Here is a 53,590-nt window from a genome sequence, read left to right as displayed (position 1 = left end):
ACTTCAACCTGGTGCCGGCTGCCCTGCTCGAGATGCGGGACAAGTACGGCCCGATCAAGGCGCAGATCCCGACCGCCGCCATCCTGCTCGTCGTCAACATGGGAGTCATGTACCTTGTCGCATTCTGATGCCGCCCCGATCGACCTGACCCGGGCCGCCTGGGCCGACCGCTTCGCGGCCGTCGCCGCGGACAACACGACCCGCGAGTACCCGTACGCCGCGCACCACGCGACGTCCGGACCGGACGACCGGGCCCTGCCCGTCGAGCTCCACCCCGCCTTCGCCACGTCGTACGACTGGCACTCGTCCGTGCACATGCACTGGCTCGCGGCACGCCTGGTCGCGCACGGCCTGCCCACCGACCTGGAGGCCCGGCTCACCTCGATCCTGCAGGCGCACCTCACGACGGACCACCTCGCGACCGAGGCCGCCTACCTGCGTGAGACACCGCACTACGAGCGCCCCTACGGCTGGGCCTGGCTCGCGCGGCTCGCCGCAGAGGTCTCGGCATCCGAGGCGCCCGCCGTCCGGGCACTGGCACCGGGGTTCGCACCCGTCGTCGACGTCCTCGAAGACCTGGTCGTCCGGTGGATCGACGGCGCCGCGCACCCCGTCCGGCACGGCGTGCACTCGAACTCCGCGTTCGGGCTGCTGCTCGTGCTCGAGGCCGCCCGGTCGCTCGACCGTCCGGCCCTGGCGGCAGCGGTCGAGGGGGCTGCGAAGGACTGGTTCGGCGCGGACGCCGGGTGGCCGTTCGCCTGGGAGCGGAGCGGGCACGACTTCCTGTCCGCGGGCCTCGCCGAAGCCGACCTGATGCGTGCGGTGCTGCCCGCCCCGGAGTTCGCCGCGTGGGCGCGCGGCTTCTTCGCCGCGGTGCAGCCGGGTGACGCGATCCTGCGGTCGACGGTGGTCCGGGACGAGAACGACCCGCAGCAGGTGCACCTGTTCGGGCTCGACCTGTCGCGGGCGGGATCGGCCCGGCGCATCGCAGACGCACTCCGCGCCGGTGGTCCGGACGACTCCGGCACCGGCATCGCCGACCTGCTCGACGACGCGGCCGACCGGCTGCTGGCCTCGGGGCTCGCGGCGAGCGTGGGCGAGGAGTACTACTCCACCCACTGGCTGGCGAGCTTCGCCTGGGACGCCATGGAGGCCCGGGAGCACGCCGCTCGCTGACCGTCTTCGGGAGCGCTGATCGTCTGCGGACACGTCGAGGATCCGGAGGTAGCTTCGGGGCCATGAGCGATCCGAAGGACGACGAGACCCTCGACGACTTCCGCGAGGCGCAGGAGACCGACTACGAGCCGGAGCCGACGGTGCTCGACCCCGACGACCTGCCGGTGGTCGACGATGCGGACGACGAACTGCTCCCCGACGACGACCGACCGGTGCCGCTCGACACCGACGACGACGCGATCTGAGAGATCGCGCCGTCGTCGTGCCGCGGCACCGGCGTCAGCGTCAGCGCCGACGCCGACGCCGACGCCGACGCCGACGTCAGCTTCGGTGTCGGCGTCTGCTCAGTCGAGCGGGAGAGTCCGCGCGAAGGTGCGGGTGACCGGCGTCGCGGCCAGGAACGGCGCCATCGCCGGAGCACCCTCCGGCGTCGCACGCCAGGCCACGTAGGTGTCGTGGTCCTCGGCGGTCGTCCACGACTCGACGACGACCATGCGCGCCGGGTCCTCGTCGTCGACCAGGACCTCGAGCGACTCCAGGCCGTGGAACGACGCGGTCTGTTCGAGCGTCTCGCGGATCGCACCCTGGAGTGCGTCTTCGGGGGCGTCGCTCTGGAACTGGACCTCGAGCAGGACGGTCATCGACATGGGGAACCTTTCGTCAGCGGTGTCCAAGCCAACCCCTGACCCCCTGCGCTTGTTCCGGGTCGGTCAGCCGAGGATGCGGAACCGGAGCGGATCGCCCGGACGGAGCTGCGCAGCGAGGTCGATCGACGACGGTGTCAGGACCGCGACGACCGGGTAACCGCCGGTCACCGGGTGGTCGGCGAGGAACAGCACGGGGAAGCCCTCGGGTGGCACCTGCAGTGACCCGGTCTCGACGCCCTCGCTCGGCAGCTCGTGTGCCACGGAGCGGGCGAGCGGCGTCGCGGCCGTGGTGCGGACCCCCACCCGGTCGCTGTCCGCACTGACGGAGAAGTCCTGGCCGGTCAGGGTCGTGCGCCACTCCGGGGTGAACCAGTCGTCGCGCGGTCCGGGCACCACGTCGAGCACGATCGGTTCGTCCGGCCACCGCGGCTCGGGCTGCGGCACCGCGTCGACGATCGGCCACGACACCCGGGCGTCACCGACGGGCAGGACGTCACCGGCCGACAGCGGCGGCGGACCGAGGCGCGCGAGGGAGTCCCACGAGCGGCTGCCGAGCACCGGGTCGACCGCGAAGCCCCCGAGGACCGCGACGTAGGCGCGCAAGCCCACGGTCGCGGTGCCGATCCGGAGCGTGTCGCCCGGGGCCAGCAGCAGCACCTCGTGCGAGGCGGCACCGCGGACCGATCCGTCCGCCCGCTCGACCTCGACGGGGCAGGCCGCGCCGGTGGTGGCCGCGACCACGTACGCGTCGGCGCGGAGCGTGACGGAGCCGAGCAGGGCCTCCAGGACGGCCGCGTCGGGACGGTTGCCGACCAGTCGGTTGGCGAGTGCCGCGGAGCCACGGTCGGCGGCTCCGGCCGCGCCGAGGCCCATGTCGCTGAAGCCCGGGCGCCCGAGGTCCTGCGTGGTCGCGCCGTAGCCGACCTGCACGACGGTCAGCGCGGTCATGCCGCACCCGCCACGACGAAGCGGACGAGCGTGCCGGCGGGCGCGAGCGCCGGGGGCGTGCGCTCGAGCGACCACATCGGCACGTCGGTGCGGCCGATGAGCTGCCAGCCGCCGGGCGATGTCCGCGGGTAGACGGCGCTGAACTCGCCGGCCACCGCGACGGCCCCGCTCGGGACGGCCGTGCGGGCGGTGCTGCGGCGGGGCAGGTCGAGCGGTCGATCGCTGCCGGTGAGGTAGCTGAAGCCGGGGGCGAAGCCGCAGAACGCGCTCGTCCAGAGCTGCCCGGTGTGCCACGCCACGAGCTCGTCGTGTCGCATGCCGGTCAGTTCGGTGACGGTGTCGAGGTCCTCGCCGTCGTAGGTGACGGGGATGACGAGTGGCTCGGTGTCGTGCGCTTCGAGCGCAGCACTGACCGGGACGACCTGCGTGAGTTCCGTGCGGAGCCGCCCGGCGTCCGTCGCGGTCGGGTCGAACCGGAGCAGCAGTGTCCGGGCGCCGGAGACGACCTCGGTCAGCCCCGGCAGGGTGGCCTGTGCGAGCCCGGCGCGGAAGGCGACGACGTCGGCGAGGGACCCGAACGTGGCGAGGAGTGCGGTGCCGCCAGCGGAGCGGACCTCCGGGCCAGTCACGGCGCGAACGGCGCGATCGTCACGCCGTGCTCGGTCAGGAGCGCTCGGATGGCACGGGCCATCGCGACCGCGTCCGGGGAGTCGCCGTGCACGCAGACCGAGTCGGCACGCACGGCGATCTCGGACCCGTCGACGGCGGTCGCGACCCCGTCGGTGACCATGCGGAGCACCCGGGCTGCGACCTCGTCCGGGTCGTGCAGCACCGACCCCGGCTGCTTCCGTGACACCAGCGAGCCGTCGGGTTCGTAGGCACGGTCGGCGAAGGACTCGCTCACCGCGCGGAGCCCGTGCCGCTCGGCCGCCAGCAGCAGTTCCGACCCGGGCAGCGCGAGCACGGCGAGCGACGGGTCGACGTCGGCCACGGCACGGACGACGGCCTCGGCCTGCACCGGGTCGGCGCAGGCGGTGTTGTACAGGGCGCCGTGCGGCTTGGCGTAGGTGACGGCCGTGCCGGCGACGTGCGCGGTGGCGGCCATCGCACCGAGCTGGTGGACGACGTCGGCGTACAGCTCGTCGGGGGTGACGTGCACGGGCCGGCGGCCGAACCCGATCAGGTCGCGGTAGGCCACGTGCGCGCCGATCGCCACACCACGCTCGGCGGCGGCGCGGGCGGTGGCGAGCATGATCGTCGGGTCGCCGGCGTGGAACCCGCAGGCGACGTTCGCGCTCGAGACGACGTCGAGCATCGCGGCGTCGTCGCCCATGGCCCAGGCGCCGAAGCCCTCGCCCAGGTCACTGTTCAGATCGATCGTCGTCACGGGTGCTCCCTGTCGTCGCGGGTTGTTGAACAATCTACCGATCACCCCGGTCCCTGTCATCCGCTTCCCCCGGTCGGACGGCGGTTTCCGAGGTGCGCCACGTACTGTCCGAGTCCTCAGTACCACCGGCGGCAGTGCTGCCGGATCGATCTCTGCACTGGAGCAGCTCATGACCGACAGTGACAACACGCACGACGCCCCGAAGAACGACTCCGAGGGCACCGAGAAGCCGGGCGGCCTCGGCGACGACAACACCATCCCGAACAACCCCGACGGCCTCGCCGCGGGGCACACGGGTGACGACTCGCACTTCAACCCGGAAGAGGACGGCGAGCACTAGCGGCTCCTTTCCGGCCTGCGGGTCGATGCAGAACGACACCGTCGTTGTCTTCCGACAGCGGCGGTGTCGTTCTGCGTCGGCACGCATCCGCACGCGTCCGCACGCATCCGTCCGCCCCGACGAAACAAACAGCGCAAAACCTTCCGGCACGAGGTTTCCGGTGCTACAGTCCCGATCACCTAGCAGCACTAGGGATTCAGCGGGCGCCGAAGCCCCCTGTGACTCAAGGAGGAGTCATGTCGACACCGACGTCGAAGGAAGAACCCACGCGGGGCATCGCCGGGACCGCGTCCCCAGCGGTCACCGCAGCCGCCGGCGCCACCGCCACGGACGCCGCGGCGTCCCGAGCGTTCTCGGTCGAGGGCATCACGCAGTCCGTCAGCACCGTCCGGGTGGGTCGGGGGTACCTCTGGGGCCTCAGCTTCGCCCAGTTCGGCCTGTTCGTCGCCCTGCTCACCCCGGTCTTCGTGAGCATGTCGATCAAGGCGACGGAGCTGAACCCGACGAGCCCCGAGACCGTCGTCGGTTCGGTCCTGCCGTTCGGAGCGCTCGGCGCCCTGTTCGCCAACCCCCTGTTCGGCGCGCTCTCCGACCGCACCCGCACGCGGTGGGGCCGTCGCCGCCCCTGGATGGTCGGCGGTGTCGTCGTCTTCGTCGGTTCCCTCGCCTGGCTCGCGTTCTCGCCCGACGTGCTGCAGCTCACCCTGGCCTGGGTGCTGGCGCAGGTCTCCGCCAACGCCGTCCTGTCCACGCTGACGGCGAGCTTCGCCGACAACGTTCCGGAGTTCCAGCGCGGCAAGGCCTCGAGCGTCATCGCCCTGGCGCAGAACATCGCGATCCTGGCCGGGCTCTACCTGGCCGTGTACCTGGTCGGCAACCTGCCGGTCCTGTTCATCGCACCGGGCGTCCTGGCGATCGTCGCGGTCCTCGTGTACTCGTTCGTCGCCCGTGACGACCTGCCGACGACGCCGGTCAAACCCTTCAGCTGGGTCAACCTGATCAGCTCGTTCTGGACGAACCCGATCAAGCACCGCGACTTCGGGCTCGCCTGGTGGGGCCGATTCCTCATCACCTTCGGCACGTTCATGTTCACGACGTACCGACTCCTCTACATGCAGGACCACATCGGGCTCCCGCAGGGCGAAGCGGTCGGGGTCGTCGCGTTCGGCGTGCTGCTGTACACGATCGCCCTGCTCGTCAGTGCGGCCGTCTCCGGCTGGGTGTCCGACCGGATCCAGCGTCGCAAGGTCTTCGTCTGGGGTTCGACGGCCATGACCGCCGTCGGCCTGGTGATCCTGGCCCACGTCGACAGCGTCGGCGGGTTCTACTTCGCCGAGATCGTCCTCGGTTTCGCCTTCGGCATCTACGCCGCCATCGACACCGCCCTGGTCGTCGACGTGCTGCCCGACCCGGAGCGCCCCGGCAAGGACCTCGGCGTCATCAACATCGCGAACGCCCTGCCGCAGTCACTCGCCCCCGCCGTCGGTCTGTTCCTGCTCGGTATCGGTGGCGGCCAGAACTACACGCTCATGCTCTGGGGTGCCGGCGTCGCCGTCATCCTCGGCGCCCTCGTGATCCTGCCCATCAAGTCGGTCCGCTGACCGACGCGACCGCCTGGAGGCGCGACCCGCGTCCGCGACGCACGCCGCGCCTCCAGGCGGTCACCTGCACCGCACGTGGCCGCTTCAGCGGGCGCCGTGCTGACGCAGTGCGACGACGACCTCGTCGAGGAAGTCGTCGACCTGCCCCTGGTCGTACCCCTCGCGGAACTTCGTCGGCCGGAACCGCTTGTCCGCCACCTCTCGTGCGAGCATGTCCTCCCCCTTCTGCTGGCGCCTCTCGTGGCCCCGCCATGGTGTCACGGGCGGGTTGCCGGGGGTCAGAGCTGCGGTGAGCGCCTGCCGAACAGCGCGTCGAGGAACCGCGAGAACCGCGACTCCGGCTCGTGGGGCGTCTCGATCGAGCGGGTCGGTGAGCGGAACGCCAGGTCGTGCAGCATGTTCCGCTTCGACCCGTCCCAGTTCGCGAACAGGTAGGTCCCGCCGATGAAGGACATGCTCCGGACCGGGGTGCGCTTCCACGAGTCGGCAGCCACGTAGTAGCCCGCGTGGCCGGCGCGGATGTGCTGGATCACGGTGTCCACGTCGATGACACCGGTCGGTGTCACGACGGCGGTGATGCCCGTGCGGTCGCGGGCGACGTACTCGATGAGGTGTTCGGTCACGATGGAACTCTTCGTCACGGTGGTGAGACGCCACGGCAGGGAGCGTGGCGAAGGGGATTCGGAACCGCCGTTGCTTCCGTTTCCAGAGTACGTCCGCGATGGGCGTGCCGTCCCCGGATGTCCGCCGTTCGCAGGCGGATGAGCGTTCAGCGGATGGGGGTCCGGTCGGCCCAGTCCACGATGCGTTCGATCGTGTCGTCGAAGTCCCGCGTGCCGGGTCGGTTGAGGAACGCGTGACGGCTGTCCGGCAGGACGTGTCGTTCGACCTCGATGCCCGCGGCCGCGAGCTCGTCCGCGAAGCGCTCGCCCGAGGCGCGCATCACGTCCCGCTCGGCGTCGATCAGCAGGGTGCGGGGGAATCCGTCGAGGTCGGCGGACGCCGGGTAGACCGCAGTGGGGCGGCCGCCCGCGTACGCCCGGTTGCTCAGGTCGAGCAGCAGCGGCGCGTGCGTGAGCCGCCGGTGCCCTCGGACGAGTCGCTGCACCGCCCGGTCACGGGGGAGCCGGGCGTGGAAGAAGCCGTAGGTCAGCACGAGGCCGGCCAGCGGCGGGGCGGTCGCGACCGCGGACGCCGCCAGGCACGCCCCGGCGCTCGCCCCACCGAGCAACAGGCCGGCGGACGGCGCCTCGTCGTGCAGGTGGCGGAGCACGGCGACGATCTCGTCCCGCGCGTGCGGTGCCCGTCGTCGCCCACGTGATCCACCCCGGCCGAGCCAGGGCAGTCCGGGCAGCGGTCCGAGGCGGTAGTCGACCGTCACGACCGGCAGCCCGCGCTCGGCGAGTGCGCGTGCGACGGCGTCGGACTCCGGCAGGTCGAGGTCGCCCCGGAAGAACCCGCCGCCGTGCACCCAGACCAGGGTCGGGGGTCCCACGCTGGCGCTCTGGTTCAACGGTCGGTACCGCCGGACGGGGACCGGTCCGTGTGGGCCGTCGATCCGTTCATCGGCGACCTCGATCGTGTCCTGCTGCTTCCCCCGCATGGGAGCAGTGTCGCAGGACGCTGGTGGGAGTCAGGCTCGCGGCGCTTGAACAGGCATGCTTTCGGAGCGTCGCGAGGGACACGGCCCGGTAACGATGCGGGCGACCGCCCGGCCGCGCAGGCAGCGTGGAGGCATGCGCCTGACGAGAGCCGCCCTGATCCTGACCACTGCGACCCTGGCCGCGCTGCTGACGGGGTGTTCCAGCGCGGACGGAGCGGACGGCGGTGCGGCGACCCCGACCGTGACCGAGACCGTCACTGCCCCGCCCTCCGACGCCGCGAGCGCGTCGACCCCGACGCCGACGCCGACGCCGACGCCCACCCCCACCCCGACGTGTGGCCCGTCGAGCGGTGCCGCGGCTGCGGCCGATGGCATCGCGGCCCTGCCGCTGCCCGCCGGCCTCGAGGATGCGAAGTGGGACGCCGCGAACGCCGACTACTCCGGCTACGACGCCTGCGCGCCACTGTCCTGGTCCGTGGTCGCGCCCGAGTTCGGCACGGCAGGATCCCCGTACGCGATCCTGCTGTTCCACGAAGGCCGGTACCTCGGCACGGCCACTGCCCAGCAGTACGCCTTCGAGCCGACCGTCGAACGACAGAGCGACTCGGCCGTCACGGTGACCTACCGGTTCGCAAAGGCCGGCGAGCCGAACGCAGCGCCCTCGGGCCGCACCACGGCCACCTTCACCTGGAACGACGAGACCGGCCGCGTCGAGATGACGGGGGACACCCCGCCCGCTCAGTGACGGTCGACCGGCGCGGAACCCACGCCGAGCTCCCGCTGCAGCGTGCGGAGGACCCGTACGAGGGTGTCGAGCTTGTCCGGTCCGGCCTCGAACCCACGTCCGAGGGCAGACCGCGGCTGCACGACCACGTCATCACCGTCGGTCGTGCTGATCCAGACGCCGAAGTCGGCATGCTGGCCGCGGGACTCCCTCGTCGCGATGGAGAACCGTCGGATGCGCGCCCACGGAAGGTCGAACACCGGCGCATCCCGTGACGGTGCCCACGCGTGCAGGCCGAACTCGTCGACGGTCCAGACCTCGGGGCGGGGCTTCGGGAAGTCGTCGGAGGTGCGCAGGCCGGACGTCAGCACGGGCAGGTGGAACCGGGGTGCCCGGCCCGCTCCGATCCGTGCGAGCGTTCGGCGGTCGCCTCGCCCGGCGGACAGCGTCGACACGGCCAGCAGCACCCCGAACCCCGCGACCACGATCGGCCACAGCACGAACGACCCCTGTGTCCGGGCGCTGTCGATGCCGCGCAGGAAGTCCGGGAACGCGAACTCGGCGACGAGCGCGGCGAGCCCCACCGCCGTGGTGACGACCGCCGCGAGCAGCACCGGCCCCCGCTTCGGCATCTCCCCGTCGCGCAGCCGTTGCACCCACCGTTCCCCGGAGTACTCCACCGTGCCATCCTGCCCGTCGCGGCCACCGATCGTCCGCGAGCGCGACATGCTGTTCCCATGCAGTCCGTCCGTGCCGCCGCACCCGGTGTCGCCCTCGCCGTGGCGATCGGCATCGTCGCCACCCTCGTCGGCCGGGTCGTCCCGGTCGTCGGCGGCCCCGTCCCCGCCGTCCTGATCGGTGCCGTCGTGGGGTGGCTCGTCCGGCGTCGCACCGTTGGCACACTCGCCGCGCTGGCTCCCGGCGTGAAGTTCTCGTCCAGCCGGGTCCTGCAGTTCGCCGTGGTCCTGCTCGGCGCGCAGCTGTCCATCGGCGAGGTCCTGCGCATCGGCGGTGAGACCCTGCCGGTGATGCTCGCGACGCTCGTCGTCTGCCTGGCGGCCGCGTGGGGGATCGGCAGACTGCTCCGGGTCTCGGGCGCACTCCGCACCCTGATCGGCGTCGGGACCGGCATCTGCGGCGCCTCGGCGATCGCCGCCGTGACACCCGTCATCGGCGCGGTCAGTGCGGACGTCGCCTACGCCATGTCGACGATCTTCCTCTGCAACATCGCGGCCGTCTTCGCCTTCCCGCTGCTCGGGCACGCCCTGGGCCTCAGCCAGCACGCCTTCGGCGTCTTCGCGGGCACCGCCGTGAACGACACGTCGTCCGTCGTCGCCACCGCGACCGTCTACGGCCGCCAGGCGACCGACACCGCGGTCGTCGTGAAGCTGGTGCGCACCCTGATGATCATCCCGATCGTCATCGGGCTGGCCGGACTGGAGGCCCGCCGCGCCTCCCGCGAGCAGCTCGCCCCCGCCTCGGGGCCGGGTCGCGGGTTCCGTGTGTTCCGGTTGGTGCCGTGGTTCCTGATCGGGTTCCTCGTGGTGGTGCTGCTCCGGACGGTCGGGGTCCTGCCCGCGTCCGTGGCGCCGGGGTTCGCGACGGCCGCCTCGTTCCTCATCACGGTGGCGCTCGCCGCGATCGGCTGCTCGACGGACTTCGCCGCGCTCCGCCGTGCCGGGTTCCGGCCGATGCTGCTCGGCATCGCGCTCTGGGTCCTGGTGGCGGGGACGAGCCTGGGCATGCAGGCGGCCTTCGGGCTGCTTTAGGGGTTGCCGGCACCGGACCTATCGTTTATCGTTGCATCGAAATTCGATGGTATCGATGATCGACAGGGGAAGCAGCCATGACCACGCCCGTCTACGAACCGCCCCGCGGGCGGAACTCCTACCTGGCCTACGTCGTCTCGTGCGCGATCGGCATCGCGATCGTCGTGTGGCGGTACGTCGACCTGCTCGTCCACTCGATCACCTCGGGCACGGTGGCGGTGCCGATCCGGATCCGTGAGACCAGTGCCGTCCCGCAGCCTCCGGGTGGTGCGACGGTGACGTCCGACCAGCTCGTGCTCCGGGCACCGATCGCCGACGTGCCGGGTGGTGCGATCGGGTACATCCGCGTCGGCGACGCCCTCGAGGTCCTGCTCGTCAGCGCCCTCATCGCCCTGGTGGCGGCGGTGGCCTGGAAGATCTCGCGCGGCGGACTCTTCGACCGCTCGACCACCCGGATCCTCGACTGGCTCGCCGGCGCGGTGCTGGCCGCCGGGTTCCTGCCGTCGTTCGTCCGTCGGATGGGGTGGAACTGGGTGGTGTCGGGCCTCGGCTGGGAGGGGTACCTGCCCACGCCGGTGGTGGACCACCAGTTTGTGCCCGTGTACCTCGGCCTGCTCGTCGTCGTCTGCTTCCGGTTCGCGCTCACCGCCTCGCAGCGGATGGTGCGGGACCAGGCCGGGCTGGTCTGATGCCCCCGGAACAGGAGGACGGCCACGCGGTCGTCTGTCACCTCGACGACCTGCTGGCCGAGCGGGGGATGACCCTGACCGAGCTCGCCGACCGCGTCGGCGTGACCGTCGTCAACCTCTCGGTGCTCAAGAACAACCGGGCACGCGCGATCCGGTTCTCCACCCTCACCCGACTGTGCGAGGTGCTCGGCTGCCAGCCGGGCGACGTCTTCTCGGTGCGTACGGACTGACGACGCCGAGGCCCGCCCGACGTGAGCTGATCTGCTCACTCTGGGCGGGCCTCCTGGCCGTACCTGCCGGGTCTGCCGGCGTCAGCCGCGCAGCGCCTCCGACAGCTTCACGCGACTGCCGGTGCGGAGCAGGGCGTTCTCGTAGACGCGGGCACCGATGACCACGACCGCGACGACCGAAGCGGCGACGATGACGAGCGACAGTATCGGCTCCCACCACTCGGCCGTCCCCAGGAAGATCCGCATGGGCATGCCGATCGGGGCGCTGAACGGCACGTACGACATGATGCCGAGGATCGTCGGGTTGTCGTACGCGACGATGATCAGGAAGTACGGGATCATCACGAGCATCATCACCGGGGTGGTGACGCTGCCGACGTCCTCCTGGCGTGACACCAGCACGGCCGCCGCGGCGAACAGCGACGCGAGGAGCACGAACCCGATCGCGAAGAAGCCGATGAACCACAGGATGCTCGGGCCGAGCATCGCGAACATGTTGTCCTGGCCGGTCACCGCCAACGTGACGATGGCGGCGACGGCCACCGCGACGATCTGGGCGAAGGCCATGATGCTGTTGCCGAGGACCTTGCCGGCGAGCAGCGCCCTGGCCGGGATCGCGGACATCAGGATCTCGACCACCCGCGTCGACTTCTCCTCGACGACGCTCTGCGCGATCGACTGGCCGAACGTCACCGCCGACGCGAAGTACACGACGCCGAACGCGATGGCGATGAGGTACACCAGCCCGCCCGGCAACGCGTCCGGGTCGAGCAGCTCGATGCGCGGGGTGACGCTCAACGCCGAGACGACCTCGGACGGTGCCTCGTCGAGCCCGACGACCTTGTAGCCGAGCGGGTCGTCCGACGGCACGATCGCCGCGTCGACGTCGCCCTTCGTCACGAGCCGTTCGGCGTCGTCGACCGACGCCGACTCCGTGACGTCGAGCCCGCTCGTGGTCGGCAGCGAGACGCCGTCGACGACCGCGACCGGGGTGGTGTCGTCGGCGGTGGCCTTGCTCACGATCCCGCCGACGACGATCGACGCGACGACCATGCCGATCAGGATGAGCGCCGAGACCACGAAGGCCTTGCTGCGGATGCGTGCCTGGATCTCACGTGCGGAGACGAGCCGCACGGCCTGCACGAAGGAGTTGTTCATCGGACGACCTCCCGGAAGACCTCGCTGAGCCGCGGCACCCGCGGCGAGAACGACCCGACGGTGCCGTGCTGGACGGCACGCTGCAGGACGCGCTGGGCGGTGGCGGCGTCGGCCTCGAAGACCGCGTACCCGCCGTCGAACTCCCGGACGGCCACACCCGGCTCGTCGCGGAGCCAGGCGACGTCCCCGTCGACCAGCAGCTCCCACGCGGCGGGCCCGGCCTGCTTGCGGAGCTCCTCCTGCGGACCGGCGGCGCGGATCGTGCCACCGGCGATGACGACGACGTCGTCGCAGAGCCGCTCGACCACGTCGAGCTGGTGGCTCGAGAACAGCACCGGGACGCCCCGGGCCGCGGTCTCGCGCAGGACACCGAGCACGGTGTCGACGGCCATCGGGTCGAGGCCCGAGAACGGCTCGTCGAGCACGAGCACCTCGGGGTCGTGTGCCAGCGCCGCGGCGATCTGCACCCGCTGCTGGTTGCCGAGCGAGAGCTTCTCGACGGGGTCGCCGGCGTGTGCGGTGAGTTCGAGGCGTTCGAGCAGCTCGCCGGTGCGGGTCGTCGCGGCGCGCTTGTCGACGCCGTGCAACCGGGCCAGGTAGGTGATCTGCTCGGCTACCGGCATCTTCGGGTACAGGCCGCGTTCCTCGGGCATGTAGCCGAAGCGGCGGCGGTCGGCGGGACGGACCGCGGTGCCGTCGATCGAGACCGTGCCCGCGTCGGCCTGGAGCACGCCGAGCATGATGCGCATGGTGGTGGTCTTGCCGGCACCGTTGCCGCCGACGAAGCCGGTGAGGCGGCCGCTGCCGACCGTGAACCCCACGTCGTCGAGCACCCGGCGGTCGCCGAAGTGCTTGGTCACCCCTTCGATGGTGAGCATGTCGTTCCCCTTCGTCGCGACGCTGGTCGTCGCTGCGTCCGACGCTATTGGCCGGGAGGCACGCCCCGCCTCCGCCGCCAGGCGGGACTTGGGTGGGTGGTCGGCTCCACCGCGTGGGGGAGGAGCGCGCGTCGGCCCGGCGGGCCGGGTGCGCGCTGGGTCGGGTCGGTGCGCGCTTGTTCGGCTCGTGCGGGTTTGGTCTTTCGGTGCGTCGTTGTGGCGGCGCACGGTGCGGTCAGGGGCGCACGGGCTGAACGAAGGCGCACGGTGCGGGCGTGGGGTGCGGTGGTGGGCACGGTGCGCGCTTGTTGGGCTGGTGCGGGTTTGGTTGCACGGTGCGTTGTGGTGGCGCGGCACGGTGCGGTCAACGCTGCACGGGTTGAACGAAGGCGCACGGTGCGGCCATGTCTGCGAACTCGGCACCGTGCGGGCTTGTTCGGTTCGTGCGGGTTCTGCTCGGCTCGGTCAGCCGGCGACGCCGTGCTCGAACGCCCAGACGACGGCCTGGATCCGGTCGCGCAGTGCGAGTTTCTGCAGCACGTTCGACACGTGGGTCTTCACGGTGGCGTCCCCGACGTAGAGCTCGCCGGCGATCTCCGCGTTGCTCAGGCCCCGGGCGAGGAGCCGCAGCACCTCGGTCTCCCGCTCGGTGAGCCCGGCGGCGGCGAGTGCGTCGTCGCCCGTCGTGGCAGTCGTGTTGGTCGTCGTAGTCGTCGCGGTGGTGATCGCCGAGGGCTGCACCGCAGCCGACGCCGTCGCCCGGCTGATCACCCGGCGCGTGACGTCCGGCGCGAGCAGGGCGTCCCCGGCGGCGACGGTCCGTACGGCGTCGATCAGCCGCTCGGGGGAGGCGTTCTTCAGCAGGAACCCGCTCGCTCCCGCCTCGAGCGCTTGGAACAGCGCGTCGTCGCTGTCGAACGTGGTGAGGATGAGCACCGCCGGCGGGTCCGGCAGCGCCGCGATCCGCCGCGCGGCCTCGAGCCCGTCGACGCCCGGCATCTGCACGTCGAGGCACACCACGTCCGGACGGAGCTGCTGCACGGCCTCGACCGCCCCGGCGCCGTCCGCGGCCTCGCCGACCACACGGAACCCGGGCTCGGACTCCAGGATCACGCGGAACCCGGCGCGGACGAGCTCCTGGTCGTCGGCCAGCACGATCGTCAAGTCGGTCGTTGCGTTCACGTCGTCGGCAGCCATGCCCGCACCAGGTAGCCTCCCCGGGCTCGTGGCCCGATCTCGATCCGTCCGTCCACAGCCGCGACGCGTTCCCGCATCCCGACGTGTCCGAGGCCGCTGCCGGAGGTGCTCCGGGCAGCACGGGCACCGAGCCCGTCGTCGGTGACCTCGACCTCGACGCCGTCGTCCAGGTACCGCAGCCGGACGTCGGCGCGGGCGGTCGGGCCGGCGTGCTTGAGAATGTTCGTCACCGCTTCCTGCACGATCCGGTACGCCACCGCGGCCACCGTCGGCGGCACCGGGCGCTCGTCACCCACGACGACATACTCGGCGGGGTGGCCCGCCACCCGGGCGGACTCGGCCAGCTCGGCGATCCGTGTGATGCCCTCGGTGCTCGGGCCGTCGCCACCGGCCGCCCCGAGGCCGGACGCGTCGTCGTCCGAGCGCAGGGTGCCGAGCATCCGCCGCAGTTCCTCCACCGCGGTGCGGGCGCTCTCCTCGACCACCCCGAGCGAGGCGGTGGCCTGCGCGGGGTCGCGATCGATCACGCGCCGTGCAGCACCCGCCTGCACCCCCATCAGCGAGACGTGGTGGGCGACCACGTCGTGCAGCTCGCGAGCGATCCGTACCCGTTCGATCGTGACGGCCTGTGCCGCGGACCGCTCCCGCTCGGCGGCGAGTTCGGCGGTGCGTTCGGCGAGCTGGTGCCGTGCGACTGCGGAGACCCAGGCGCGGTTGCCGGCGTACCAGGCGGCGCCGAAGTAGATCACGTTGATGACGATGTTGAGCAGCGAGATCGCGACGTAGGGCGCCACGGGGGAGTCCGTGTCGTTCGGCAGAGCGTTCGGCGACGCCCACCCGAACGAGATCGCGACGAACAGCCACGCGAACATGCCGCCGATGACGACCCAGCGCACTGCCTCGGCTCGCACCCGGTCGGAGCACCAGGCGCCCACCGTGTACAGCGCGATGAAGAGCGTGAAGTTGACGAGGAAGACCTCGGGCACCTGGAGCAGCTGCGTCGCGGCGAACGCCACCGCCGACACGAGGGCCACCGACATCGGGAACCGTCGGCGGAACGCGATCGGGGCCGCGTTCGCGACGATCATCAGCGCGGAGACCCACCAGGCGGCCTGGTCGTCACCGTACGTACCGGCCGACCCGTACAGGAACGTCGTGACGGCGAGCCCACCGGCCAGCACAACTGCGAGCACCGTGTCCTGCCGGTACTCGTGCCGCCCCACCGGCAGTCGCGACCAGTCCGCCGTCGTCCCCACTCGCGAAACGCTAGCGGAATCCCCGTGCGATGTCGCCACCACGCTGGACTGCTCGGCATCCGCTCGCGTCACGGTGCTCTGGTCACCCAGCGGGCTCGGCGATCGCCCGGATGACGGCGAAGTGCCGCTCGAACGCATCTCGTCCTGCGTCGGTGAGGGCGAGCCAGCTCCTCGTGCTCCGCCCCACGCGGAGTCTGCGGACGCGGAGGAACCCCGCCTCTCCCAGGGTCGCCGCTGCTTGCGACAGCGTTGAGTCGCTGACTTCGAGTGCGTCCCGGACGACACCGAACTCCGCTTCGTCCACCGTCCTGAGCAGCGCGAGCAGTGAGAACCGCACCGGCGAGTGGATCCGGTCGTCGAGTTCGTGCCGAGGGTGGGAGCCGCTCGTCATCGACGCCTCGGCCGAGCCTGCACCGCCGCCACGACGAGTGGCGCTGCGACGACGAGCGAGGTCACTCCCCACGCCAGCACCGACGTCGACCCGTCGAGTCCTCGGAGCAGCGCGGCATCGAGCGGAGCGACGGCGAGGACGTACAGGACACCGGTTGCGACCCAGGCGACGGTCATCAGTCGGTTGCCGCCGCGGGGGACGACCCGCCGGGTACTCGCGACGAGCCACAGCGCGATGACGACGACCGCGGCGACCGCGAGGATCGGCAGCCGCGGGGCATCCAGCCCCTCGACCACGAACACGAAGGACGCGACCACGGCGGCACTGCAGAGGAACACCGGTGTCTGCCAGCCGCGCCCGTGCCGGAGGCGAGTCCCGGGTGCAGCTCCTCGAGTGGAAGTGTTCATGTTCACAGATGGTAAACGTGAGACTGCCGCGTCCGCGGATGTCCCAGCGGAACAGCAGCTTCGCACCGAACGCGTTGGTCGGTGCACGGCAGGAGTAGCCTCCCGCCAACGAGCAGGGGAGACGCCATGCAGTTCCTCGTCAACGTCATCGACGACGGCCAGGCCGCCGCCGTCGGCAACACGTACTCCGCGACCGACGCCGAAGCCGCCGCGGTCGATGCCTTCAACGAACGGATGGCCGACGCGATCGTGTTCGCCGCCGGGGTCTCCGCACCGGCAGACGCCACCGTGGTCGACGCCCGCGACGGCACGGCCGACACGACGGCCGACACGACGAACCGGCCCGACCCCGACGAGTACGTCGCCGGGTTCTGGGTCATGGACCTCCCGGACGCCGAGACGGCTGCACGGGTGGCGCACCAGGCGTCGCAGGCGTGCAACCGGAAGATCGAGCTCCGCCCGCTGCTCTGACGCCACGGACCCCACCCGGCCGACGGACCACCGCGGGGACGGCGCTCGCCGCGGTCACGCCAGCCCCGACCACGAACGTCGCGACGAACCCGATCGCACCGACGAGCGCTCCGGCAGCCGCCGCACCGACGGCCTGCCCGAGCACGAGTGCGACGAACAGCATCGACGTGCCCGCCGACGACCGCTCGGCATCGATCTCGGTCGTCCACGCGATCAGCGCCCCGGTCGCCGCCGTGTAGCCCCAGCCGAACACGGCACACGCCAGCAGCGCCGCGACCGTCGACTGCGGCGCTGCCCCCAGCACCACGACGGCGACGGCGACCGAACCCGCCGTGACCGCCCAGAGCGTCCGGGCGCGGAAGCCGTTCGTCCACCGCGCGGTGACCACGACGGCCGCTCCGCCGATCCCGAGCGCGATCCAGGCCGACACCGAGACGACGACCGACGCACCGGCCTCCACCAGCGCCGAACGTCCGTACGTCCAGACGACGGCGGACCCCGCCCCGAACAGCAGCGCCAGCACGAGCACCCCTCGGTGCGCCGCGAACCACGGGGTGCCGGGCAGCGGTGACCGGGACGCAGCAGTCCCGCCGCGGGACGCCACGAGCAGCAGGGCACCGACGGCCAGGGCGAACACCCCGGACACCGCCCAGGCCGTCCGCCAGTCGGGCAGCAGCACGAGGGCGAGCGCCCCGGCGCCCACGAGCCCGGGGCCGGTGCCGGCATTCACGATCGCCTGCGCGCGGCCCTGCAGCGCCTGGGGCACCTGCGCCGCGACGATCCGCACGAGGGCGGGGGACGCGAGTCCGGCACCCGCCGACGCGAGCACGGCGCTGATGCCGAACGCCGACGACCCGCCGGCCGTCGCCATGGCGATCGCACCGACCCCCGCCACCAGGGTCGCGACCGTGACGAGCACGCGGGGCATCCGTGCGGCGAGCAGGAAGCCGGCGACCGCGCCGACGCAGTACAGCGCCGAGGCACCCGACGAGACCCACCCGGCGGCATCGGACCGGAGCCCCAGGTCGCGCTGCACATCGGGCAGGAACAGCCCGTACGCCAGGCGCACCAGGCCGTAGGTGGCGGCGATCAGGCCGAGTCCGCTCACCAGGAGCAGTCGATGTCGTAGCGAAAACGATCGTTTCACTTTTCAGAGCCTAGGGTGCTCTCATGGTGATGCGCCCAGGGACCGAGCAACGGCTGCTCGACGCCGCCGAGGAGCTCTTCTTCTCACAGGGCATCGCCGCCACCCCGATCGACGCCGTCCTCGAACGGGCCGGGGTCTCGACGGCCACCCTGTACCGCGGCTACGCGAGCAAGGAGTCCCTGGTCGCCGCGGCCCTCACCCGTCGCCACGAGGACTGGATCGCCACCTGGGACCGTGCGGTCGCCGCCGAACGGGACGACCTGGGCCGACTCCTGGCGGTGTTCGACGCCCTCGACGACTACCGCTCGACGCCCACGGGCTCCCGCTGGTGCGCCTTCCTCGGCACCGCCGCCGAGTACGCCGACGCCCCCGCCGAGGTCCGGCAGGTCCTGGACCTCGAGACCACCACCCTGCGCCGGCGGCTCGTGGCACAGGCGGTGCCGGTGGTCGGTCCCCGTGCCGAGGTCCTCGGCGACCAGCTGCTGCTCATCGTCTCCGGTTACCTTGCGATGCGGTTGCGCGACCCCGCGCTCGACACGACGACGGCACGGTCCGTCGCCGCGTCCCTCATCCGGGAACACACCCCAGACGGAACGGCGCCCACCACATGACCCGATCGCGTGCTGCCACGGTCACCCGCCGTTCCCTGCTGATCGGTGGCACGGGCGTCGTCGCCGTGGGAGCCGTGGCCGAGGGGATCAACCTCGGCCTGCTGCCCGGGCGCTCGACCCTGTACCGGGTCCTCGGTCTGGACGGCACCGACGGCACGGTCCCCGACGTCGAGGCGGTTCCCACCGCCTCCGGCACCTTCGTGTCGGCAGCGCGGAAGGGCCGCACCGTCGGGTGGACGATCGCGGCACCGGCGTCCGACACCCCCTTGCCGGTGGCGGTCGCCCTGCACGGCTACGGCGACGACCACACCTCGTTCTTCGGGCGGAGCCTGGGCTACGACCGGTTCCTCGCAGCGCACGTCGCCGACGGAGGAGCACCGTTCGCGATCGCCTCGATCGACGGCGGCAACCGCTACTGGCACCGGCGTGCCGACGGCGACGACCCCGCCGCGATGGTCGTCGACGAGTTCCTGCCCCTGATCGCCCGCCGCGGCTTCGACACGGACCGCCTCGCCCTGACCGGCTACTCGATGGGTGGCTTCGGCGCCCTCCGGCTCGCAGGGGTCCTCGGTGCCTCGCGCGTCCGGGCGGTCTCGGCCATCAGCCCCGCGCTCTGGAAGTCGGCCGCCGACACCGCTCGCGGCGCCTTCGACGACGCCGCGGACTTCCGCGCGAACACCGTCCTCGGGCGGCAGCGCGCCCTGGACGGCGTCGCCGTCCGCGTCGACTGCGGCAACGGCGACGGGTTCGCGCTGGCGGTGCACGCCTACGTCGACGGCTTCGCCACGCCTCCGGCCGGAGGCTTCGCACCCGGCGCCCACACGCACGGCTACTGGCGCCGCCTGGCGCCGCAGCAGCTCGCCTTCCTCGGCCGCCACCTCGAAAGTTGAGTTTCCGCTGCTCAAGTGAACTTGAGTGCGACGACGGCTAGATGCAACTTGACGAAGTGTTGGGAATATAGGAATAAAGAGCTGCGGCCCAATCGATATGCGGGATTGAATCAATCCAGGCTGCGTAAGCAACTGCTGCCCAGTGATTCCGAGATTTAGTGTTAGCTACCTGTAGCTCGCGACTGAGGCTGGCTTGTAAAGCATCCAGCCCGCCGCTGTTGAACACCCCAAGAAGGTCCTCGGCGCGGCCGTACATTTCTTGCGATGCCGCAATCCGGAAACGACTTGCGAATTGCGCATTTGTAAACAGGTCCGTGACCCGGCTTGCTTGACGCTTCGACCAGGCCGAAGGGGGGGAAACGCTATAGCGTAGAAGGGCAGGATCCGCTGTATCCACTACCGTCGCGGTCATCCACGTTTCGGTTTCAGCCCATGTGTCGGCGTATGGATCGAGATCAATAGAGTTTGCCCGTTTCCCTCTTTCGTCGTTGCAATCGCGACAGCACGGAACGAGATTGCGGGGCGTCACGGCTAGACGAGGGTGCGTTGCTTTCGGGTACATATGGTCCAGTGTGGGTGCGTTCGACATATGGCAGTACGGGCAACCGCGCAGGCCCAGGGCGAGAATCTCCTCCCGCAGGAACTCTGCGGCCCTTTTGCCGAATGCGTTCTCGTAAAGCCAGATCATGCTGCTCTTAACCTCTGCGGAGAACTCGGCACCGCGGAACCTTCGGGTTGGAATACTCCGCAAAGAAGCCAGCCAGGCTGATTCTTCGAAGGCGATATGGTGCAAGTCGTCCCGAATGGCTACCGCAACATCCGTTCGCTGTACCTTGTAGTTCAGTGACGCATCGATCGCTTCAAGCGTGTCGGTCGTAAGGGGCGTGATCGGTCTCAACTTAGACGTCCAGCCTAGAGTCGATCATAGCCCGCAGGATCATTCTTGCTTCTCCGCCAAGTTGGTGCTGAAAGTGGGATTCTGCATCGGGGAACGAGTCGAACTTGCTCGCGACCTCGGCTAGAATGGTGTAATACCCGGCTTCTCGTAATTCGAGCCCAAAGACCTCGCGTGTAAGCACGTCAACGCTTTCTCCGAAAGTTTCGATGGTCGGCTTTGTGAGGACTGATCGGTGGCCGATCTGATTAATAATCCAGGCCGAATTTTTCGGGATCTCCTGTAAAACGATTGGAGAATGCGTCACGACCAACGCGACGCTGTTGCGAGCTTTCAGGATCTCGGCTACGACGCGAACGAAGGCTGACAGGAGCGGAGGGTGAAGGTGGCTCTCAGGTTCGTCAACGAGAACCAACGTCCGTTCTTCGCAGTATCGCACGAGACTCACGGTGCTTAGCAGGACAACTTTATGCCCAGAACTGAGGCTACTAAAGTCAAGGGCCCGTAGTTCCTGCGGGTCAGAAATACCTTTACGATTTAACTGTCGGTCCGCTCGCGCCAGTGTTTCCATAGCACGAATGAGTGCGTCCGTCCGATCGAGGATGCACGCTGCTACAGTCTTGTGGAAGTAGTCCTCTTGCCCTTCCGGTGTGCTGGGAATGGGTAGATCCGCGGATGTCGGCGTGTCCGCGCGTTCGCTAACGAGGGGCGGAAGATATTCTCTGCTTTCGGGTTGAGCTAGCGCGATATTCACGATCCGTAGATTCGCGGGCTCCTCGGTCCGTGCTACGAGCTTGCGTGAGTTCGCGTCAAACGCGCTGAAGCGGACGGTGACCAGGGTTGTGATGGAGTCCAGCGTCGATCCAGAGAAGCTTTCGGTGCGTGCTTCCCCCTGAGTGAAGTCGCGAATTTCGTTTTCCATGTCGAACAGAATTGTCGACTTCCCGGCACCGTTGGTTCCGATGAGCGCGTGTATGTTTGTTGGGATAGGGGATTCAGGGTCCACGTGAAGATCAATAGCCTGGTTAGTAGTCCCACGTGGTGAATAATGGAGCTCAAAAGCTCGAGCCTCTTCCTCGCCTGCGAGGATCCTGCTGAACTGAGTTTTCACGATTGACCGTGTGACAAAGCGCAGAAAGGACTTTTCGACGGGTCCAGTGGGGTCGTTGTTCATTGCGAACCTGTCTGGATCGAGGCTCAGGTCGCGGAGTGCTCGCGCCAACTCGGTTCCTTGTCGCTGGCCGTAGATGCGCATCACCTCTGAGTAGAAGCTTGGATCCTGCGCCAGGCTCCCGAATTCTGGTGGCAGCGTGTGAAACTCCGACGGCAGTACGGTTGTGACCTTCGACATCAGGGTGGGCCGAACCGGCGTCGATAAATCTGCGACCTTTAGAGTGCCGATCTCTCGCGTGGACGCGGTGGCAGGGTCGTGAACAGATACAAAGAATGTTGTTCTGTAACCGTAGTCATCCCAGTCATCGGCCCGAAGGTAAACATCGAAGGGGGCTAGTCGGTCTGGGGCCCAACTGGATTTCGATCGCACGAGAAAGTTGAATGTTGGCGTCGCCATGCGCAGAGTCTAGAAGAGGCGGATCGCGCCGTGGTGCTTTGCGCTCAGGCGCGACCGCGGTTGCGGCGCCGGATCTCCTTCGGAGCCCGCCCGGCCATGAAGGACCGTGCAGGATCGACGAGGAAGCCCTGCCGGAGTGCCTCGCGACCGACGAGCATCCGGAACCCCATCTGGTCCCGGTTGCTCAAGGTGACCTCGGACTCCACGACCTGCCCGGCCAACGCGATCCGCGTGCGGACGACGATGCGCTCCTGGGTGTGTCCGGTCGAGCTGCGGACGATACGCCGGTCGTGCACGTCGCACTCGATGGTGGAGGCGTCGGCATCGGTGTCCTGCCAGGGGTGCAGCGAGAACCGCACCCGCTCGCCGGGCAGTTCCTCGAGGTCGAAGGCGTGCAACGCGGAACTCCGGGCGCCGGTGTCGAGCTTCACCTTGATCCACGGCACGCCGAGGTCCGGCAGCCCCGCCCACTCCCGCCACCCGGCGACGACGAGCCCGCTGTCGGAGGACTTCGGAGCTCGGGCCATGTGCCCATCCTGTCGCATGCTCCGCGGCCACGTCCGCATGCTTTGATGGGGCGTCGCCGTCGATCCGACCCAGCGGAGAACCCCTCGATGAAACTCGCCATCCTGTCGCGCGCGCCCCAGGCGTACTCGACCCAGCGCCTCCGCGCAGCGGCACTCGACCGCGGTCACGAGGTCAAGGTGCTCAACACCCTGCGCTTCGCGATCGACCTGGCCGGCGACGACCCGGACCTGCTCTACCGCGGCAAGCTGCTGAGCGACTACGACGCCGTGCTGCCGCGCATCGGCAACTCGATCACCTACTACGGCACCGCCGTGGTGCGGCAGTTCGAGCAGATGGACGTCTACACGCCGAACACGGCGAACGGCATCACGAACTCGCGGGACAAGCTCCGGGCGAACCAGATCCTGTCGCGACACGACATCGGCATGCCGGCGACGACCTTCGTGGCCGGCCGCAACGACGTGCGCGGCGCGATCGAACGGGTCGGCGGCGCGCCCGTCGTCATCAAGCTCCTCGAGGGCACGCAGGGCATCGGCGTGATCCTGGCACCCGAGGCGAAGGTGGCCGAGTCGATCGTCGAGACCCTGCACTCCACGAAGCAGAACGTCCTGATCCAGCGGTTCATCGCCGAGAGCCGCGGTCGTGACATCCGGGCCCTCGTCGTCGGTGACCGGGTCGTGGCTGCAATGCGTCGGACCGCCTCGGGCGACGAGTTCCGCTCCAACGTGCACCGCGGCGGCACCGTCGAGAAGGTCACGCTCTCGCCCGAGTACGAGGCGGTGGCCGTGCGCTCGGCGCAGATCATGGGCCTCAAGGTCGCCGGCGTCGACATGCTCGAGGGCAACGACGGGCCGCTCGTGATGGAGGTCAACTCCTCACCGGGGCTCGAGGGCGTCGAGCGCGCCACCGGCCTCGACATCGCCGGTGCGATCGTCGACTTCATCGCGAACCAGGTCGCGTTCCCCGAGATCGACGTCCGCCAGCGGCTGTCCGTCTCGACCGGCTACGGCGTCGCCGAGCTCCTCGTGCACACCAACGCCGACCTGGTCGGCAAGACGATCAAGGAGTCCGGGCTCTGGGACCGTGACATCACGGTCCTCACGCTGCACCGCGGCTCGAACGTCATCCCGAACCCGCGCAGTGGCGTCGCCCTCGAGCCGGGGGACCGCCTGCTCTGCTTCGGCAAGCTCGAGGAGATGCGGTCGATGATCCCGGAGCGCCGCAAGCGGCGCGCGAAGGTGCGGAAGCTGCCGAAGGACGTCTGATCCGGAGCCGTCCAGCGCATCCGGATCGCGCACACAGGCCAGATGCGGAAGTATGTGTCGGTGACGATCATGACGGAACGGCCGGTCGACCAGGCATCGAGCAGTGAACCGGAGCAGCCCGGCAACGCCACGGCGAAGCACCGGAACGTCTCACTGCTCTCCGTGGCGACCACCACGGCGGAGCGTGTGACGACCTCGGCCGACATCGAGGCCAAGCTCCGCGGGGTCCTCCGTCGACTCCGTCTGCCGATGGGACTGCTCGAGCGCGTCGCCGGGGTCATCGAGCGTCGCAACTGGGGCGAGGGGCAGACCTTCCAAGACGCCGCGATCGACGCCGGCCGCCGCGCCATGGCCGAAGCCGGTGTCCGTCCGGACGAGATCGGGCTGCTCATCAACACCTCGGTGACCCGTCCGCACCTCGAGCCGTCGGTGGCCGTCCGCCTGCACCACGGTCTCGGGCTGCCGTCGTCCGCCATCAACTTCGACATCGCGAACGCCTGCCTGGGGTTCGTCAACGCCATGAGCGTCGCCGCGGGCATGATCGACTCCGGGCAGATCAAGTACGCGCTCGTCGTCGACGGCGAGGACGCCGACCAGGTGCAGCTCAACACCATCGACCGTCTGAACCAGGGCGGCCGGAACCGCAAGGACTTCATGAGCGAGTTCGCCAGCCTGACCCTCGGGTCCGGTGCCGCGGCGGCCGTGCTCGGCCCGGCGGACCTGCACCCCGAAGGACACCGGATCGTCGGCGGCGTCACCCGCGCGGCGACCCAGTGGTACGACCTGTGCGTGGGCAGCGTCGACGGCATGTTCACGGACGCGAAGATGCTGCTCAAGGGCGGCATGGAGCTCGTCGTCGCCGCCTGGACCGAGGCCCGCGCCCACTTCGACTGGGCCGACATGGACCGCTACGTGCTGCACCAGGTCTCCGACGTGCACACCAACGCCTTCGTCGAGGCGATCGGCATCCCGCGCGACAAGGTCCCCACCACCTACCAGCGCTTCGGCAACGTCGGTCCCGCGTCGATCCCGATCACCCTGGCCGACGAGGTCGCTTCCGGCGGCATCCGTCGCGGTGACCGCGTGTTCCTGGGCGGCGTCGGTTCCGGCATCAACACGGCGATGATGGAACTCCACTGGTGAGGTCCCGGCTGCCCCGCGTCGCCGCGAGCACGGCTCCGGCGACGCAGCCGCCCTCCCTGCCCGGCCTCGACCCCGCCTGGTCGCGCCTGGTCACGGTCCCCGCGTGGTCTGCAGAACGGTCGGGAGGCACGGATCGCGCCGCGCGCACCTGGCACCTCCTCGACACGGCCGGGTCCCTGGCCGCGCTCGGCGTGGAACCGGTCGGCACGATCCTCTGCGTGCACGGCAACCCGACCTGGTCGTACCTGTGGCGGTCGGTGCTCCGCACCTCGCTCGAGGTCGCCCGAGCCGGCGGCCCGGCCTGGCGCGTGGTCGCCGTCGACCAGCTCGACATGGGCTTCTCGGAGCGCACCGGAGTCGAGCGTGGACTGGCACAGCGCGTCGCGGATCTCGGGGCCCTGACCGACGAACTCGGGCTGACCGGACCGGTCGTCACCCTCGGCCACGACTGGGGTGGCGTCGTGTCGCTCGGTTGGGCGGTCGACCACCCGGACGTCCTGGCCGCCGCGATGACGTGCAACACGGCCGTGCACCAGCCCGACGACGCCCCGATCCCCGCACCGTTGCGGCTCGCCCTCGGCCCGGGGATGCTCGGCCGCGCGACGGTCGTGACCCCGGCGTTCCTCGAGACCACCCTGGCCATCGCGCACCCGAAGCTCGACCGTGCCACGGCCGACGGCTACCGTGCGCCCTACCGCGGTGCCGCCCGCCGCGGTGGAATCGGCGGCTTCGTCGCGGACATCCCCGTCGACGCCCGGCACCGGAGCGCCCCCGAACTCGACCGCATCGCCGCCGGGGTCGCCGCGCTCGACGTGCCGGTGCTCCTGCTCTGGGGTCCGCGCGACCCGGTGTTCCTCGAGCGCTACCTGGACGATCTGACCGAACGTGTGCCGCACGCCGACGTCCACCGGTTCGAGGGCGCCGGGCACCTGCTGCCCGATGACGCCGACGTGGCGGGCACGGTGTTCGACTGGCTCGGTGACCGCCTGCCGGACGGTGGCCGTCCTGCGCAGGCCCCCACGGGCCTCCAGTCCGACGTCGTGGACCCGGGCCAGCCCGCACCGGCGACCCCGCCGCTCTGGGCACGGCTCGACGAACTGCGTGCCAGTGACGAACCCGCGCTGGTCGAGATGGCCGCAGCCGGTGGCCCCCGCACGATCACGTGGCGGCTGCTCGCCCGACGGGTGGACGAGATCGCCGCAGGCCTCGACGACCTGGGCGTCCGCAGCGGCGACCGTGTCTCGCTCCTGGTGACCCCCGGTGCCGACCTGACCGCCGTCCTGTACGCCTGCGTGCGGATCGGCGCGGTCGTCGTCGTCGCGGATGCCGGTCTCGGACTCGGCGGCCTGACCCGCGCGGTCCGCGGCGCCCGACCCGACTGGATCATCGGCGCGCTGCCCGGGCTCGGTGCCGCGCGTGCCCTCGGCTGGCCGGGGCGACGCATCGCGACGCTCTCGCTGCCCGCACCGGCACGGAAGGCACTGCGGGTGGAGCACACGCTCGTCGACGTCGCCCGACGTGGTGCCCGCCGTCTCGCCCACGGCACCGCGCTGCCGGCGGCCCCGTCGTCGGACGCTCCCGCCGCCGTGCTCTTCACCTCGGGGTCGACCGGCCCGGCGAAGGGCGTCGTGTACACGCACGGGCAGCTCAGCGCCGTCCGGGACGCCCTGGCCACCCAGTACGACGTCGGAGTCGGCACCGGCCTCGTCGCCGGGTTCGCGCCGTTCGCGCTGCTCGGTCCGGCCCTCGGCGCCCGGTCGGTCGCGCCCGACATGGACGTCACCGCGCCGCGCACCCTGACGGCGAAGGCGGTCGCGGCCTCGGTCGCCGCGGCCGACGCCACCGTGGTGTTCCTGTCGCCCGCGGCCCTGGCGAACGTCGTCGCGACCGCGTCGGAGCTCACCGACGCCGACCGCCAGGCACTGAAGGGCGTGCGGCTGTTCCTGTCGGCCGGGGCTCCCGTCTCGGCTGCGCTGCTGACCGCGGCGACCGAGCTGATGCCGAACGCCAGCGCCCACACCCCCTACGGCATGACCGAGGGGCTGCTCATGACCGACGTCGACCTCGACGGGGTCCGTGCCGCCGGCCGGTCCGACGACGAGGGGATCTGCGTCGGGGTGCCGGCAGCGAACGTCCGCGTCCGCATCGCACCGCTCGACGGTTCTGGGCGCTCGACCGGAGCCCTGACGGACGAGCCCGGGGTCACCGGCGAGATCGTCGTCGCGGCACCACACGTGCGCGACCACTACGACCGGCTCTGGCGCACCGACCGGGTCTCGCGCCTCGGCGTCGACGACCCGCGCGGGCACCGCACCGGGGACGTCGGACACCTGGACGCCGCGGGACGGATCTGGGTCGAGGGCCGGCTGCAGCACGTGCTGGTGACTCCGGACGGGGTCGTCACGCCGGTGGGGCCGGAGCAGCGGATCGAGGGCGTCGACGGTGTCGGACGTGCCGGGGTCGCGGGCATCGGGCCGATCGGCACCCAGCAGGTGGTGGCCGTCGTCGAGACCGACCCTGCCGTGCGCCGGCCCGGGCTGGCGTCGCCGTCGCTCGCCGCAGCGGTCCGTGCCGCCGCCGGAGTCCCACTCGCCGCGGTGCTCGTCGTGCCCGTGCTGCCGACCGACATCCGGCACAACTCCAAGGTCGACCGCACCCGGCTGTCCCGCTGGGCCGGCTCGGTGCTGTCCGGCGGCCGGATGGTCCGCCCGTGATCGGCGCGTTCTCACGCGGTCACCGACACCTCACGGGCCGTCGGGGGCGTGAGGTGTCGGTGAGCACGAATCGCCGACCCGTCGCGGTTCGAGACGGCGGACGGATGGTCCGCCCGTGAAGGTCCTGGTCACCGGGGCCAGCGGGTTCCTCGGGCAGGCCACCGCCGCAGCCGTGCGGGACGCCGGGCACGAGGTCCGGACCTTCCAACGTCGTCCCTCCGGAGTGCCCGGGGTGCAGGACGTCACCGGGACGATGACCGACGACGCGGCGATCGCCCGCGCGGTCGACGGGGTCGACGCCGTCGTGCACCTGGCCGCGAAGGTGTCGCTCGCCGGGGACCCGGCCGACTTCGCCCGGGTCAACATCGAGGGCACGCGCTCGCTGCTGCAGGCCGCCCGTGCCGCCGGCGTCGGGCGCTTCGTCTTCGTGTCGTCGCCGTCGGTCGCGCACACCGGTTCGTCGCTCGTCGGGGCCGACGCCGGTCCGGCCGAGCCGTCCCGCGCTCGTGGCGACTACGCCCGCACCAAGGCCGCGGCGGAGCTGCTGGCACTCGACGCCGACGCCCCGGACTTCGCCGTCGTGGCGGTCCGGCCGCACCTGGTGTGGGGTCCGGGCGACACCCAGCTCGTCGGACGGATCGTCGAGCGTGCTCGGGCCGGACGGCTCCCGCTGCTCGACTCCGGCGCCGCGCTCATCGACACGCTCTACGTCGACAACGCCGCGACGGCCATGGTCGCGGCGCTCGAACGCGTCACGGACGACGGCGTCCACGGCAACGCGTACGTCGTCACGAACGGTGAGCCCCGCCCGGTCGCCGACCTGCTCGCCGGCATCTGCACGGCGTCGGGCGTCCGACCGCCGCAGTGGCACGTGCCGGCCGCGGTCGCGCGGGCCGCGGGCTCCGTGGTCGAGGCCGTCTGGCGCGTCCGACCGGGGGAGGACGAACCGCCGATGACCCGGTTCCTGGCCGAACAGCTCTCGACGGCGCACTGGTTCGACCAGCGACGGACCCGGAGCGACCTGCGGTGGACCCCGTCGGTGTCGATCGACGAGGGGCTCGAACGGCTGCGCGCCGCGGCTCAGGCCTCGTCGGCCGCCACGTAGACCCAGGCCGTCCAGCCCGAGGCCAGCGTGACCCGGATGCGCTGGTAGTCGGCGACCTCGTAGCCGTCGACCGCGCGGAGCTGCCACTCGTACCCGAGCGTCAGGGCCACACCCTCGACGACGTCGCCGGCAGAGCCGCGGCGGAGGATCGGGTGCCGGTCGGAGCCGCTCGTCCGGATGACGTCCGGGTCGGTGATCGTCACCCAGTCGAGCCGCCAGCCGGGCAGGGAGTCCGGGGTGGTGGGGACGTGGTCGCCGAACAGCGACTCCTGCACGAGCGGCTGCTGGAGCGTGCCGTACGAGAAGACCCGGTGCGTCTCGCCGGGGCGCGGCGTCGGACGTTTGACGGGACGCGGAGCGATCGCAGGGGTCGAGGTCCAGACGAGTGCACCGGCCAGGCCGGTCAGGCCGAGGTGCAGCAGCCCGATGACGCCGAGGGCGCCGCCCCAGCGGAAGCCGACCGCGAGCCCGATGACGCCGACGACGAGACAGACGAGCGCGAACGCGCCGAGACCGATGACCCAGCGCTGGCCGGGGGAGAGACGCTTCACGTCGCGAGGCTAGCGGACGGGCAGCGGACCGCAGGACCACCCGGGTGCGCCGACCGGGTCGGGTGTGGGGCGGGCCTCCAGGCCGGGACCGTGTGCACGACGTCAGCCGGCGAAGCGGGTCCAGAGCTCGGTGACGATCGGCCAGACGTCGCCGGCGCGGTCGGCGGAGCCGACGGCGACCAGGACGACGGGGACCAGGGTGACGGCCACGCTCACCAGGACGGCGAGCACGACGGCGGTCGTCGCGGTGGCGGTGTGCCGGCGGGTCAGGGCGAGCAGGAGCAGGCCGAGCACCACGACCGCACCGAGCAGGGCGATCAGGGTGACCCGGACGAACGGGAACGGCACGAGACCGGCAGTGGTGGCGGTGACCCCGCCGAGGAACCCGACCAGCGGCAGGAAGCCGCCGACCGCGATGGCCATCACGAGGAAGACCCCGATGCCGCCGGCGATCCAGACGCCGCGGGGTCGGGGACGCCGGTCGCGGGACCGGCGCCCTCCGGACCAGGCGGTGGTCACGGCTGGTCCCGGTGACGGGGAGCCGTGGCGGCATCCGCTGCCGCATCGGCGGCGACGGCTGCGTCGTCGGCAGCGTCGGCAGCGTCGGCCGCTGCATCGGCAGCGTCGGCGGCCCGGTCGCGGGTCGTGCCGGCTGTGTCGACGACGACGTCACGGGCCTGCTCGGCGGCGCCCTTCGCGGACGATGCCGCATCGGCCGCCTGCTCCGATGCCCGGGCCAGGGACTCCGAGGCGGAGTCATGCACACGCTCGCCCGTCTCGGCCGCGGCGTCGACGGCACGCTTCGTCGTGTCGGCGGTGGCGTCGGCAGCGCGCTTGGTGGCGTCGGCTGTCGCGTCGGCGGCCTGCTTGGTGGCGTCGGCTGTGGCGGACGCGGCCTGCTTGGTGGCGTCGGCGGTGGCGGACGCTGCCTGCTTCGCCACGTCGGCCGTGGCGTCGGCGGCCTGCTTCGTCGCGTCCGCCGTGGCCGTCGCGGCGCGCTTGGTGGCGTCCGCGGTGGTCTCGGCGGCCTGCTTGACGGCCTCGCCGGTCGACTCCGCCGCCTGCTTCACGGCATCGGTCGCCTGCTCTGCGGCGCGGCCGAGCGGGGACTGCTCGTCGTCGAACGGTCCGTGCACGTCGAGGACGCGCACGTCGACCGAGGTGCGGAGGTCGGACAGCTGTCGGGTGGCTGCGGTGACCTGCTGCCGGACCTCGGCGGCCACGTCGAGCACCGGGTGCGGGTAGCTGACGACGACGGCGACCTGCACGCTGAGCACGCCGTCCTGTTCGTCGACCTGCACGCCGGTGGTGCCCGCCGAACGGCCGAGCTGCTTCCGCAGCTGGTCGGCGGCACGGGCGGCGATCCCGCCGAGGTGGTGCACGCCGGGCACGCCGAGCGCGGTCTCCGCCGCGGTGCGCGCGACGATCGTCGCGGTGCTCGCGTCGTCGGGCAGCGGCTCCGTCAGTGCTGCGGGCAGCGCCACCTCGGTGACCTGCGTGTTCGCATGGGGGTCGTGCTGCATGGTTCCTCCTCGTTCGGGATCTGCGCGGGGACGCATCGGGGCACCCGTTCGACGGGTGCCCCGATGCGGTCGTGCGACCTACTTCTTGAAGACGTCCTTGACGTCCTCGCCGGTCTGCTTCGCGCTCGCAGCGGTCTGGTCCTTCTTGCCTTCGGCGACCTTGGCGTCGTCGTTGGTCAGGTTGCCGACGGCTTCCTTCGCCTTGCCGGCGAGGTCCTGAGCGGCGTTCTTGATCTTGTCGTCGAGTCCCATGACGGGTCCTTTCGTGAGTGGGCGTGCGCCCGGTGGTGTGGTGGTGGGCCGGGAGGCCCGGGGTGCGTCCGGCTGACGGGTGTCAGTGGACGCGGGTCGACTTCGCGAGCGCGGAGCGGGTACCGCCGGTCAGGTGCACGAGCACCGGGACCGGACGGCCGAGGGTGCGGTCGAGGACCGCGACGGCTCGGTCGACGGCGTCGAGCACGCTGACGGCGTCCCCGCCGCGGCGGACCGCGACACGGATCCGGGCGGCGCGCTGCCGGCGGACGAGGTAGGTGTCGACCCGGGAGCCGACCACGTCGCGGACACCCGCGAGTTCGTGCTCGAGGACGTCCCGGACGAGTGCGACGTTGACGGTGACCGCATCGTCGCCCGAGTGTTCCCGGACGGCGACGGACGTGCCGCCACCACCGCGGGTGAACACCCACACGAGGGACAGGACGATCACGAGGGCCGCGGCCCCGGCGACGATCCACAGCGCGGACGCGGGGACGTCGAGGCTGCGGGGGAGGTCGACGTACGGCTTGACGGCGTCCTGGACGGCGGGCAGCACGCCTGCGCCCATCGCGATCCCGACGACGACGGCGACGAGGCCGAGGACGAACAGGATGATCCGGTTGAGGGTCCGGTTGCTCTTGGTCATGCGAGGGTTCCCTTCTCCTCGACCCGGACGCGGACGCGTCGGCCGAAGCGCTCGTCGAGACCGCTCAGACGCTCCACGACGGCGGCGCGCACGCTCGCCTCGTCGACGGGCACACCCGTGACGGGGACGATGCGGACCTCGGTGGAACGGCCACGGGCGGTGGCGGAGGCGTTCCCCTCGGGGACACCGGCCGCCATGCCTGCAGCGTTCGCCGCGGTGGAGGCGACGATGCGGGCGTCGATGACGACCGCACCACGCTCGTGTTCGACGACCGATCGGTGCTGGCGGCCGGGCTTGAGCGCCAGGACGACCAGCACGACGCCGAGGACGACGAGCACACCCGCGATGACCTCGACGATGGTGACGAACGCGGCGTCCGGGCGGAGCGCCGTGTCGACCACGGTCTGGGGATCGGCGACCAGGGGCGGGCGTCCGATGGCGCCGAGCACCGCCTCGGTGCCGATCCAGGCGGCCACCAGGGCGAGCACCACGAGTGCCACCGCCACTGCTGTGGAGCGGGAGCGGTGCACGCTCCGACGACGGATGCGTCGTTCGACGGAACCGTTGCTCATGATGGCCTCCTAGCGGGCACGGGACTCGTGCTCGCGCACGATCCCGGTGAGTTCGATGTGGGCGCTGCCGACGCGACGCCCGGTCAGGTCGCTCACGCGGCCCTTGACCTGGTCCGCGATCCGGATCGACCCGGAGACGATGTCGTCGCTCGCGGCGATCGGCCCGGTGATGTCGAGCGACAGTGCTCCCGACGCGTCGCCGAGTCCGACGCGCACCCGCTTGGCGGGGGCGCCGAGCCCTTCGGCTGCGACGGCCCGCGCCAGCGAGGTGAGCGCGCGTGCGGTGATCTCGACGCGGCCCGGGACGTCCGGGCCGGCGTTCACCGGGAGCTCCGGCGTCCGGTCAGCACGTCGGTCAGGGCACCGCGGTCGATGCGCCCGGTGGCGAGTGCGGCCACGAGGGCCCCGATCGCACCGAAGACGATGACGAGCACGAAGCCCCAGAACCCGAACTGCAGTGCCACGACGGCGAGGACTGCGCCGATGAGGGCGCCGATCAGCGTGTTGCTCATGCGACTCGGGCTTCCTTCTTCTCGTCCTCGTTGTCGTCGTCGTCGCCCGGGATGTAGACGTCCTGGACGGTCACGTTGACCTCGGCGACCTCCATGCCGACGATCTGCTCGAGGGCACGGGCGACGCCGGCACGGACGCCGTCGGCGACCTGCTGGAGCGACACCGGGTACTCGGCGACGATCACGATGTCCGCGGCGACCTGCTTCTCGCCGACCTCGACCTTGACGCCCTGACCGAAGTCGCGCTGGCCGATGGCGTCGCGGATCGCGCCGATGGCACGGGCTGCGCCGTTGCCGAGGGAGTGCACGCCGTTGACCTCGCGGGCGGCGATGCCGGCGACCTTCGACACGACGGTGTCGTCGATGACGGTCTTGCCGGTGACGCCGCTGGTGCCGGCGTGCGAGGTGGCACGGGTCGCCGTGGTGGCCGGGGTGGGGGTGATGGTGTCAGCCATGTTCGTTCCTTCCGTTGACCCGCCGGGCGTTCCCAGCGGTTGCTGTTCACGGATGAGACGGGCTGTGGAAGAGATTCGTCACACACGACTTCTCGGATTCGGGAGATGTCCAGGGAACCCCGGAAATCCGGGGATCTGTGTGTACCCCCGGGGTGTTGCGTCCGGCCGTTCAGCCGTTTCCGGCCGCGCCGTTGCGCTCTGCAGCGGCCCGCATGGCACGGACACAGGCCATCGGAGACTCGCCGCGCTCCTCGCGGAAGAGCTGTTGCAGCCGTCGGGGGAGCACCCCTGCGGCGGCCGCGATGTCGTCGAGCGTGAGCGGGTCGTCGAGGTGCTGCTCGATGTACGACACCGCACGGCGGACACGCCACGACGCCTTGCCGGCCTCCGGCTGAGCAGCCAGCGACGCGCGCTTCGTCACGGCCGGGTCCTCACCGAACCGGTCGCGGTAGGTCTCGGCGAACCGCCCCGGGTTGGTGAAGCCCCAGCGGCGGGCGATCGCAGCGATGCCGGAGGACACGAGCGGACAGTCCGCCGGGGCGACCGGGCCGCCCCGGTCCGCGCGGAGCAGCTCCTCGCGCACCCGGTCCAGGCGGTGGTCGCGGAGGAACCGGTGCGGGGTGGTGTCGAGCGTCCGGGCGAAGACGTCCTGCAGCCCGCGCTGGCTCAGTCCGCAGGCGGCGGCGATGGTGGGGACCGAGGGTCGTTCGGCGGCGTGCAGCTCGATGAAGCGGATCGCGTCGCGGAGCCGGTTCGCCACGGGCACGTCGTCGCCGCGGTTCCGGATGGGGAACGTGTCGAGGATGACGACGGCCAGCCGGCGGTTCAGGGCGGTCCGCATCGGTCCGAGCACGCGGTCGTCGACCAGGGCCGGCCCGAGTTCACGGATCAGGTGCCGCAGGGGTTCGCGCCGGGCGACGACCTCGTCCTGCTGGTCGAACAACAGTGGGCCGTCGGGCAGGCGGTAGCCGAGGTCGCGGCCGACGCTCCGCAGGAACCGGTCGGCCACGTGCACGCCGTTGTAGACGGTGCCGTCGGACTCGAACCGGTAGGCCTCGGACGCCGACGCGATGTACGGGCTGCCCGGCTCGACGACGCGGGTGCGGTCGGCGAAGTGCATCTCGAGCCGGCCCTTGGTGAGCCAGAACACCACGTGGTCGTCCCGCACGCCGATGACCCCGCCCCGCCGACCGCCCTCAGCCCGCATGGTGCGCAGCGACAGGTCGTCGTCGCCCACGACCGTGTACTCGTACCGGGTGTCGTCGGTGGCGAACGTCTCGGAGGCGAAGTCCGAGCCGCCGTACTCGGCCGTGAAGATCTCGGAGTAGTCGGAACCCTCGCCGTCGGAGAACCGCAGCCGGCGGAATCCGTTCGTCGTCGAGGGGTCCATGCGCCGATCATGACATCAGTTGCACCGGACAAGGAAAGGAATACCCTAGGGGGGTACCGTATTGAGAACGGTGGAGGCGGACATGCACGAACACGTCGGGTACATCGGCGACAAGGACGACCTGCTCAAGCGACTCCGTCGCGCCGAGGGGCAGGTGCGCGGCATCGCACGGATGGTCGAGGACGAGACGTACTGCATCGACGTCCTGACCCAGATCTCGGCGGCGAACCGGGCGCTCGAACGCGTCGCGCTGTCGCTGCTCGAGGACCACCTGGCGCACTGCGTCGCCGAGGCCGTCGCCGAGGGCGGGGACGCTGCCGACGAGAAGGTGCGCGAGGCCAGCCAGGCGATCGCCCGGCTCGTCCGCTCCTGACCCTGACGATCGACCACCGAGAAGGAGACACCATGACCACCGAAACGCTGCTCGTCGAGGGCATGACCTGTGACCACTGCGTGATGAGCGTCACCGAGGAACTCACCGAGGTCGACGGGGTGTCGGGCGTCGACGTCCGACTCGTCCCCGGTGGATCGTCCGAGGTCACCGTCAGCTCGGCGGCACCCGTCGACGCGGACGCCCTCCGCGCCGCCGTCACCGAGGCGGGGTACGAGGTCGTGCGCTCGTGACCGACCGCACCGTCGAACTCGACATCACCGGGATGACCTGCGCCTCGTGCGCGAACCGCATCGAGCGGAAGCTCGGCAAGCTGCCCGGGGTCACCGCCACCGTCAACTACGCCACCGAGAAGGCGCAGGTGCAGGTCGCCGCGGACGGCACCGCCGACCCCGAGGCGCTCATCGCCGCGGTGGAGTCGGCCGGCTACGGCGCCACGGTGCCGGCAGCGCCCGCAGCCGCCGACGCCGACCCCGCGGTGGACGAGGACCCGACCGGCCCGCTGCGCCGACGCCTGGTCGTGTCCGCCGTGCTCGCGGTGCCCGTCGTGGTGCTCTCGATGGTGCCGGCGCTGCAGTTCCCGAACTGGCAGTGGCTCGCCCTGACGCTCGCGGCGCCCGTCGCGGTCTGGGGTGCGCTCCCGTTCCACCGCGCCGCGTGGGTCAACGCCCGGCACGGTGCCGCCACCATGGACACCCTGGTGAGCGTCGGTGTCCTCGCTGCCTTCGGGTGGTCGCTGTACGCCCTGTTCTTCGGCGACGCCGGCACGACCGGCATGCACATGACGTTCTCGTGGCTCGCCACGGACCCCGAGGCCACCGACCTGTACCTCGAGGTCGCGACGGCCGTGACGGTGTTCATCCTCGCCGGCCGGTTCATGGAGGCCCGCGCGAAGACGCAGTCCGGCGCCGCACTCCGGGCACTGCTCGAACTCGGTGCGAAGGACGCCACGGTCCTGCGCGACGGCGCCGAACACCGCGTGCCGGCCTCGTCCCTGGTCGTCGGCGACGTCGTCGTGGTGCGACCCGGCGAGCGGATCCCGAGCGACGGCTTGGTGCAGGACGGCTCCTCGGCCGTCGACCTCAGCATGCTCACCGGCGAGTCCGTGCCGGTCGAGGTCGGACCGGGCGACCGGGTCACCGGCGCCACGATCAACGTCGGCGGCCGGCTCGTCGTCGCGATCACCCGCGTCGGTGCCGACACCGAGCTCGCCCGCATGGGGCGCCTGGTCGAGGACGCCCAGACCGGCAAGGCCGAGGTGCAGCGCCTGGCCGACCGCGTGTCCGGGGTCTTCGTGCCGATCGTCATCGCGCTCGCCGTGCTGGCCTTCGTCGGCTGGCTCGTGCTCGGCGGCTCGGTCACCGCGGCCTTCACCGCTGCCGTCGCCACCCTGATCATCGCCTGCCCGTGCGCCCTCGGGCTCGCTACGCCCACCGCGCTGCTGGTCGGCACCGGTCGCGGCTCCCAGCTCGGCATCCTGATCGGCGGTCCGCAGGTGCTCGAGCGCACCCGCGGTGTCGACACCGTCGTGCTCGACAAGACCGGCACCGTCACCACGGGGTCGATGACCCTGCGGTCGGTCACCGCCCTGGACGAGACCGAGGACGTCGTCCTGCGCCTCGCCGCGGCGGTCGAGGACGGCTCCGAACACCCCGTCGCCCGCGCCGTGACCACCGCGGCCCGTGCCCGGGGCGCTGACCTGCCCCAGGCCGAGCAGTTCACCGCCACCGCCGGCGCCGGTGTGCAGGCCGTCGTGGACGGCGACGTCGTCCTGGTCGGCACGACCCGCTGGCTCGCCGACTCGTGGTCGATCACCCTGCCCCCGGTGCTGTCCAACGCCGTCGACCGTGCCGAGGCCGACGGGGGCACGGCGGTCGTCGTCGCCCGGAACGGCAGTGCCCTGGGCGTGGTCGTCGTCGGCGACACCGTGAAGCCCGAGGCCGCCGACGCGATCGCCCGCTTCCGGGCGCTCGGCCTGCACCCGGTCCTGCTCACCGGTGACAACGACGGTGCCGCACGTGCGGTCGCCGCGAGCGTCGGCATCGACGAGGTGCACGCCCGCGCGACCCCGGCGTCGAAGCTCGAGACCGTCCGTCGGCTGCAGTCCGAGGGGCGGAGCGTCGCGATGGTCGGCGACGGCGTGAACGACGCCGCGGCGCTGGCAGCGGCCGACCTCGGCATCGCCATGGGGGCCGGCACCGACGCGGCCATCGCGGCGAGCGACATCACGGTCGTCAGCGGTCGGCTCACGGTGGTGGCCGACGCCATCCGGCTGTCGCGCGCGACGCTCGGCGTCATCAAGGGCAACCTGTTCTGGGCGTTCGCGTACAACGTCGCGGCGATCCCGCTCGCGATGGCGGGGCTGCTGAACCCGGTGCTCGCGGGTGCGGCGATGGCGTTCTCGTCGGTCTTCGTCGTGACGAACAGCCTGCGGCTGCGTCGCTTCGCGGCGCAGCCGTGAACCCGGCGAGCCGACCGCGGCCCTGAACGCGACCGGCCGGGAGGCGTGACGCGCGCAGCGAACGCGAGCCGCGCCTCCCGGCCGACTGTGCGCGCCACCCGCCGGAGCGCACTACGCTCGAAGACGGTCCGCGACGCAGCGCTGCGTGACCCGCGGGCTGTACGTCTTGAACGTGATCCCCAGGAGGACCGAAGTGACCGAATCCGCTCCCGTCGACCCCACATCGACCGAAGGCTGGAAGAAGCTCGACAGCATCGCTGCCGGCTTCACCCCGGACCTGCGAGGGTGGTTCGACAGCGACCCCGGTCGTGCCGAGCAGTACACCTTCCAGGCGGCCGACCTGACCGTCGACCTGTCCAAGGGCCTGGTGACGGACGAGATCCTCGCCGCGCTGCTGCAGGTCGCGAAGGACACCGGCGTCGCCGAACGCTTCCAGGCGATGCTCGCCGGTGAGCACATCAACGTCACCGAGGACCGCGCCGTGCTGCACACCGCGCTCCGCCGCCCGAAGGCGACCGAGGGCCTCGTGCCGGCGGCACCCCTGACGGTCGACGGCCAGGACGTCGACGCCGACGTGCACGCCACGCTCGACAAGGTCTACGGCTTCGCCGAGCAGGTCCGCAGCGGCGCCTGGACCGGTGTCACCGGCAAGCGCATCGAGACCGTCGTCAACATCGGCATCGGTGGCTCCGATCTCGGCCCCGTCATGGTCTACGAGGCACTCAAGCCCTCCGTCCAGCCCGGCCTCGAGGCCCGCTTCGTGTCGAACATCGACCCGGCGGACATCTACGAGAAGACCGCGGACCTGGACCCCGAGACCACGCTCTTCATCGTCGCGTCGAAGACCTTCGGCACGCTCGAGACCCTGACGAACGCGCGCCTCGCCCGCCAGTGGCTGTGGGAGAAGCTCGGCCTGACCGACGCCGCCGACGACGAGAAGAAGAACGCCGTCGCCAAGCACTTCGTCGCCGTCTCCACCGCGCTCGACAAGGTCGAGGCCTTCGGCATCGACCCCGAGAACGCCTTCGGCTTCTGGGACTGGGTGGGCGGCCGCTACTCGGTCGACTCGGCCATCGGCACGAGCGTCGTCATCGCGATCGGCAAGGAGAACTGGGAGCAGTTCCTCGCCGGCTTCCACGCCATCGACGAGCACGTCCGCACCACGCCGCTCGAGCAGAACGTCCCCGTCCTGATGGGCCTGCTCAACGTCTGGTACACGAACTTCCTCGGTGCGCAGAGCCACGCGGTCCTGCCGTACACGCAGTACCTGCACCGCTTCGCCGCGTACCTGCAGCAGCTCACGATGGAGTCGAACGGCAAGCGCGTCCGCTGGGACGGCTCGCCCGTCACCACCGAGACCGGCGAGGTCTTCTGGGGTGAGCCCGGCACGAACGGCCAGCACGCGTTCTACCAGCTCATCCACCAGGGCACCCGCCTCATCCCGGCCGACTTCATCACGGTCGCCAACCCGGCCCGTCCGCTCAAGGACGAGACCGGCGACGGCAAGGGCGTCGCGCCCGGCACCGACGTGCACACGTTGTTCCTGGCGAACTTCTTCGCGCAGACCAAGGCGCTCGCGTTCGGCAAGAGCGCCGACGAGGTCCGCGCCGAGGGCACCACGGACGAGGGCATCGTCGCGGCGCGCACGTTCCCCGGCAACAAGCCGACCACGTCGATCATCGCGCCGGAGCTCACCCCGAGCGTCCTCGGCCAGCTCATCGCCCTGTACGAGCACATCGTGTTCACCGAGGGCACGATCTGGGGCATCGACTCGTTCGACCAGTGGGGTGTGGAGCTCGGCAAGCAGCTGGCGCTGCAGGTCACGCCGGCCGTCGAGGGCGACCAGGCCGCGCTCGACGCGCAGGACCCGTCGACCAAGGCGCTCATCGCGAAGTACCTGGAGCTGCGGAAGTAACGCACGTCCCCACTTGACGGACGGGAGGCCCGTGGCGGATCCGCCACGGGCCTCCCGTCCGTCGTGCCGGGCACTGCCAAAGCGACAGTTGCGCCCGACGGGCCGCCGTCAGGCCTGCGAAAGCGACAGATGTGCGCCGACCTTCCGCGGAGAAGTGTCGCTTTCGCAGAGGGCCCGCTGCGAGGCAGCCGGGCACCGTCCCGCGCCGGACTGCCGGACCGCCGGACCGCCCGCTCAGCGGGCGAGCGGGTCGAGGTTGAGGGACGTGCCCTCGTACAGGTGCTGGTCCTCGCCGAACACCTGGACGCCCTCGTTGAGCCAGACCAGGTCGCGGACGGTGATGCCGAACCGCGCGGCGACGTCCCCGATCAGGTCGTCGGGTGCGACCCGGTAGGACCTCGGCGCGCCGGCGGCCGTGGTGGCGGTGACGGTGCCGGTCGCGTTCGTCCGGCTTCCGGCGTCCTTCGGGTGCACGTTCGTCTGCCGCGCGGGGACGGACCACCGCACGGTGGACACCGCGAGGACCTTGCCGGCGGAGATCTCGACGGGGACGTCCTGCCCGGGCGCCGCGGCGGAGTAGGTCACGAGGGTGCCGAGGTGTGACGGGTCGACCCCGGATCCGTCCAACGGGACGTCGACCGCGGCCGCCGTGCTGGTCGGGCCGCCGAGGGTCCGGTCACCGACACCGGGGTAGGTCAGCCCGTCGCCCACCGCGCGGGGCAGGTCGAACAACGCGACGCCGATCGGCACCGGCAGCGTCGAGGTGATCCCGGAGTACTGCGCGGTGAACGTGTCGTCGCCGTCCGCGACCACCCGGAAGTGGAAGTGCACGCTGCCCTTCGGTGAGGCCACGTCCCCCTGGGCCAGGACGGTCCCGGCGGGGATCGGTGTCAGCGTCGGCGCGGGTGCGGCGGCCTCCGTCGGCACCGGGGTCGGTGTGCGCGGGTTCGCCGAAGCCTCGATCAGGTCCGAATCCGACTCACCGTCCGGGGTCGCGCTCGGGGTCTCGCTCGCGGTCGGGCTCGACGCGGGTGGGGAAGCGGGAGCGGGCAGGGCACCGTCCGGTCCCCGCAGCAGCGAGCAGCCGGACAGCACCACGCCGGCCGCCAGCACGATGGCGATCCCACCGGTCCGTTTCATGATGCCCCCTCAGCTCGAGGGTAACGCGATGGCGAACACACGGTCGTCGTCGCCGGCGGACTGTGTCCCGGGACGCAGTCCAGTCGCCGGGGGCGCGAGGTGGTGTCGGTCGGAGCGGCTACGGTCGAGGGCATGGAGCGTTCGGAGATCCTCGCCGCGGCTGCCGCCGCGCACGCCGCCCGCATCGCAGCGGCCGGCGGTGACGACGTCGCAGCGCGTGAACGGGCCGACAGCGTCCGACGCCGGGCCGACGGGCTCACCGACCGGTACGACACCGTCGAGGGCTCGGACACCGAGTCCGACGCACGCGACGCCGCGCGCCGACGCGCGGGTGAGGCGGACCGCGCGGCCTCGCGCACCGAGGGCGTGCTGTCGGACTGGCACCGGATGGGCACCCGTCGCGGCGTCACCCCCGACGCCCAGGTCCGCACGGCCTGGACCGTGACCGGGGTCCCCGAGCGCGGCGACGCCCGCGCGCTCGCGAACGTGCTGCTCTCCACCGCGGGCCACGCCGGACGCGTCGCCGACGCCGCTCGACGCAACCCCGCCCTGTCCGGCGCCGCGAGCGCCGCCGCCCGACGGACCGTGCGCCGCTACACCGACCACGGCGCCGACATGGCCTCGTTGGGGGACGTCCTGGGCGACGGACCCGTCGACGACGAGCGCTGAGCCTTATCCGCAGATTGGACCGCTCCCGTCCTCATCAGGCGTTCTGTGGACCGATCCAAACGACCTGACGACAGAATGTCCAATTGACAGGACATGGATTCGGGTTACGATCGGTCCACGCACTGACGCGCGATCACCGACGAAGGAGTCACCGAATGGTCGACATCAAACCGACAGCCCCGACTGTCGCTCTGCCCCCGTTGGGGACCGGGCCGCACCGCCGACGTCTCGGCGTGCTGGCCCTCGTCGCCACGTTCGGCGGGCTGCTCTTCGGGTACGACACCGGTGTCATCAACGGCGCCCTGAACCCGATGAAGGCCGAGCTCGGCCTCACGAACTTCACCGAGGGTGTGGTCACCAGCTCGCTGCTGTTCGGTGCCGCGATCGGCGCCATGCTCGGCGGCCGCATCGCCGACGGCTGGGGTCGTCGCAAGACCATCATCCTGCTCGCCGTGACGTTCTTCGTCGGCACGCTGATCTGCGTGTTCGCGCCGACGTTCGAGGTCATCGTCGTCGGTCGTGTGCTCCTCGGCCTCGCGGTGGGTGGTGCGTCCACGGTGGTGCCGGTGTTCCTCGCCGAACTCGCACCGTACGAGATCCGCGGGTCGCTGTCCGGCCGCAACGAGCTCATGATCGTGATCGGTCAGCTCGCCGCGTTCGTGGTCAACGCCTTCATCGGCAACATCTGGGGTGAGGGCAACGGCGTGTGGCGCGTCATGCTGGCCGTCTGCGCGCTCCCCGCGATCGCGCTGTTCGTCGGCATGCTCCGGGTGCCGGAGTCGCCGCGCTGGCTCGCGTCGAAGGACCGCTACGACGAGGCGCTCTCGGTCCTCGAGCAGGTCCGGACCACCGATCGGGCCCGCGCCGAGCTCGACGACATCAAGCGGAGCAACGACCTCGAAGCGAAGGTCGAGCGCGTCAGTGGCTGGCACACGCTGCGCGGGAACAAGTGGCTCATCCGCATCGTGCTCATCGGTGCCGGGCTCGGCGTCGCGCAGCAGCTCACCGGCATCAACTCGATCATGTACTACGGCCAGACCGTGCTCATCGAGTCCGGGTTCCAGGCGTCAGCCGCCCTCATCGCGAACATCGCCCCCGGCGTGATCGCCGTCGTCGGTGGCGTCATCGCGCTGTACAACATGGAGAAGATCAACCGCCGCACGACGCTGATCCTCGGGTTCACGCTGACGACGATCTGCCACTTCCTCATCGGCATCGCGTCCGTGGCGCTGCCCGAGGGCAACCCGGCCCGGCCGTGGGTCATCCTGTTCCTGGTCGTCGCGTTCGTCGGCTCGATGCAGACCTTCCTCAACATCGCCGTGTGGGTCGTGCTGTCCGAGATCTTCCCGACGCAGATCCGTGCGCTCGGCATGGGCATCTCGGTCTTCTGCCTCTGGATCGCGAACGCGTTCCTCGGGCTGTACTTCCCGACGATCGTCGCCGCGACCGGCATCACCGGGACGTTCTTCGGCTTCGGGGTCGTCGGGCTGCTGGCACTGCTCTTCATCTGGAAGTTCGTGCCGGAGAGCCGCGGTCGCACCCTCGAAGAGGTCGAGGAGGGCGTCACCACCGGCAACATCTTCACCGTCCCCGTGAAGGCGTCGCGCCGCTAGTCCGCACCACACCGCACCGAGTGCCCAGAAGACGTCGGGTCGCCTCAGGGCACCCGACGTCTTCTGCTCACTGGATCCACGGTCGCCGCCCGGTTGGTTGCATGGAGGCGTGACGGAACTGGTGCTGCAGGACTTCCCGGTCGCCCTGAACGTGGTGTGCTCGGCGCTGCTCGTGGTCGCCGTGGGCTGTGCCGTGTTCGTGGCGGTCGACGTGGTGCGTCGGCCGCCGCACATGCGCGTCATGGCGTTCGTGTGGCCGCTCACGATGCTGTTCGGCAGCGTCGTGTGGCTCGTCTTCTACCTGCGTCGTGGGCGGGCCTCGGCGCCCGGCCACGGACGGTGGGCGGGCACTGCGATCGACACGAGCCACTGCGGGGCCGGCTGCGCCCTCGGCGACCTGATCGGCGAGTTCGGGCTCGCGGCGTTCCCGGCGCTCGGGGTGGCCGTCGGACTGGGAACGCTCTACCAGGACCGGATGGTCGCCGGGTGGATCGTCGACTTCGTCATCGCGTTCGTGCTCGGCATCGCGTTCCAGTACTTCGCCATCGCGCCGATGCGGGGCCTCGGCGTCCGGGCGGGGCTCGTCGCCGCGCTCAAGGCCGACACGCTGTCGATCATCGCGTGGCAGGTGGGCATGTACGGCCTGATGGCGGTGTGGCAGCTGGTCGTGTTCCCGGCACTCGTCGGCGGGCGCGCGAGCGTCTTCTCGCCGGAGTTCTGGGTGGCGATGCAGCTGGCGATGGTGGCCGGCTTCGTCTGCTCCTACCCCGTGAACGTGTGGCTGGTGCGTCGGGGCATCAAGGAGGCCATGTGACGGACCAGCGGACGGACGGGAGGCCCGGTGCCAGCTGGCACCGGGCCTCCCGTCCGTTCTGTGGTCGCGCTACGGGCGCAGGAGCACCTTGCCGACGCGACCGGCGGTGTCGCTGGCGCGCACGGCGTCGCGGACCTGCTCGAAGGCGAAGGTCTCGGCGACGGGGAGCGTCAGCGAGCCGTCGAGCACGCGGGTGATGAGCTCACCGAAGAGCTGTCCCTTCGTCTCGGCCGGCATCGTCTTGCTGACGACGGAGCCCCAGAAGCCCTTCACGGTGAGCTGGCCGAAGATGACCTTGCCCGACGGGATCTCGAGCGTCGGCGACGCCATCGCGCCGAAGACGACGAGGGTGGCGTTCTCGCCCAGCACGGACGCGATGTCGCCGGCGGCCTTGCCACCGACCGACTCGACGCCCGCGATGATCGGGGCACCACCGGTGATCGCGGCGACCTGGTCCTGCCAGTCGTCGGCGTCGGTGGCGACGATGCGCTCGATGCCCTGCTCGCGGAGCTCGTCGACACCGGCGGCGCGACGGACGAGTCCGATCACGTTGATGCCACGGGCGGCGCCGAGCTGGGCGACCATGCGTCCGACCGCACCGTTGGCGGCGTTCTGGATGATCCAGTCGCCCTCGTGCAGGTCGAGCGAGTGCAGCAGGCTGATGGCGCTGAACGGCATCGAGACGAGCTGGGCGGCGGCCTCGTCGGTCATCGCGTCCGGCACCGGGACGAGCCCGGCGGCGCTGGCGGTGTAGTACTCGGCCCAGACGCCGAAGGCACCGCCGGCGACGCGCTGGCCGACCTGCAGGTTCGTGACGCCCTCGCCGAGGGCCTCGACGACACCGAGTGCCTCGGTGCCCGAGGCGGCGGGGAGCTCCGGCTTGAAGCCGTAGGTGCCGCGGACGGTCCACAGGTCGTGGTTGTGGATGGGGGAGAGGACCGTGCGGACGAGGACCTCGCCGGCGCCGGGCGTCGGGACGGGGCGCTCCTGCACCTCGAGGACGTCGGCGGGCTCGGCGAACGTCTCGTGGACGACGGCGCGCATGGTGGTGGGGGTGGTGGTGCTCATGGGTCAGTCCTCCGAGACGACGATGGTGACGTCGATGTTGCCGCGGGTCGCGTTCGAGTACGGGCAGACCTGGTGGGCCGCGTCGGCGAGGGCCTGGGCCTGGTCGTGCTCCAGGCCGGGGATGACGACCTCGAGCATGACGGCGAGCTGGTAGCCACCGTTGCCGTTCGGGCCGATCGACACGCGACCGCCGACGGACGAGTCGGTGATCTTCACCTTCTGGCTGCGGGCGACGCCCTGCAGTGCGGAGTGGAAGCAGGCGGCGTAACCGGCGGCGAAGAGCTGCTCGGGGTTGGCGCCGTTGCCGGAGCCACCCATCTCCTTCGGGATGGCGAGGTCGAACTCGACCGTGCCGTCGCTCGTGGCGACGTGGCCGTTGCGGCCTTCGCCGGTGGCCAGGGCCTCGGCGGTGTAGAGGGTTTCCATGGGGTTCCTTCCTTGTGGGGCGGATCGTGAAGTCGGGGGTGTGCGGCGTGCTCTCGCGCTCAGCGACAGTTCACGGGCACACGTGGCCGTGCGGTGTCGCTCAGCGCGAAACGGCGCCGGCGTCAGCGCCCGCGGCGTCGTGCTCGGGGTCGGCCGCCGCGTGCATCGTCTCGGTCAGCCGGTGCAGCGTCGCGATGAGCTCGGCGGCGGCACGTTCGTCGGCCAGGCCCATCCCGGCGGCGATGCGCGCGGGGATGCCGCTCAGCTCGGACCGCAGTTCGCGGCCTCGGTCACCGACGGTCACCGTGACGACGCGCTCGTCGGTGCTGCGGCGCTCGCGGCGGACCAGGTCGCTCTGCTCCATGCGGCGGAGCAGTGGCGAGAGGGTGCCGGAGTCGAGCTGCAGGTGTTCCCCGAGGCTCGAGACGGTCTGGTCGCCCTCGACCCACAGGGTCACGAGCACCAGGTACTGCGGGTACGTCAGACCCCAGGGTTCGAGCATCGTGCGGTACGCCTGCGTGGTGGCGCGGGACGCCGCGTAGAGGGAGAAGCACACCATCTCGTCGGTCACGGGCATGCGTCCACACTGTCACGCAACCAAGTTGTGCACAACTCGATGCAGCGGATGCCCAGCTGACGAACACGCCGACGACCCGGACGGTTAGGCTGACGTGACCCAAGATGAGCAGCAGCGACCTCGACACCACCACGACCCCCGGCAACGGATCGGCGTCGTCCCACGGCAAGACGATCCTGATCGGTGAGCACGCCGTGGTCTACGGCGCACCCGCTCTCGTCCTGCCGGTGCTCGACGCACGGGTCGTGGCAACGGTCACCCCGGTCGCCGCCGACGCCGAGCAGCCCGGTCACAGCCTGCAGTCGACCGTGCACACCGGCCCCCTCGACCTCGCACCCGCGGCCGTGATGCCGACCGTCACCGCCGTCACCGCGACCCTGCGCCACTTCGGGGTCACCGACCGCCACTTCCACGTCCGGGTCGACAGCGAGGTCCCGACCGCCCGCGGCATGGGCTCGAGCGCCGCGGTCGCCGCCGCAGTGACCGCGGCCGTCGCCGACGCCCTGGGCGAGACCCTCGACGTCGAGACCCACCACGAGCTCATCCAGGAGTGCGAACGCGTCGCCCACGGCCGACCGTCCGGCCTCGACGCCCGGGGCGTCGTCGCGTCCGCGCCGGTCTGGTTCGAGGGCGGGCACATCGAACCCGTCACGCTCGGCGCCCGGTTCACCTTCGTCGTCGCGGACACCGGCGTCCCCGGGCACACCCGCGAGGCCGTCTCGGCCGTCCGCGCCCGCCACGACCAGGACCCGGTCGGTGTCGGCGCCGTGATCGACCGGATCGGTGCGCTCGCCCGGCGGGCACGGGGGACACTCGAGGACGGCGATGCCCAGGCTCTGGGTGCCACCATGGACGCCGCGCACGACCTGCTCAGCACACTCGACGTGTCGAGTGACGACCTGGACCGGCTCGTCGACGCCGCACGTGCTGCGGACGCCCTCGGCGCGAAGCTCACCGGCGGCGGGCGGGGCGGGTGCGTCCTCGCGCTCGCCGCGGACGACGACCACGCGGACCGCATCGCGGCCGCACTCCGCGGCGCAGGGGCCGCAGCCACCTGGACCACCACGATCGGAGCCCGCGCTTGCTGACAGCCACCGCCGTCGCGCACCCCAACATCGCCCTCGTCAAGTACTGGGGGAAGGCGGACGCGCAGCTCGCGCTGCCCGCCACGGGCAGCGTCTCGATGGGGCTCGACGTGTTCCCGACGACGACCACCGTCACGGTGGACGGCGGGTCGGGTGACGGCCGGGAGGCGCGTGACGCGTTCACGCTGAACGGTCACGTCGTCGACGACGGTGCGCTGGTGCGCGTGCAGCAGTTCCTCGACCTGGTGCGCGAGCTCGCGGGGTCGTCCGAGCGGGCGTCGGTGGTGTCCGAGAACACCGTCCCGACCGGTGCCGGGCTGGCCTCGAGCGCGTCCGGTTTCGCCGCCCTGGCGACCGCCGCCGCCGCGGCCTACGGCCTCGACCTGTCGCCGCGCGACCTGTCCCGTCTGGCCCGTCGCGGTTCCGGCTCGGCCACGCGCTCGATCCCCGGCGGTGTCGCCGTCTGGCACGCCGGCGACGACCAGGGCTCCTTCGCCGAGCCGATCCCCGCCCCGCCGATGGCGATGGTCGTGGTCACGATCGACGCCGGCCCGAAGCCGATCGGGTCGCGCGAGGCCATGCGCCGCACCATCGCGACGTCGCCCTTCTACCCGGCCTGGGTGACCTCGACGACCGAGACCGTCGGCGACATGCTCACGGCCTGCGCGGCCGGCGACTTCACCCGCATCGGCGAGATCACCGAGAGCAACGCGCTCCGGATGCACGCGACGATCGAGGGCGCGTTCCCGCCGATCCGCTACCTCAACGCCCGCAGCGTCGCCGTGTTCGACGCCGTCGCCGAGCTGCGTGCCGGCGGCACCGAGGCCTACGCCACGGCCGACGCGGGCCCGAACGTCGTCGTGCTCACGAAGCCGCAGGACCGGGCGGCCGTCGCCGGGGCGCTCGCGTCGCTGGGGGACGTCATCGAGTCCGGCACCGGACCTGCCGCGCGGGTGCTCCGCTCCGAAGAGACCGGGAGCAATCCCGACCAGAAGGAGTCCGCGCAGTGATCGAGTTCCGTGCACACGGCAAGTTGTTCGTCGCCGGCGAGTACGCCGTCGTCGAGCCGGGCCAGCCGTCCGTCCTGATCGCCCTCGACCGTGCCATCACGGCGAAGGTGCGTGAGGGCCACGGCGCGGGCAGCGTGCACTCCGAGGAGTACGGACACCTGCCGCTCACGTGGACCCGTGCCGAGGACGGCCTGGCGCTCGACCGTGAGCACCACCCGTACGACTACGTGATGGCCACGATCGACCTGGTCGAGAAGCTCCGCGCCGAGCACGGCATCGCCCCGCGGTTCCACGACCTGCGCATCGAGAGCCAGCTCGACGACGCCAGCGGCCGGAAGTTCGGACTCGGGTCCTCGGCTGCGGTCACCGTCGCCACCGTCGGTGCCCTCGACCGCTTCTACGGCATCGGCCTGACGCAGCGCCAGCGCTTCCAGGTCGCGCTGCTCGCCACCATCCGGGTGAACCCCCGGGCCTCCGGTGGCGACCTCGCCGCGAGCACGTTCGGCGGCTGGCTGCGCTACAGCGCCCCCGACCGCGAGCGCCTCGCCGCGATGCTCGGCGACCACGCCGTGTCCGCGATCCTGACGGACGCCGACGCCTGGGACGGCTTCGACGTCCAGCGGCTGCCCGCTCCCGAGAACCTGCAGCTGCTCGTCGGCTGGACCGGCTCGCCCGCGTCCACCACGAAGCTCGTCGACGTGGTGCGTCGGCACCGCAACGGCGGGTACCAGGCGTTCCTCGACGAGAGCCGCAGCGCCGTCGACGACCTGACCACGGGCCTCCAGACCGGCGACGCCGAGCGCACGCTCGGTGCCCTCAGACGCGCCCGTGGGCTGCTGCAGCGTCTCGGCGACTCGGTCGGGTCGAAGATCGAGACCGAGCGTCTCGCGACCCTGTGCGACGTCGTCGAGGCGGCGGGCGGGGCGGCGAAGCCGTCCGGTGCCGGCGGCGGCGACTGCGGCATCGCGCTCGTCCCGGCGGACACCGACCCCGCCGGCATCCACCGCGCCTGGGAGGCGCACGACATCAGACACCTCAGCGTCGCGGTGCGAGCACCAGAAGGAGCCCTCGATGAGTGACCTGCTCACACCGATCCCCACCAAGTGGGTCGGCCCGATCCGCGTCAGCGGCAACGCCGTGCAGGGGGAGCACGAGGTCCCCCTCGCCACCTACGAGTCGCCGCTCTGGCCGTCCGTCGGCCGTGGCGCCCGCATCTCGCGGATGGTCGAGGACGGCATCGTCGCGACCGTCGTCGACGAGCGCATGACCCGCTCCGTCGTGGTCCGCGCCGACAGCGCCGCCGCAGCACACGTGGCCGCGGGCCAGATCCTCGCGCGCCAGGACGAGCTCGCCGCGATCGTGTCCGGACAGAGCCGGTTCGCCAAGCTCATCGAGGTGCACCCGGAGATCGTCGGGGACCTGCTGTTCCTGCGCTTCGCGTTCACCACCGGGGACGCCTCCGGCCACAACATGGTCACGCAGGCGGCGGACAAGCTGCTGCCGGCGATCCTGGACTGGCAGCCGGGCCTGCGGTACGTCTCGGTGTCGGGCAACTTCTGCACCGACAAGAAGGCCACCGCGGTGAACGGCATCCGTGGCCGCGGCCGCAACACCATCGCCGAGATCGTGATCCCGGGCGAGGTCGTCGAGAAGCGCCTGCGGTCGAGCACCGCGCGCATCGTCGAGCTGAACATCGCGAAGAACCTGATCGGGTCGACGATCGCCGGGGCCATCCGCTCGGCGAACGCGCACTACGCGAACATGCTGCTCGGCTTCTACCTGGCCACCGGGCAGGACGCCGCCAACATCGTCGAGGGTTCGCAGGGCATCACGAGCGCCGAGGACCGCGACGGCGACCTGTACTTCGCGACCTCGCTGCCGCACCTGATCGTCGGCACGGTCGGCAACGGCAAGGGCGGGGACCTGCCCGTCGTCGAGGACGCCCTGGTGCGCCTCGGCTGCCGCGAGGACCGCGAGCCGGGCGGGAACGCCCGCCGCCTCGCCGCCCTGTGCGCCGCGACCGTGCTGTGCGGGGAGCTCTCGCTCCTCGCCGCACAGACCAACCCGGGCGAGCTGATGGCCGCCCACGTCGCCATGGAACGCCGTGGCACGAAGCCCGCAGGGGGTGCCGCATGACCGGCGTCGGCATCCACGACATCGCGATCGCGACCGGGCACCACGTGCTCGAGCTCGACGACCTGGCCGAGCGGCTCGGCGTCGACCCGGCGAAGTACCACGTCGGCATCGGGCAGGACGCCTTCAGCGTGCCAGCGCCCGACGAGGACATCGTCACGATGGGCGCCGCCGCGGCGAAGGAGCTCATCGACCGGCACGGCGTCGAGGGCATCCGCACGGTGCTGTTCGCCACCGAGTCCGGCGTCGACCAGTCGAAGGCCGCCGGCGTGTACGTGCACGGCCTGCTCGGGCTGCCGAAGGCCGTCCGCGTGGTCGAGCTGAAGCAGGCCTGCTACGGCGGGATGGCCGCGGTGCAGCTCGCACTCGGCATCGTCGCGCGCGCCCCGCACGAGCGGGTGCTCGTCATCGCCGCCGACGTCGCCCGGTACGACGTCGACACCCCTGCCGAGCCGACGCAGGGTGCCGGTGCCGCCGCGATCCTGGTGTCCGCCGACCCCGACCTGATCGAGATCGAGCCAGCGGCGGGCGTCTACACGGCGGACGTCGACGACTTCTGGCGCCCGAACGACCGCTCCACCGCACTGGTCGACGGTCGGCTCTCGGTGAGCGCGTACGTCAACGCCTTCGTCGGTGCCTGGGACGACCTGGCGGAACAGGGCGGCCCGGCGTACGACGACATCGCCCGGTTCGTGCACCACCAGCCCTTCACCAAGATGGCGATCAAGGCGCACCGCAAGCTCACGCAGCACGTCGGCGCACCCTTCGACGAGGCCGACCTGGCGATCGGGTTCACCTACAACCGGCAGACCGGCAACACCTACACGGCGTCGCTCTGGATCGGGCTCGCAGCGCTGCTCGACCTGGACGACGACCTGGCGGGGGAGCGACTCGGCCTGTTCAGCTACGGCTCCGGCAGCGTCGGCGAACTCATCACCGGCGTCGTCCGGGCCGACTACCGCGAGCACCGTCGTGCGGGTCGTGTGCGGTCGCTGCTCGAGGCACGGGTCCCGCTGACGGTCGACGCGTACCGCGCGCTGCACGCAGCGGGTGCCGCCACCAGCGAGGACGTCGAGCGTCCGCGCGTCACGACCGCGCCGTTCCGCTTCGCGGGCGTGCGCGGCGGCGCGCGGTACTACGAAGCGTCCTAGACCGGACACCGGACGGACGGGAGGCCCGTGGCGGCGCCGCCACGGGCCTCCCGTCCGTCTGCCGGTCACGCTGCGGACAGGACCTCGCGCTCCAGCCGCTGGTAGCTGGCTTCCATGCCCTCCGTCATGCCGGTCGCGAGGATCATGTCCCGCTGTTCCCGGTCCGGGTATGTGACGAGCAGCGTCATGAGCGTGACGCCGTCGGCCTCGTCGAACTGCAGGTCGTTCGTGTTCGGCGGGAAGGGCGCCCCGGTCATGCGCTCGGTCGACACCATCCGGCGTTCGGGTTCGACGACGAGGTTCTCGCCCTCGAACCCGAAGGGTTCGCCCTCGGTGTCACCCATCGGCGCCCAGGCCTGCCGGAACGCGCCGCCCGGGGTCAGGTCGTTCTCGTACACCGTCATCTCCCAGCCGTCGGGGCCGAGCAGCCACCGGCGCACCAGGTCGGGCTCGGTGTGCGCGCGCCAGAGCAGGTGCCGCGGCGCCGCGAACGCCCGGGTGATCCGGACGTGGGTGTCGTCGAGGACCTCGGTCTCGGTGCCCGCACCGAGGGCCCACTCGCGCAGGTCGGCGAGCACCCGGTCGAGCTGGCCGAACGCCTGCTGGTAGCCCTCGAGCATGCCCATCTGGAGCATCGCGTCGAGGTCGGCGGTCGAGGCGAACGAGGACACCACGGTGACCCGCGAGCCGTCGTCCGCCGGCCCGAACGACAGCACGGTCTCGCTGGTGGGGAGCGACTCGTCGACCGTGCCCTCCGGGTCGGTGAACAGGTCGCGGAAGACGATGCGACGGGGCTCGTCGACCTCGGTGACCTGCCAGACGGCGTGGAACCGCTCGCCCTGCGGGGACGTCATCCGGTAGTCGGCACGGCCGCCGGGGCGCAGGTCGAACGTCGTGAAGGTCGCGGGGAACCCGGGCGGTCCCCAGAACCGCTCGAGCTGGCGTGGGTCGGCGAAGGCGGCCCAGAGGCGTTCGACGGGGACGGGGAACTCGGCGACGAGGGTCATCGAGAGGGTGTCGGGATCGGTGTGGACGGACGTGGTGGGCATCATCGCTCCTGGTGTCGTCGGGTGTCGTCTGGTGCTGGGTCTCCGGACGCGTCGCCGTCGAGCACGTCGCCGAGGCGGTCCATCCGGCTGTGCCAGAGGCGGCCGTAGGCGTCGAGGAGGGCACGGACCCGGTCGAGCTGCTCCGGCTCGGCGCGCACGATGCGGGTGCGGCCGCGGGCCTCCTTGCTCACGAGTCCGGCTCCTTCGAGGACGGCGACGTGCTTCTGGACGGCGGCGAACGACATCGAGTAGGCGTCCGCGAGCTCGCTCACGGACGACGACCCGACGAGCGTTCGCCGGACGATGTCACGACGGGTCGCGTCGGCCAGTGCGTGGAACACCCGGTCGACCTCGGCGTCGGACAGTTCGGTTCGTACAACCATTTGGTTGTAGGTTACGTCCGGCTGGTCTCGTCCACAAGGGGGACCTGCCGGTAGTCTTGCCGCGGAGATCGGAGGGGCGATGGCGGAGCAGCTGGGTGCGTCCGGTGCCGTCCGTGCCCTCGTCGCCACCCTGCCCCGTGCGCCGCAGCTGTCCGACGTGGTGACCGGCGTCGGTCGGATGGTCGGCAAGCCCACGCGCGTCGTCGACGTCGACGGGCCGAGCTGGGGTCCGCTCACCGCGCTCGTGTCGCAGTTCGAGCACGAGAACCTGGTGCTCGTGCCGGCCGACGCACCGCCGCTCTACCGCATGCACTGCGTGCTGCACGAGCTCGGGCACCTGGTGCACGGCGACGTCGGCACACCGACCGCGTCGTCCGTCGCCGAGTTCGCCGCCGGGGGCCACGTCTGCCGTCGCGCGCTCGACGCCGACTCCGGGCTCGTGAGCATCTCCGACGACGACGAGCACTTCGCCGAACGGTTCGCTTACGAACTCGCGACCGTCCTGCTCGCCGGGGCCACGGGCGCGGACGAGCGGGCCTACGGCTGATGGCCGTCCTGCACGCCGCGGCCTTCTGGTTCGCGGCGCTGATCTTCCTCGCCCGCACGCCGTACGTGCTGCGGAACCCCCGTGGTCGGGCGGCCTGGGGCGCCACCGGCGTCGGGGCGCTGGGGCTCCTGACCCTCGGCAGCGTCGTGCCGCAGCCGGTGCTCGACGGTGCCCTGGGCGGTTCGAACCTCATCAACCTGGTGCAGAACGTCTGCGCGACCGTCGCGTTCTGGCTGATGCTGCGCGCGAGCACCGACGACCTGCCGGAGCGCCCGGTGCTCGCCAGGCCGGTGGCGCTGCTGGTCGTGGTCGTGGCGTTCACGGTGCCGTTCCTGCTGGTCGAGGAGCGCGGCGGGACCGACTTCCACTTCATCGTGCGCGAGATCGAGCAGACCCCGATGTGGCTCTACGGAACGGTCTACATGGTGGGCGTGGGACTGATCGCCGCGACGACCCTGCGCCGTGGCGTGCTGCAGAACCCGGTGGCGCTCGTGGTGTTCCGCGTCGGGCTCGCCCT

The 53,590-nt window shown here is 71.3% G+C and carries 63 protein-coding genes and 1 pseudogene (2 of these 64 only partly in view); 30 read left to right on the top strand and 34 right to left on the bottom strand.

What is annotated here, in order from left to right:
• The 3 genes from DEJ21_RS07830 to DEJ21_RS07820 all read left to right on the top strand — a co-directional run.
• Positions 1 to 128, top strand: the end of a protein-coding gene (locus DEJ21_RS07830; protein WP_111030606.1) for a DUF979 domain-containing protein. 955 nt of this gene lie to the left of the window's left edge; the window shows 128 of its 1,083 coding nt (coding positions 956–1,083); the start codon falls outside the window, past its left edge; it ends in the stop codon at positions 126 to 128.
• Positions 115 to 1,176 (top strand): DUF2891 domain-containing protein, encoded by a 1,062-nt coding sequence (locus tag DEJ21_RS07825; protein ID WP_258374943.1) that lies wholly within the window; start codon positions 115 to 117, stop codon positions 1,174 to 1,176. The genes DEJ21_RS07830 and DEJ21_RS07825 overlap by 14 nt, the downstream gene beginning before the upstream one ends.
• A 62-nt stretch (positions 1,177 to 1,238) precedes the next feature.
• The gene (locus tag DEJ21_RS07820) at positions 1,239 to 1,421 is read left to right on the top strand and encodes a hypothetical protein (RefSeq protein WP_110860976.1); all 183 of its coding nucleotides are present in this window, start codon (positions 1,239 to 1,241) and stop codon (positions 1,419 to 1,421) included.
• A 99-nt stretch (positions 1,422 to 1,520) separates the two neighbouring features.
• On the opposite strand, the gene DEJ21_RS07815 is transcribed toward DEJ21_RS07820, so the two are convergent.
• The 4 genes from DEJ21_RS07815 to DEJ21_RS07800 form a co-directional block, all read right to left on the bottom strand.
• Positions 1,521 to 1,823 (bottom strand): putative quinol monooxygenase, encoded by a 303-nt coding sequence (locus DEJ21_RS07815; RefSeq protein WP_111024724.1) that lies wholly within the window; start codon positions 1,821 to 1,823, stop codon positions 1,521 to 1,523.
• A gap of 63 nt (positions 1,824 to 1,886) precedes the next feature.
• Positions 1,887 to 2,771 carry a biotin-dependent carboxyltransferase family protein gene (locus DEJ21_RS07810; RefSeq protein ID WP_111224230.1) on the bottom strand — a complete coding sequence of 295 codons (885 nt, stop codon included), beginning with the start codon at positions 2,769 to 2,771 and terminating at the stop codon, positions 1,887 to 1,889.
• On the bottom strand, positions 2,768 to 3,400 hold the full coding sequence (locus DEJ21_RS07805) for an allophanate hydrolase subunit 1 (protein ID WP_111224229.1): 633 nt from the start codon (positions 3,398 to 3,400) through the stop codon (positions 2,768 to 2,770). Before DEJ21_RS07805 ends, DEJ21_RS07810 begins: the two co-directional genes overlap by 4 nt.
• Complete coding sequence (locus DEJ21_RS07800; RefSeq protein ID WP_111224228.1) at positions 3,397 to 4,158, bottom strand: LamB/YcsF family protein; 762 nt, start codon at positions 4,156 to 4,158, stop codon at positions 3,397 to 3,399. The genes DEJ21_RS07805 and DEJ21_RS07800 overlap by 4 nt, the downstream gene beginning before the upstream one ends.
• 169 nt (positions 4,159 to 4,327) lie before the next feature.
• Between DEJ21_RS07800 and DEJ21_RS18170 the strand changes: the two genes are divergently transcribed.
• On the top strand, positions 4,328 to 4,498 hold the full coding sequence (locus DEJ21_RS18170; RefSeq protein WP_164941189.1) for a hypothetical protein: 171 nt from the start codon (positions 4,328 to 4,330) through the stop codon (positions 4,496 to 4,498).
• A gap of 236 nt (positions 4,499 to 4,734) precedes the next feature.
• Positions 4,735 to 6,099 carry an MFS transporter gene (locus DEJ21_RS07795; protein WP_111224227.1) on the top strand — a complete coding sequence of 455 codons (1,365 nt, stop codon included), beginning with the start codon at positions 4,735 to 4,737 and terminating at the stop codon, positions 6,097 to 6,099.
• A gap of 99 nt (positions 6,100 to 6,198) precedes the next feature.
• Here DEJ21_RS07795 and DEJ21_RS07790 read toward each other — a convergent pair.
• From DEJ21_RS07790 to DEJ21_RS07780, 3 genes and pseudogenes are all read right to left on the bottom strand, one after another.
• A pseudogene (locus DEJ21_RS07790) lies at positions 6,199 to 6,312 on the bottom strand (DivIVA domain-containing protein); the annotation flags it as partial.
• Between the two features lie 65 nt (positions 6,313 to 6,377).
• A complete protein-coding gene (locus DEJ21_RS07785) occupies positions 6,378 to 6,722 on the bottom strand; it encodes a hypothetical protein (protein WP_071405928.1) in 345 nt (114 codons plus the stop codon).
• A gap of 146 nt (positions 6,723 to 6,868) precedes the next feature.
• A complete protein-coding gene (locus DEJ21_RS07780) occupies positions 6,869 to 7,702 on the bottom strand; it encodes an alpha/beta hydrolase (RefSeq protein WP_111224225.1) in 834 nt (277 codons plus the stop codon).
• 133 nt (positions 7,703 to 7,835) lie between these two features.
• Here DEJ21_RS07780 and DEJ21_RS07775 point away from each other — a divergent pair, with 133 nt between their 5' ends.
• Positions 7,836 to 8,447 (top strand): LppP/LprE family lipoprotein, encoded by a 612-nt coding sequence (locus DEJ21_RS07775; RefSeq protein ID WP_111224224.1) that lies wholly within the window; start codon positions 7,836 to 7,838, stop codon positions 8,445 to 8,447.
• On the opposite strand, the gene DEJ21_RS07770 is transcribed toward DEJ21_RS07775, so the two are convergent.
• Positions 8,441 to 9,106, bottom strand: a complete 666-nt coding sequence (locus DEJ21_RS07770; RefSeq protein WP_146247722.1) for a hypothetical protein — start codon at positions 9,104 to 9,106, stop codon at positions 8,441 to 8,443. The two genes, DEJ21_RS07775 and DEJ21_RS07770, sit on opposite strands and share 7 nt — an antisense overlap.
• A 57-nt stretch (positions 9,107 to 9,163) precedes the next feature.
• On the opposite strand from DEJ21_RS07770, the gene DEJ21_RS07765 reads away from it, so the two are divergent.
• From DEJ21_RS07765 to DEJ21_RS07755, 3 genes are all read left to right on the top strand, one after another.
• Entirely contained in the window at positions 9,164 to 10,195 is a 1,032-nt protein-coding gene (locus DEJ21_RS07765; protein ID WP_111224222.1) for a YeiH family protein, read from the top strand.
• A 77-nt stretch (positions 10,196 to 10,272) separates the two neighbouring features.
• Positions 10,273 to 10,884, top strand: a complete 612-nt coding sequence (locus tag DEJ21_RS07760; protein WP_111224221.1) for a hypothetical protein — start codon at positions 10,273 to 10,275, stop codon at positions 10,882 to 10,884.
• Positions 10,884 to 11,114, top strand: coding sequence for a helix-turn-helix transcriptional regulator (locus tag DEJ21_RS07755; RefSeq protein ID WP_071245067.1), 231 nt, complete (start codon positions 10,884 to 10,886; stop codon positions 11,112 to 11,114). Before DEJ21_RS07760 ends, DEJ21_RS07755 begins: the two co-directional genes overlap by 1 nt.
• A gap of 81 nt (positions 11,115 to 11,195) precedes the next feature.
• Here the strand turns inward: DEJ21_RS07755 and DEJ21_RS07750 are convergent, their stop codons facing one another.
• From DEJ21_RS07750 to DEJ21_RS07725, 6 genes are all read right to left on the bottom strand, one after another.
• On the bottom strand, positions 11,196 to 12,272 hold the full coding sequence (locus DEJ21_RS07750; protein WP_111224220.1) for an ABC transporter permease: 1,077 nt from the start codon (positions 12,270 to 12,272) through the stop codon (positions 11,196 to 11,198).
• On the bottom strand, positions 12,269 to 13,150 hold the full coding sequence (locus tag DEJ21_RS07745) for an ABC transporter ATP-binding protein (RefSeq protein WP_071245065.1): 882 nt from the start codon (positions 13,148 to 13,150) through the stop codon (positions 12,269 to 12,271). Before DEJ21_RS07745 ends, DEJ21_RS07750 begins: the two co-directional genes overlap by 4 nt.
• Positions 13,151 to 13,615: 465 nt before the next feature.
• Positions 13,616 to 14,347, bottom strand: coding sequence for a response regulator transcription factor (locus tag DEJ21_RS07740; protein WP_111224219.1), 732 nt, complete (start codon positions 14,345 to 14,347; stop codon positions 13,616 to 13,618).
• Positions 14,329 to 15,603 carry a sensor histidine kinase gene (locus DEJ21_RS07735; RefSeq protein WP_181435817.1) on the bottom strand — a complete coding sequence of 425 codons (1,275 nt, stop codon included), beginning with the start codon at positions 15,601 to 15,603 and terminating at the stop codon, positions 14,329 to 14,331. Before DEJ21_RS07735 ends, DEJ21_RS07740 begins: the two co-directional genes overlap by 19 nt.
• 82 nt (positions 15,604 to 15,685) lie before the next feature.
• A complete protein-coding gene (locus DEJ21_RS07730) occupies positions 15,686 to 15,994 on the bottom strand; it encodes a transcriptional regulator (protein ID WP_111111000.1) in 309 nt (102 codons plus the stop codon).
• On the bottom strand, positions 15,991 to 16,401 hold the full coding sequence (locus DEJ21_RS07725; protein WP_146247721.1) for a hypothetical protein: 411 nt from the start codon (positions 16,399 to 16,401) through the stop codon (positions 15,991 to 15,993). Before DEJ21_RS07725 ends, DEJ21_RS07730 begins: the two co-directional genes overlap by 4 nt.
• A gap of 126 nt (positions 16,402 to 16,527) precedes the next feature.
• Between DEJ21_RS07725 and DEJ21_RS07720 the strand changes: the two genes are divergently transcribed.
• Complete coding sequence (locus DEJ21_RS07720; protein WP_111224216.1) at positions 16,528 to 16,872, top strand: YciI family protein; 345 nt, start codon at positions 16,528 to 16,530, stop codon at positions 16,870 to 16,872.
• On the opposite strand, the gene DEJ21_RS07715 is transcribed toward DEJ21_RS07720, so the two are convergent.
• Positions 16,778 to 17,980 carry an MFS transporter gene (locus tag DEJ21_RS07715; protein WP_220036561.1) on the bottom strand — a complete coding sequence of 401 codons (1,203 nt, stop codon included), beginning with the start codon at positions 17,978 to 17,980 and terminating at the stop codon, positions 16,778 to 16,780. The genes DEJ21_RS07720 and DEJ21_RS07715 overlap by 95 nt on opposite strands.
• Before the next feature lie 62 nt (positions 17,981 to 18,042).
• On the opposite strand from DEJ21_RS07715, the gene DEJ21_RS07710 reads away from it, so the two are divergent.
• Both DEJ21_RS07710 and DEJ21_RS07705 read left to right on the top strand, forming a co-directional pair.
• A complete protein-coding gene (locus DEJ21_RS07710; RefSeq protein WP_111040120.1) occupies positions 18,043 to 18,630 on the top strand; it encodes a TetR/AcrR family transcriptional regulator in 588 nt (195 codons plus the stop codon).
• The gene (locus DEJ21_RS07705) at positions 18,627 to 19,520 is read left to right on the top strand and encodes an alpha/beta hydrolase family protein (protein ID WP_111224214.1); all 894 of its coding nucleotides are present in this window, start codon (positions 18,627 to 18,629) and stop codon (positions 19,518 to 19,520) included. Before DEJ21_RS07710 ends, DEJ21_RS07705 begins: the two co-directional genes overlap by 4 nt.
• A 37-nt stretch (positions 19,521 to 19,557) precedes the next feature.
• On the opposite strand, the gene DEJ21_RS17965 is transcribed toward DEJ21_RS07705, so the two are convergent.
• The 3 genes from DEJ21_RS17965 to DEJ21_RS07695 are packed head-to-tail and all read right to left on the bottom strand — an operon-like array spanning position 19,558 to position 22,512.
• Positions 19,558 to 20,418 carry an HNH endonuclease gene (locus DEJ21_RS17965; protein ID WP_146247720.1) on the bottom strand — a complete coding sequence of 287 codons (861 nt, stop codon included), beginning with the start codon at positions 20,416 to 20,418 and terminating at the stop codon, positions 19,558 to 19,560.
• A gap of 1 nt (position 20,419) precedes the next feature.
• The gene (locus DEJ21_RS07700) at positions 20,420 to 21,985 is read right to left on the bottom strand and encodes an AAA family ATPase (RefSeq protein WP_111224213.1); all 1,566 of its coding nucleotides are present in this window, start codon (positions 21,983 to 21,985) and stop codon (positions 20,420 to 20,422) included.
• Between the two features lie 44 nt (positions 21,986 to 22,029).
• The gene (locus tag DEJ21_RS07695) at positions 22,030 to 22,512 is read right to left on the bottom strand and encodes a RimK/LysX family protein (RefSeq protein ID WP_027465989.1); all 483 of its coding nucleotides are present in this window, start codon (positions 22,510 to 22,512) and stop codon (positions 22,030 to 22,032) included.
• An 87-nt stretch (positions 22,513 to 22,599) separates the two neighbouring features.
• On the opposite strand from DEJ21_RS07695, the gene DEJ21_RS07690 reads away from it, so the two are divergent.
• The 4 genes from DEJ21_RS07690 to DEJ21_RS07675 all read left to right on the top strand — a co-directional run bounded on the left by DEJ21_RS07690 (position 22,600) and on the right by DEJ21_RS07675 (position 28,740).
• On the top strand, positions 22,600 to 23,778 hold the full coding sequence (locus DEJ21_RS07690; RefSeq protein WP_111224212.1) for a RimK family alpha-L-glutamate ligase: 1,179 nt from the start codon (positions 22,600 to 22,602) through the stop codon (positions 23,776 to 23,778).
• 69 nt (positions 23,779 to 23,847) lie between these two features.
• Positions 23,848 to 24,921 carry a 3-oxoacyl-ACP synthase III gene (locus DEJ21_RS07685; RefSeq protein ID WP_042537701.1) on the top strand — a complete coding sequence of 358 codons (1,074 nt, stop codon included), beginning with the start codon at positions 23,848 to 23,850 and terminating at the stop codon, positions 24,919 to 24,921.
• Entirely contained in the window at positions 24,918 to 27,635 is a 2,718-nt protein-coding gene (locus DEJ21_RS07680; protein WP_258374936.1) for an alpha/beta fold hydrolase, read from the top strand. The genes DEJ21_RS07685 and DEJ21_RS07680 overlap by 4 nt, the downstream gene beginning before the upstream one ends.
• A 115-nt stretch (positions 27,636 to 27,750) precedes the next feature.
• The gene (locus tag DEJ21_RS07675) at positions 27,751 to 28,740 is read left to right on the top strand and encodes an NAD(P)-dependent oxidoreductase (RefSeq protein ID WP_111224211.1); all 990 of its coding nucleotides are present in this window, start codon (positions 27,751 to 27,753) and stop codon (positions 28,738 to 28,740) included.
• Here DEJ21_RS07675 and DEJ21_RS07670 read toward each other — a convergent pair.
• The 10 genes from DEJ21_RS07670 to DEJ21_RS07625 form a co-directional block, all read right to left on the bottom strand.
• A complete protein-coding gene (locus DEJ21_RS07670) occupies positions 28,716 to 29,291 on the bottom strand; it encodes a gamma-glutamylcyclotransferase family protein (RefSeq protein ID WP_258374935.1) in 576 nt (191 codons plus the stop codon). The genes DEJ21_RS07675 and DEJ21_RS07670 overlap by 25 nt on opposite strands.
• A 102-nt stretch (positions 29,292 to 29,393) precedes the next feature.
• Positions 29,394 to 29,810 carry an MFS transporter permease gene (locus tag DEJ21_RS07665; protein ID WP_111224210.1) on the bottom strand — a complete coding sequence of 139 codons (417 nt, stop codon included), beginning with the start codon at positions 29,808 to 29,810 and terminating at the stop codon, positions 29,394 to 29,396.
• Positions 29,807 to 30,814 (bottom strand): Asp23/Gls24 family envelope stress response protein, encoded by a 1,008-nt coding sequence (locus DEJ21_RS07660; protein ID WP_181435816.1) that lies wholly within the window; start codon positions 30,812 to 30,814, stop codon positions 29,807 to 29,809. Before DEJ21_RS07660 ends, DEJ21_RS07665 begins: the two co-directional genes overlap by 4 nt.
• 78 nt (positions 30,815 to 30,892) lie before the next feature.
• Positions 30,893 to 31,066 carry a CsbD family protein gene (locus tag DEJ21_RS07655; RefSeq protein ID WP_017885408.1) on the bottom strand — a complete coding sequence of 58 codons (174 nt, stop codon included), beginning with the start codon at positions 31,064 to 31,066 and terminating at the stop codon, positions 30,893 to 30,895.
• Positions 31,067 to 31,148: 82 nt separating this feature from the next.
• Positions 31,149 to 31,712, bottom strand: a complete 564-nt coding sequence (locus DEJ21_RS07650) for a hypothetical protein (protein ID WP_110864128.1) — start codon at positions 31,710 to 31,712, stop codon at positions 31,149 to 31,151.
• Positions 31,709 to 32,284: a DUF6286 domain-containing protein gene (locus DEJ21_RS07645; RefSeq protein WP_111224208.1), complete on the bottom strand. Its 576-nt coding sequence runs from the start codon at positions 32,282 to 32,284 to the stop codon at positions 31,709 to 31,711. The genes DEJ21_RS07650 and DEJ21_RS07645 overlap by 4 nt, the downstream gene beginning before the upstream one ends.
• A 9-nt stretch (positions 32,285 to 32,293) precedes the next feature.
• The gene (locus DEJ21_RS07640) at positions 32,294 to 32,608 is read right to left on the bottom strand and encodes a hypothetical protein (RefSeq protein WP_017885411.1); all 315 of its coding nucleotides are present in this window, start codon (positions 32,606 to 32,608) and stop codon (positions 32,294 to 32,296) included.
• A complete protein-coding gene (locus tag DEJ21_RS07635; protein ID WP_017885412.1) occupies positions 32,605 to 32,796 on the bottom strand; it encodes a DUF2273 domain-containing protein in 192 nt (63 codons plus the stop codon). Before DEJ21_RS07635 ends, DEJ21_RS07640 begins: the two co-directional genes overlap by 4 nt.
• The gene (locus tag DEJ21_RS07630) at positions 32,793 to 33,251 is read right to left on the bottom strand and encodes an Asp23/Gls24 family envelope stress response protein (RefSeq protein WP_111024451.1); all 459 of its coding nucleotides are present in this window, start codon (positions 33,249 to 33,251) and stop codon (positions 32,793 to 32,795) included. The genes DEJ21_RS07635 and DEJ21_RS07630 overlap by 4 nt, the downstream gene beginning before the upstream one ends.
• 169 nt (positions 33,252 to 33,420) lie before the next feature.
• The gene (locus DEJ21_RS07625; RefSeq protein ID WP_111224207.1) at positions 33,421 to 34,641 is read right to left on the bottom strand and encodes an AraC family transcriptional regulator; all 1,221 of its coding nucleotides are present in this window, start codon (positions 34,639 to 34,641) and stop codon (positions 33,421 to 33,423) included.
• An 82-nt stretch (positions 34,642 to 34,723) separates the two neighbouring features.
• Between DEJ21_RS07625 and DEJ21_RS07620 the strand changes: the two genes are divergently transcribed.
• The 4 genes from DEJ21_RS07620 (at position 34,724) to pgi (ending at position 39,408) form a co-directional block, all read left to right on the top strand.
• Entirely contained in the window at positions 34,724 to 35,014 is a 291-nt protein-coding gene (locus DEJ21_RS07620; protein ID WP_027466001.1) for a metal-sensitive transcriptional regulator, read from the top strand.
• 32 nt (positions 35,015 to 35,046) lie between these two features.
• Positions 35,047 to 35,265, top strand: coding sequence for a heavy-metal-associated domain-containing protein (locus DEJ21_RS07615; protein WP_111024449.1), 219 nt, complete (start codon positions 35,047 to 35,049; stop codon positions 35,263 to 35,265).
• Positions 35,262 to 37,493 (top strand): cation-translocating P-type ATPase, encoded by a 2,232-nt coding sequence (locus tag DEJ21_RS07610; RefSeq protein WP_181435815.1) that lies wholly within the window; start codon positions 35,262 to 35,264, stop codon positions 37,491 to 37,493. Before DEJ21_RS07615 ends, DEJ21_RS07610 begins: the two co-directional genes overlap by 4 nt.
• Positions 37,494 to 37,686: 193 nt before the next feature.
• Positions 37,687 to 39,408, top strand: a complete 1,722-nt coding sequence (gene pgi / locus DEJ21_RS07605; protein ID WP_110864230.1) for a glucose-6-phosphate isomerase — start codon at positions 37,687 to 37,689, stop codon at positions 39,406 to 39,408.
• A 234-nt stretch (positions 39,409 to 39,642) separates the two neighbouring features.
• Here the strand turns inward: pgi and DEJ21_RS07600 are convergent, their stop codons facing one another.
• The gene (locus DEJ21_RS07600; protein WP_258374933.1) at positions 39,643 to 40,548 is read right to left on the bottom strand and encodes a LysM domain-containing protein; all 906 of its coding nucleotides are present in this window, start codon (positions 40,546 to 40,548) and stop codon (positions 39,643 to 39,645) included.
• Between the two features lie 132 nt (positions 40,549 to 40,680).
• Between DEJ21_RS07600 and DEJ21_RS07595 the strand changes: the two genes are divergently transcribed.
• From DEJ21_RS07595 to DEJ21_RS07585, 3 genes are all read left to right on the top strand, one after another.
• Complete coding sequence (locus DEJ21_RS07595; RefSeq protein ID WP_071405966.1) at positions 40,681 to 41,217, top strand: hypothetical protein; 537 nt, start codon at positions 40,681 to 40,683, stop codon at positions 41,215 to 41,217.
• Positions 41,218 to 41,372: 155 nt separating this feature from the next.
• A complete protein-coding gene (locus DEJ21_RS07590; protein WP_111093113.1) occupies positions 41,373 to 42,830 on the top strand; it encodes a sugar porter family MFS transporter in 1,458 nt (485 codons plus the stop codon).
• Positions 42,831 to 42,939: 109 nt separating this feature from the next.
• The gene (locus tag DEJ21_RS07585; RefSeq protein WP_258374931.1) at positions 42,940 to 43,644 is read left to right on the top strand and encodes a DUF4396 domain-containing protein; all 705 of its coding nucleotides are present in this window, start codon (positions 42,940 to 42,942) and stop codon (positions 43,642 to 43,644) included.
• 69 nt (positions 43,645 to 43,713) lie between these two features.
• Here the strand turns inward: DEJ21_RS07585 and DEJ21_RS07580 are convergent, their stop codons facing one another.
• From DEJ21_RS07580 to DEJ21_RS07570, 3 genes are all read right to left on the bottom strand, one after another.
• On the bottom strand, positions 43,714 to 44,688 hold the full coding sequence (locus DEJ21_RS07580) for a zinc-binding dehydrogenase (RefSeq protein ID WP_110864227.1): 975 nt from the start codon (positions 44,686 to 44,688) through the stop codon (positions 43,714 to 43,716).
• A gap of 27 nt (positions 44,689 to 44,715) precedes the next feature.
• Positions 44,716 to 45,138 (bottom strand): organic hydroperoxide resistance protein, encoded by a 423-nt coding sequence (locus DEJ21_RS07575; RefSeq protein WP_071406102.1) that lies wholly within the window; start codon positions 45,136 to 45,138, stop codon positions 44,716 to 44,718.
• Positions 45,139 to 45,238: 100 nt separating this feature from the next.
• Complete coding sequence (locus DEJ21_RS07570) at positions 45,239 to 45,715, bottom strand: MarR family winged helix-turn-helix transcriptional regulator (RefSeq protein ID WP_181242990.1); 477 nt, start codon at positions 45,713 to 45,715, stop codon at positions 45,239 to 45,241.
• Positions 45,716 to 45,819: 104 nt separating this feature from the next.
• On the opposite strand from DEJ21_RS07570, the gene mvk reads away from it, so the two are divergent.
• From mvk to DEJ21_RS07545, 5 genes are read left to right on the top strand one after another with little or no spacing between them, the layout of a single operon-like run.
• Entirely contained in the window at positions 45,820 to 46,803 is a 984-nt protein-coding gene (gene mvk / locus DEJ21_RS07565) for a mevalonate kinase (RefSeq protein WP_111038336.1), read from the top strand.
• Positions 46,797 to 47,810: a diphosphomevalonate decarboxylase gene (mvaD, locus tag DEJ21_RS07560; protein ID WP_111087895.1), complete on the top strand. Its 1,014-nt coding sequence runs from the start codon at positions 46,797 to 46,799 to the stop codon at positions 47,808 to 47,810. The genes mvk and mvaD overlap by 7 nt, the downstream gene beginning before the upstream one ends.
• Complete coding sequence (locus DEJ21_RS07555) at positions 47,807 to 48,889, top strand: phosphomevalonate kinase (RefSeq protein ID WP_071406100.1); 1,083 nt, start codon at positions 47,807 to 47,809, stop codon at positions 48,887 to 48,889. The genes mvaD and DEJ21_RS07555 overlap by 4 nt, the downstream gene beginning before the upstream one ends.
• On the top strand, positions 48,882 to 49,946 hold the full coding sequence (locus DEJ21_RS07550; protein ID WP_071406099.1) for a hydroxymethylglutaryl-CoA reductase: 1,065 nt from the start codon (positions 48,882 to 48,884) through the stop codon (positions 49,944 to 49,946). The genes DEJ21_RS07555 and DEJ21_RS07550 overlap by 8 nt, the downstream gene beginning before the upstream one ends.
• Positions 49,943 to 51,094 carry a hydroxymethylglutaryl-CoA synthase gene (locus tag DEJ21_RS07545; protein WP_111224206.1) on the top strand — a complete coding sequence of 384 codons (1,152 nt, stop codon included), beginning with the start codon at positions 49,943 to 49,945 and terminating at the stop codon, positions 51,092 to 51,094. Before DEJ21_RS07550 ends, DEJ21_RS07545 begins: the two co-directional genes overlap by 4 nt.
• Before the next feature lie 65 nt (positions 51,095 to 51,159).
• Here the strand turns inward: DEJ21_RS07545 and DEJ21_RS07540 are convergent, their stop codons facing one another.
• Both DEJ21_RS07540 and DEJ21_RS07535 read right to left on the bottom strand, forming a co-directional pair.
• Positions 51,160 to 52,143 (bottom strand): SRPBCC family protein, encoded by a 984-nt coding sequence (locus DEJ21_RS07540; RefSeq protein ID WP_111224205.1) that lies wholly within the window; start codon positions 52,141 to 52,143, stop codon positions 51,160 to 51,162.
• Positions 52,143 to 52,526 (bottom strand): helix-turn-helix transcriptional regulator, encoded by a 384-nt coding sequence (locus tag DEJ21_RS07535; RefSeq protein WP_111224204.1) that lies wholly within the window; start codon positions 52,524 to 52,526, stop codon positions 52,143 to 52,145. The genes DEJ21_RS07540 and DEJ21_RS07535 overlap by 1 nt, the downstream gene beginning before the upstream one ends.
• 79 nt (positions 52,527 to 52,605) lie before the next feature.
• Between DEJ21_RS07535 and DEJ21_RS07530 the strand changes: the two genes are divergently transcribed.
• Entirely contained in the window at positions 52,606 to 53,073 is a 468-nt protein-coding gene (locus DEJ21_RS07530) for a hypothetical protein (protein WP_071406096.1), read from the top strand.
• Positions 53,073 to 53,590, top strand: the 5' portion of a protein-coding gene (locus DEJ21_RS07525; protein ID WP_111224203.1) for a hypothetical protein. The gene runs 388 nt beyond the window's last position; only the first 518 of its 906 coding nucleotides appear in the window; the start codon lies at positions 53,073 to 53,075; its stop codon lies off the right edge, out of view. The genes DEJ21_RS07530 and DEJ21_RS07525 overlap by 1 nt, the downstream gene beginning before the upstream one ends.

It is taken from the genome of Curtobacterium sp. MCSS17_006 (assembly GCF_003234215.1).
Taxonomy (GTDB): domain Bacteria; phylum Actinomycetota; class Actinomycetes; order Actinomycetales; family Microbacteriaceae; genus Curtobacterium; species Curtobacterium flaccumfaciens.
This window is presented reverse-complemented; position numbering and strand designations above follow the sequence as displayed.

Bases quoted from the DNA above. Each gene is read 5' to 3' on its own strand.
- DEJ21_RS07600 (WP_258374933.1), bottom strand. From the start codon at position 40,548: ATGAAACGGACCGGTGGGATCGCCATCGTGCTGGCGGCCGGCGTGGTG.
- DEJ21_RS07580 (WP_110864227.1), bottom strand. From the start codon at position 44,688: ATGCGCGCCGTCGTCCACGAGACGTTCGCCGAGCCCGCCGACGTCCTC.
- DEJ21_RS07575 (WP_071406102.1), bottom strand. From the start codon at position 45,138: ATGGAAACCCTCTACACCGCCGAGGCCCTGGCCACCGGCGAAGGCCGC.
- DEJ21_RS07535 (WP_111224204.1), bottom strand. From the start codon at position 52,526: ATGGTTGTACGAACCGAACTGTCCGACGCCGAGGTCGACCGGGTGTTC.
- DEJ21_RS07750 (WP_111224220.1), bottom strand. From the start codon at position 12,272: ATGAACAACTCCTTCGTGCAGGCCGTGCGGCTCGTCTCCGCACGTGAG.
- DEJ21_RS07545 (WP_111224206.1), top strand. From the start codon at position 49,943: ATGACCGGCGTCGGCATCCACGACATCGCGATCGCGACCGGGCACCAC.
- DEJ21_RS07695 (WP_027465989.1), bottom strand. From the start codon at position 22,512: ATGGCCCGAGCTCCGAAGTCCTCCGACAGCGGGCTCGTCGTCGCCGGG.
- DEJ21_RS07635 (WP_017885412.1), bottom strand. From the start codon at position 32,796: ATGAGCAACACGCTGATCGGCGCCCTCATCGGCGCAGTCCTCGCCGTC.
- DEJ21_RS07650 (WP_110864128.1), bottom strand. From the start codon at position 31,712: ATGACCAAGAGCAACCGGACCCTCAACCGGATCATCCTGTTCGTCCTC.
- mvk (WP_111038336.1), top strand. From the start codon at position 45,820: ATGAGCAGCAGCGACCTCGACACCACCACGACCCCCGGCAACGGATCG.
- DEJ21_RS07625 (WP_111224207.1), bottom strand. From the start codon at position 34,641: ATGGACCCCTCGACGACGAACGGATTCCGCCGGCTGCGGTTCTCCGAC.
- DEJ21_RS07690 (WP_111224212.1), top strand. From the start codon at position 22,600: ATGAAACTCGCCATCCTGTCGCGCGCGCCCCAGGCGTACTCGACCCAG.
- DEJ21_RS07620 (WP_027466001.1), top strand. From the start codon at position 34,724: ATGCACGAACACGTCGGGTACATCGGCGACAAGGACGACCTGCTCAAG.
- DEJ21_RS07540 (WP_111224205.1), bottom strand. From the start codon at position 52,143: ATGCCCACCACGTCCGTCCACACCGATCCCGACACCCTCTCGATGACC.
- DEJ21_RS07720 (WP_111224216.1), top strand. From the start codon at position 16,528: ATGCAGTTCCTCGTCAACGTCATCGACGACGGCCAGGCCGCCGCCGTC.
- DEJ21_RS07775 (WP_111224224.1), top strand. From the start codon at position 7,836: ATGCGCCTGACGAGAGCCGCCCTGATCCTGACCACTGCGACCCTGGCC.
- DEJ21_RS07725 (WP_146247721.1), bottom strand. From the start codon at position 16,401: ATGAACACTTCCACTCGAGGAGCTGCACCCGGGACTCGCCTCCGGCAC.
- DEJ21_RS07700 (WP_111224213.1), bottom strand. From the start codon at position 21,985: ATGGCGACGCCAACATTCAACTTTCTCGTGCGATCGAAATCCAGTTGG.
- DEJ21_RS18170 (WP_164941189.1), top strand. From the start codon at position 4,328: ATGACCGACAGTGACAACACGCACGACGCCCCGAAGAACGACTCCGAG.
- DEJ21_RS07815 (WP_111024724.1), bottom strand. From the start codon at position 1,823: ATGTCGATGACCGTCCTGCTCGAGGTCCAGTTCCAGAGCGACGCCCCC.
- DEJ21_RS07685 (WP_042537701.1), top strand. From the start codon at position 23,848: ATGACGGAACGGCCGGTCGACCAGGCATCGAGCAGTGAACCGGAGCAG.
- DEJ21_RS07570 (WP_181242990.1), bottom strand. From the start codon at position 45,715: ATGCCCGTGACCGACGAGATGGTGTGCTTCTCCCTCTACGCGGCGTCC.
- DEJ21_RS07705 (WP_111224214.1), top strand. From the start codon at position 18,627: ATGACCCGATCGCGTGCTGCCACGGTCACCCGCCGTTCCCTGCTGATC.
- DEJ21_RS07590 (WP_111093113.1), top strand. From the start codon at position 41,373: ATGGTCGACATCAAACCGACAGCCCCGACTGTCGCTCTGCCCCCGTTG.
- DEJ21_RS07755 (WP_071245067.1), top strand. From the start codon at position 10,884: ATGCCCCCGGAACAGGAGGACGGCCACGCGGTCGTCTGTCACCTCGAC.
- DEJ21_RS07820 (WP_110860976.1), top strand. From the start codon at position 1,239: ATGAGCGATCCGAAGGACGACGAGACCCTCGACGACTTCCGCGAGGCG.
- DEJ21_RS07655 (WP_017885408.1), bottom strand. From the start codon at position 31,066: ATGGGACTCGACGACAAGATCAAGAACGCCGCTCAGGACCTCGCCGGC.
- DEJ21_RS07765 (WP_111224222.1), top strand. From the start codon at position 9,164: ATGCAGTCCGTCCGTGCCGCCGCACCCGGTGTCGCCCTCGCCGTGGCG.
- DEJ21_RS07615 (WP_111024449.1), top strand. From the start codon at position 35,047: ATGACCACCGAAACGCTGCTCGTCGAGGGCATGACCTGTGACCACTGC.
- DEJ21_RS07745 (WP_071245065.1), bottom strand. From the start codon at position 13,150: ATGCTCACCATCGAAGGGGTGACCAAGCACTTCGGCGACCGCCGGGTG.
- DEJ21_RS07795 (WP_111224227.1), top strand. From the start codon at position 4,735: ATGTCGACACCGACGTCGAAGGAAGAACCCACGCGGGGCATCGCCGGG.
- DEJ21_RS07740 (WP_111224219.1), bottom strand. From the start codon at position 14,347: ATGGCTGCCGACGACGTGAACGCAACGACCGACTTGACGATCGTGCTG.
- DEJ21_RS07760 (WP_111224221.1), top strand. From the start codon at position 10,273: ATGACCACGCCCGTCTACGAACCGCCCCGCGGGCGGAACTCCTACCTG.
- DEJ21_RS07810 (WP_111224230.1), bottom strand. From the start codon at position 2,771: ATGACCGCGCTGACCGTCGTGCAGGTCGGCTACGGCGCGACCACGCAG.
- DEJ21_RS07550 (WP_071406099.1), top strand. From the start codon at position 48,882: ATGAGTGACCTGCTCACACCGATCCCCACCAAGTGGGTCGGCCCGATC.
- DEJ21_RS07630 (WP_111024451.1), bottom strand. From the start codon at position 33,251: ATGGCTGACACCATCACCCCCACCCCGGCCACCACGGCGACCCGTGCC.
- DEJ21_RS07780 (WP_111224225.1), bottom strand. From the start codon at position 7,702: ATGCGGGGGAAGCAGCAGGACACGATCGAGGTCGCCGATGAACGGATC.
- DEJ21_RS07710 (WP_111040120.1), top strand. From the start codon at position 18,043: ATGGTGATGCGCCCAGGGACCGAGCAACGGCTGCTCGACGCCGCCGAG.
- DEJ21_RS07645 (WP_111224208.1), bottom strand. From the start codon at position 32,284: ATGAGCAACGGTTCCGTCGAACGACGCATCCGTCGTCGGAGCGTGCAC.
- DEJ21_RS07530 (WP_071406096.1), top strand. From the start codon at position 52,606: ATGGCGGAGCAGCTGGGTGCGTCCGGTGCCGTCCGTGCCCTCGTCGCC.
- DEJ21_RS07660 (WP_181435816.1), bottom strand. From the start codon at position 30,814: ATGCAGCACGACCCCCATGCGAACACGCAGGTCACCGAGGTGGCGCTG.
- DEJ21_RS07595 (WP_071405966.1), top strand. From the start codon at position 40,681: ATGGAGCGTTCGGAGATCCTCGCCGCGGCTGCCGCCGCGCACGCCGCC.
- DEJ21_RS07730 (WP_111111000.1), bottom strand. From the start codon at position 15,994: ATGACGAGCGGCTCCCACCCTCGGCACGAACTCGACGACCGGATCCAC.